Origin of the sequence: Savagea faecisuis (assembly GCF_042675605.1) — a bacterium.
Classification (GTDB): Bacteria; Bacillota; Bacilli; order Bacillales_A; family Planococcaceae; genus Savagea; species Savagea faecisuis.
The window spans coordinates 57,672-115,342 of the sequence record NZ_JBHTJF010000034.1; the positions used below are offsets into that span (position 1 = coordinate 57,672).

Below are 57,671 nucleotides of genomic sequence, written 5' to 3' on the forward strand. Positions count from 1 at the left end.
TACTTTGAAATAGTCTAAACCGTATTGTGTTTCTTTCGACACTTCACCTAAGCGAACTGCTTCTGCATCCATGCCGAGTTCACGCTTTAAATGTGCATAAGCAAGCGCTGACATAATTGAATCTGTATCCGGGTTTTTATGCCCGATGACGAGTACTTTCTCCATTCTGTATTTCCTCCTTGTTATTCATGCCATCATTTTAGCACAAATTTGAGATTTATATCGCTTCTTTTTCTTTATATTGTTGTTCGATTCTTGCGATGTAATTAATTGAGTACTCATTGAATTGTTCCGGTTGATCGATATTGCAAACATGACCTGATTTTTTAATCGGAATAAATTCAAATGTGTCATATCGACGCACGACTTCTTCAACTGGCGGAATGAACAAATAGTCTTCGTCACCCATCAGAAACAGTGTTGGTATATGAGTTGTGGATGCTTGTAAATTAGATAAATATGGATTGATAACTCGCGTTAAAGAGAGCCATTTCACAAATTCTTTTTGACACATTTTTTTCGCCTCATTGACGAAAACGAGACGGGAATGTTCATGTTCTTTTCGAGGCATAATGATATATGCAAATAACTTATACAAGGTCATATAAGGAATGATTCGCTTCGTTGCACGTCCGATCCATAAGAGCACTTTCGTTCGAATATCGAGACGAATAATCGCTCCACCTAAAATAAGCGATTTAATACGTTCTGGATGATGGTCTGCCATCGTTTGTGCAATGATTGTTCCGAGTGACATACCGATAATATGTGTCGACTCGATATTTAATTCATCTAATACTTCAACGACTTCATTCGATACATCTAAAAATGTATCGCCCTTCTGCCATTGTCCTTGTTCTGACTTCCCATGTCCTCTTAAATCGACGAGCAACACATTATGTTCTTTTCGAAATTCGCGTATTTGTTTATGCCATATTGATGAGCTTCCTCCCGCTCCATGAACAAATGTAACCCATGGCGCGTCGGGACCTGCTTCATATGTACGATAGTGTAGCAAAACGTTCACCCTTCCTTTTTGTTTCCTATACCCATTTTTGTAACGTGCTACGCTTTTTTAATATAGTAAAAAAATAAAAAGAGATATGCATGTAAATTTACGATGCACCTCTTTTTATTATACTAAAAAATAACATGTAGTTTCAACTTTATTCGCTCGTTCTATAAACCTTGCCCTTGTGCATACGCGCGATATTTTTCGTGACTCGCATACAATTGCTCGTGTGTTCCACGTCCTGACACTTGGCCATCTTCAATGAAAATTAATTGATCCGCATGCGTGATCGTCGATAAACGGTGAGCGATCATCAACGTTGTGCGCCCTTGCATTAAATGATGTAGCGCTTCTTGAACGTGCGCTTCCGAGCCACTGTCTAAGTTCGATGTCGCCTCGTCTAACAGTAAAATGTCCGGGTCATGTAAAAGAGCTCGCGCAATAGCGATTCGTTGACGTTGCCCACCTGACAATTTCATGCCGCGCTCTCCGACGAATGTGTCGAACCCTTGCGGTAATTTTTCGATAAACTCTAAAGCGTTCGCTGCTTTTGCCGCTTCGATCACTGCTTGCTTATCTATTTCTTCGCTAAATCCATACACAATATTATCGGTAATCGTTCCATTCATTAATGGACTTTCTTGAGAAACGTAACCAATTTTACTTCTCCACTGTTTTAACTCCATCGCGTCAATAGGCTGACCACCATACGTCACTACGCCTGATGTCGGCTCATAAAAACGCTCGATAAGAGAAAACGTCGTCGTCTTACCTCCACCACTTGGACCGACAAAGGCAGCAATTGTCCCTTGAGGGATGACGAATGATACATCTTGTAAAATTCGTTTCTCTTCATTATATGCAAACGATACGTGATCGAAAGCAAGGTCACCATGTTCCGCAACATTTCCACCTTCTGCACGTTCGTCTTCCAAAGTTAAAATCGTTTGAATACGTTCCGTTGCGCCAAGTGCTTTTTGTAAAGCGGTGAAAAAATGCGCCAATTGGCCAAACGGCATCATAATTTGAAATAGTAAAAACAAAATCGCCACTAATGTTCCTGCGGATAAATTCCCTTGTGCCACTTGTGCACCACCGTAACCGAATATGACGATCAACATGCCCATCATCGTCATCATCATTAAAGGTGAGACGACCGCTTGAATGCGCGCTTCTTTCAAACCGTATTGAAAGAGTGATTGAATCGCTTCTGTCCCTTTTTTCTCTTCGATCGGTTCCGCTCGATACGCCTTTACGAGACGAATTTCTCCGAGTGTTCTTCCTAAATGACCAGTAAATTTAGCCATTTCCGTTTGAGTGGCGCGCGCTACTTTACGCATCATTCTTCCGAGTGGCACCATAATGAGCAAGCTGACGGGTACGCTAATTAACATAATGAGCGTCATTTTCCAGTCCAAATATAATAAAATTCCGACCGCTCCGACGATTGAAATCATCCCTGTTATGAACGAAACGAGATGATCGGTCACGAGCGCTTTTAACACGGTCGTATCTTGCGTAATCCGACTCATCGTTTCGCCCGTTTCCGTTTCGTCATAATAAGGGATGGGCAAACGAAGCACATGATGCCACAGCTTCCCTCTTAAATCCGCAACGACCGTTTCACCAATGTAGGCGAGTAAGTAATAAGAAATTCCACCTGCGATCGCTTGGATGAGAAAGAGTGCGACGAGTACGCCGACCGTCCCCCATGTGAAAGAAGCGGTACTAAATGAATCGACGAGACCTTTCGTCAACAGTGGCACTGCTAAAGAAGCGAGCGTTTGAAAGACCGCTAATGTTAAAGCGCTCGCTAAAATGAGCTTCGGCCAATGTAATGTTTTTAAAAACTTGAAAAACTGTTTCGTCGTCATCGTTTGTTTCGTTTGTTGTTCGATTGTTCTCTCCTCCATTGTCCGTTCATTTTATTGAACTTCCTTGAGAAAATGGTGAAATATTTCATTTTTTTCGTTGTTTTCTCCAGTTTCCAACATGACTCATCTTTTCATTGTAAGCGATAAACGGCTTTACGAAAAGAAAGATGAACGGTTCCACAAAAAAGAGCCCACATGAGTGAGCTCCGCTTTTACATTTCTAGTTGTGTCTGTTTCGTCTCCGTTCCAAGAAGGATGACTGCTGCGACTCCGATTAAAATCGAGCCACAAAAAATACCGAAAATGATAGGGAAACCGACTCCTTTTGCGACGAGTGACCCGACGAGAAGTGGACCGAATATGCCACCGATACGACCAATCGAAGCCGCCATTCCTGATCCTGTCGCACGAATTGCTGTCGGATATTGTTCTGGTGAATACGCATAAAGCGCTCCCCATGCCCCTAAGTTAAAGAATGAAAGAAGCGCACCGAATGTCAGTAGCATCGGGCCGCTCACTGCCATTCCAAACGCGAGCGCACTTAAAGCTGTCCCGATTAAATAAGCAGATAACACGAATTTCCGTCCTGCTCGTTCAATGAGCCAAGCTGCTGTGAAGTACCCCGGAAGTTGTGCAAGCGTCATAAGCAACACATAACCGAAACTTTGAATCATGTCAAATCCTTTCATCATCATGACGCTCGGCAACCAAAGGAACATACCATAATAAGAAAAGACGACGGTAAACCAAACGATCCATAACATCGTTGTCCGCTTCGCATATTGCTTCGACCAAACGAGCTTAATCTTTTCTCCAATTGACTGCTTCGGTTCACCCGCCTTTACGTATACGGGCGAATCAGGTAAATTGCGACGTAAGTAAATCGCATAAAAGGCAGGAAGCGCCGTTAAAATTAAAGCGATACGCCAACCGTAATCCGGAATGATAAAATAGGCAATTAGCGCAGCGACTAACCATCCAGCTGCCCAAAAACTCTCTAATAAGACGACCATCTTGCCACGCTCATGTGCTTCTACACTCTCAGATACGAGAGTTGAAGCGACTGGTAATTCTCCACCGAGACCCGCTCCTACTAAAAAGCGCAACACTAAAAAAGCACCTAATCCTGTCGTGAAAGCAGATAGTCCACTTGCGACTGAAAACAATACTAATGTAATCATAAAAACATTTTTGCGTCCGATACGATCTGCGAGTATACCGAAACCGAATGCACCGACCGCCATCCCGATAGAATTCATACTTCCAATCCAACCAGACTGTTCAGGTGTTAATCCCCAATCGAGCGCCACCGCCGCGATGACGAACGATAAAATTCCGACGTCCATCGCATCGAACATCCAAGCGGTTCCCGCAATTCCAAGCAATTTTTTATTTGAAACTTTCTCCGTTTGTCCCATTTTATTTCTCCATTCTTTTTAGTGTCTTGACAGTTGACTATTCAATAATACTATAAAGAAATAGAGAACGCATTATTTTTTTAATTTTTACATGTAAATTTCCCAGCCACGATGTGAAGTTACATTACGAAAAACATGAAGCGTATAAGCCCCCATTTGCAAAGTTAAAAGAGAAGTCGCTTCATCGTAATCGACATAGCTAATTAATTCATTTTGTAATGCACGTTTCACTTCCCCGAAGCAATCTTCTCCACTCCCCCCGATCACTTCCGAACCTTTCCGTAAATGCCAAGCTCCTGAAATAACGAGTCGAAACGGATTACCAAAGAGAATCAATGTCGGCTCATGCTCGATTCGTTCGACAACTTCACCTATTAACATTTGAAGCGAAGGGGATAAAAATAGCTTCGTATATAAAGCAGACAGTTGCTCCTGCAAATATGTGTTGATTTCTCCTTCCATCCACTTTTCTACATTATCTCCGTATACCACTTCTTCTACTCTTTCTTCGATTCCATACAACTCAAACTCAATCGCTAAACCCTCTTCTCGCGCAATGACAATGATCTGCTTCAAAAGCTTTAAATCATCTTGCCACCAGCCCATCATTTGTTGAAATAAAAAACGTATGTAAGCGAGGGCTGCTTGTTCTTCTGTCGGTATACGATACACTTCGGACTCTAACAAATAAGTAAAAGCTTCTAACACTTCAAAATGATTGAGCGGTTGAATAAAATCTAAACAAGCGAGGGCAACGACATTTTCCTCATCGATACCGCTCTCCATTTCACGAATCGCCCACTGCACATACTGCTCTGATGAAGCTTCGTTTCGTTTATGTAAATAGTAAAGAGCTTTCCAATTTAACATAATCTTCTCCCTCCTTTTTTTCTTACCTTATAACAAAAACACCTAGAAAGCCAAATGCTTTCTAGGTGTTTACTCTCTTATTTAAATGCCGCTGCGATTTCATCAACCATAATATTCATTGATTCGAGTCCGCCACCTGCTAAGTACCAAACTTCACCATCTAAATAAATCATTTTATCGTTTTTAAATGCGTTCGTTTTTTGAACGATTTCGTTTTCGAGTGATTCTTTCACTGATGAATCTTGACCGATTGCTGTATCACGGTCAACGACAAACATCATATCTGGGTTCGTTTCTAAAATGTATTCAAATGTAATGCTCTGTCCGTGACGTGAGTCTTCGATTTGCTCATCCGCTGGTTCTACACCTAATACGTCATGAATTAAACCAAAACGTGAACCTGGACCGTATGCACTCACTTTACCTTCTGTTCCGAGAACGATTAATCCTTTATCATCTGTTTTTGCTGTTTCTTCTTGAACAGCTGTTATTTTTTCTTCAATTTCTTTTAATGCAGTTTTAGCTTCTTCTTCTTTTTTAAAGATTTTACCGATTGTTTCAACGTTTGCTTCGAAAGAATTTAAATAATCTTTGTCATCAATCGCTAAGTAAATCGTTGGCGCGATTTCTTTAAATTGATCATATAGTTCTGCTTGACGTGTTGAAATAATAATTAAATCTGGTTTTGATGCATGTACTTTTTCAAAATCAGGTTCTTTTAATGACCCTAAGTTTTCATAGTCATCTGATTTATACTGTTCTAAGTAAGTTGGAACTGTCGCTTGTGGAAGACCGACAATTTTGTCTCCTAATCCTAATTCATCCATCGTATCTAAAGCACCTAAATCAAATACTACTACTTTTTCAGGGTTTGCTGGAACTTGAACTGCTTGATCGTCAAGTTCATGTTGAACATCGATCACTTGGTCTGTTTTGGAATCTCCTGTTGCGTCTGAATTTTTCGTTTGTTCTTCTTTATCGCCACCACATGCTGCTAAAATGAACATGAGTGACATCGTTAAAAATAATGTTAAAAACTTTTTCATAAGTGTATACCATCCTTTTATTATGAATTAAAGTAAACGCAAATATTGCAATTGTTCATCCGTTTAATCGGGATGTCCATATCGTAAATTTCTTTTAATGCTTCAGAATTAATAATCTCATCTGTCGTGCCGTCCCGTACAACTTTACCGTCTTTTAATGCGACAATTCGATCTGAATACACCGATGCAAAGTTAATGTCATGTAAAACGATAACGACTGTTTTACCGAGATCGTCGACGAGGCGACGTAATATTTTCATAATTTGTACAGAGTGCTTCATATCTAAGTTGTTCAGTGGCTCGTCAAGCAAAATATAATCTGTATCTTGTGCGATAACCATCGCAATGAATGCCCGTTGACGTTGACCGCCTGATAGCTCATCTAAGTAACGGTCTTCCATATCGAGCAAATCCATATATTCCATCGCTTGGTCAACATGCTTCTCGTCTTCCTCTGTCAAATGGCCACGTGAATGCGGGAAACGTCCAAATGAAACGAGTTCGCGAATCGTCAATCGAACGTTCATAAAGTTCGACTGTTTTAAAATCGATACACGCTTCGCAAATTCATTCGACTTCATCCCACGCACATCATCTTGATCCAACATTACCTCTCCTGTATCTGCATCGATTAAACGACTAACCATTGAAAGCAATGTCGATTTACCCGCCCCGTTCGGACCGATAAATGATGTGATTTTTTGCGGATGAATATCGACACTCACCTTTTCGACGACCGCTTTTTTCCCATAGAATTTTGACAAATTACGGACTTGAATCATGCCGATCTACTCTCCTTTAATAATAAGTAAATGAAGTAAATTCCACCGACGAAGTTAATGATGACACTCAATGTCGTCGAGAATGAAAAAACACGCTCGACAATCCATTGACCACCGACAAGTGCGATAATGCTCATAAAAGCAGCACCTGTAATTAAAATTTTATGTTTGTACGTATTGAAATATTGATATGACAAGTTCGCTACGATAAGTCCGAAAAATGTAATCGGACCGACGAGCGCTGTCGATACTGCAATTAATACGGACGATAAAATGAGCATGCGCTTCACAATCGCATCGTACGGGACACCTAAGTTAATCGCGACATCACGACCGAGCGACAAGACGTCTAACTCTTCCATGTAGCGCCATCCGATGATGAGAGCGATAGCAATGATGCCGAACGCCCACCAGACGAGATCACCGTTAATGTTATTGAAGCTTGCGAACATTTTATCTTGCACTCTTAAAAATTCATTCGGATCAATGAGTACTTGTAAAAATGTCGTAATGCTTGAGAAGAACGTTCCGACAATAATTCCGACGAGTAATAAAAAGTAAATCGGACGCTTCCCTGCTTGAAATAGAAATTTGTACAGTAAAAGCGCAAATACAATCATCGAAATGACGGAAAGTACAAAGTTGACATGCTGATTAACGACCGTCACATGCATTGAACCTAAAAAGAATACAAATAATGTTTGAAGCAATATGTAGAGCGAATCTAGCCCCATAATGCTCGGTGTTAAAATTCGGTTATGTGTAATCGTTTGGAAGATGACAGTAGAATAAGCGATCGCAATTCCTGTCAATGCCATCGCAGCGACTTTCACCGCACGGCGTGGCAACGCATAATCATAACTTCCATTCAATTCATAAAATAAATAAAGCGCACAAGAGACGAGAGCTAAAACGACGAGAACGATTAATTTCGTACTATTTTTACGCATATGCTCGCCCCCTAAACAGTAAGAAGAGGAATATACCACTTCCGATGACCCCAACCATTAAGCTGATTGAAATTTCATACGGATAAATGAGCACCCTTCCTAATATGTCGGCGATGAGTAAAAAAATCGCTCCGAGTAACGCCGTATGCGGCAATGTCTTTTGCAAATGGTCTCCGTGGAAAATCGAGACGATATTCGGAATAATTAACCCGAGAAACGGAATCATTCCGACAGTTAACACGACAGTTGTCGTAATTAAAGCGACTAAAATTAATCCGATATTGACGATTCGTTTATATGCGAGTCCTAAGTTTTTAGAGAAGTCCTCTCCCATACCCGCTACTGTAAAGCGATTCGCATACATGTAAGCGATGATGAGAACAGGAATACTAATGTATAGTAACTCGTAACGTCCCTTCATAATCATCGAGAAATCTCCTTGCAACCAAGCGGACATGTTTTGAATAACATTCGCACGATAAGCAAAAAATGTCGTAATCGACGATAAAATATTCCCGAACATCAAACCTACGAGAGGAATAAAGATTGCATCTTTAAATTTAATGCGGTCTAAAATTTGCATAAACAATAGCGTGCCGGCAAGCGCGAATGCAAAAGCGACGAGCATTTTTTCAATCGTAGAGGCGTTCGCAAACAACAACATCGATACTAAAATACCGAGGCGTGTCGCATCGAGCGTTCCCGCAGTCGTTGGAGAGACGAATTTATTTCGGCTCAACTGCTGCATGATTAAACCTGCGATACTCATCCCTGCTCCCGCAAGTAAGATCGCAATTAATCGAGGAACTCGACTTAATAAAAATATTTCAGTTTGCTCCGACTTAAAATCCAATAAGTCTAACGGTGAGATCCGACTAACTCCTACGAATAAGGAGAGGAATGAAAGCAAGATCACTGCGATAACTAAGTAACGTTTCTTCAATTTCAAATCTCCGATACCGAATATTTTGCTTTTAGCAATGATTGTTAATGATAATCGTTATCACTGCCATGCAATTTTATTATAACAATCTTCACCAATTAGTCAACATCTAATTGAAAATGATTATCAATATGTATGTAAAAAAAAGAAGCTTTTTCCGTTTTCATGAACTATTCTACTAAAAAACGATGAGAAATGTAAAGGGATTCTTCGTTTTTTCTATTTTTTTCGACATCATTTGACACAATTTTCGAAATATTGTTTTTGGATTTTCTCAAAGAAAAACGCCCTTTTTAAAAAAAGAGCGTTTTTTTCACTATTTACTTTTGCATTTCTTGTTCAAAATCAACCGCATTGTCTAACACATCTTGTGGTGTTTCAATCGGTTCAATTTTATTCATTTCTGTTATTTCTGTTTCTGTATGTTGCACCATGCTTAACACGATATCTTCAAATGTTAAATCAAATTCCAAATCTAAATTGTACATATTTAAATCATATGTCTCTTTATCGACATACAATTCTAAGCGAAGTCGATCGACCGTTAGTGCGTCAAATGCCATCGCTTCTTCCATTTGGAATTGTCCTGCAACACTCGACGCCGCAATCAAACGCATTAAATCATCATGTTTCTTCTGGTCAGTCGTTGAAAAGCGTAAAATGTATTGCTTGCCTGTTTCTTCGATTTTCATTTCCTTCAATACGTCTTGAAATACTTCAAGATCGATAATCGTATGAAATTCATTCCCATTGCCGATCATCATTTCATGCATTTCAGGTGGGAATTGAATCCACTCATCTTCGCTTTGTACGAACATCCCTTGTTCCGTAATGTAAATTTCCTCATTACTTACGGCTTCTTCCCCTTTACCCGCATCGACGTTAATCGTTTGATGCATAGTGAACGGCTCACGCGTTAATGCAATGTTAGACAAGGTACGTAATTGACGCTCTTCTAATTCGTCGTTTTCTTTCATATATTGGTCTAAATAAATTTTCGTATGCATACTTTCATACGTATCGATTTTTTGAAGCATTTTGTCGAATACTTCTTCTTGATCTCCCGTTGAAGAACAGGCAGAAATTATGAATAATACACTGCTGAACACGAGAAATTGAAACATCCTTTTCATCATGAAAAATCTCCTATCTTTTTTAAATAAATGTTTATCCTTTTGAAAACCCGGGTAGAGATTAATCCCCTAACCCCTTAACAATATAAGAGGTCCTTTGACTCGCACGGTGCCACATTCACCGTGCGACTTTTTTATGCGTTTTGCAGGGCTTGTTGGAACTGCTCTTTCAAACGACTCGACCATTCAATCGTTAATTGTGTTCCGTCCTCTTCATATTCTGTCTCAATGACATGGGCTTCTTCATTTAATAATGAGACGAGATCTCCTCGGTCATAAGGAACCGTTACCGTTTCAATTTCATAATCTGCAAAAATATAACGATTCATTAATTGGAGTAGTTGTTCTAGCCCTTTTCCTTCTTTCGCTGACATCCAAATTTCGTTATCTTGAACGTAAGGATATGGCATCGATGTCGCATCTGCTTTATTGTAAACGAGAATTGTGGGAATATCTTCCACGCCAACATCTAACAATGTTTCATTCGTTACATCGATCATATAGCGATACTCTTCATGTGAAACGTCAACAACATGAAGTAATAAATCCGCTTCTCGCGCTTCTTCTAACGTCGAACGGAATGCTTTCACTAAATGGTGAGGGAGTTTCGAGACGAATCCTACTGTATCCGTCAAAATAAACTTGCGATTGTTCTGCAACTCTACTTTGCGCACAGATGTATCCAATGTCGCAAAGAGCATATCTTTTTCAAATACTTCTTTCGCTTCTTCACCGTATATGCTCGTCAGCAATTGATTCATCAATGTCGACTTTCCTGCGTTCGTATATCCTACGATAGATACGACAGGCATACCGCTACGGTTACGACGTTTGCGTTGCGTTTGACGTTGTTCTTCAGCATGTCTTAAATTGCGGTTAAGCTTTGCGATTTGGTCTTCAATGACACGGCGGTCCAATTCAAGTTTCGTTTCTCCAGCTCCTTTGTTTTGGAAGCCACCGCCCGTCCCTCCCCCTTGACGACTTAAAGAGGAACGTAAGCCGACGAGTCTCGGGAGAAAGTATTGAAGTTGTGCAAGCTCGACTTGCATGCGCGCTTCATGCGTTTGCGCACGACGAGCGAATATATCTAAAATTAACATCGTTCGGTCAATAATTTTACATTGTAACTCTTCTTCTAAGTTACGAATTTGTGATGGGGAGAGTTCATCATTTGTAATGATTAAGTTTGCCTCAACCGCTTCGTACATCCGCTTAATTTCATCTAACTTTCCTTTTCCTACATATGTCGTCGGGTGAATTCTCGGTAAATTTTGCGTCACTTCTCCTACCACTTCGACTTGTAGTGCTTCTGTTAAATTACGTAGCTCTTCCATCTCATAATCAAAATGAGCGTTGTCATCCTCGTTAACAGCGACGAGAAGTGCGAACTCTTCAATATATTGTTCCATTCTGTTCATTCCTTTATCGCTTTTCTCTATCATAACGAATTTCTTAGTACATTGCGAAAATGAGGGGTGCATCCTTTTAGACAACGATAGACAAAAAACTACGGAGAGCAAAAAGCCTCCGTAGTTTCGAGATTTATTCAATTGGGAATACACGACCACGCTCATCTTTAAAGACGACGTGCTCTCGCTTTAATTCTTTCGGTGAATTTAAACCAGCTGCTGCTGCAACACGGTACAATCCTTCACGCATCGTTAAAATATAGTTGGTAACACGGTATTGCTTTTCATCGACGACGAGACCTTGTTGTAACTTCGCATCTGTCGTCGCAACTCCTGCTGGACAGTCATTCGTATGACAGCTTCCTGCCATAATACACCCGACCGAGATCATAAATGAACGTGCTCCTTGTACGAGATCTGCGCCAAGTGCCATCGCAATCGCCGCTGAGTCAGGTGTCGTAATTTTACCTGAAGCGATAATTTTCACTTTATCGCGAACACCATGTTCTTTTAATGAGTTATCTAAAATCGGAAGTGCTGAACGGAGTGGTAAACCGAGTGTGTCAGCTAAGTCTTGATATGTCGCTCCCGAACCACCTTCACCACCATCAAGTGAAATGAAGTCTGGATGACGTCCTGTATCCGCCATATATTTGCTTAACTCATCCGCATCTTGCTTACTACCAATGACGATTTTGATTCCGACCGGCTTGCCACCTTCTTCACGAATTAATTCAATGAAGTCGAACATCGATGGAAAATCATCGAATTGGCGGAAACGGTTCGGACTGTTAATCGTCGTATGTGGTACGACGTTACGAATCGCTGCGATTTCTTCTGTTACTTTACTTCCTTCAACGTGTCCTCCACGCATTTTTGAACCTTGAGCGATTTTAATTTCAAACGCTTTAATTTGATCCATCGCTGCTTTTTCTTTCAACATTTCGACGCTAAATTCGCCATCTTTCGTACGGTATCCGTAAAGACCCGAACCGATTTGAGCGATTAAATCTGCGCCACCTTGAAGGTGATAAGGAGATACTCCACCTTCTCCTGTATTCATCCACGAACCTGGTACGTGTGAAATACCGCTTGATAATGCGAGAATTGCGTTTTGTCCAAGTCCACCATAACTCATCGCTGCTTGACCGATAAACCCGCGAACGCGGAACGGTGTTTTACATTCTGGTCCAATGACAATTGCTTCTTCTTCTGGAAGTAACCATGGTAGGGCTTCCACTTCTTCACGGTGCTCTTTTCGTGAAAATAAGTTGTCTTCATCAATGACATATTTCATCGTTTGAACGATATCAGTATTATCGACATGTAATTCTTCTACTTGTGTTGTAAACATCGCGTTACGCAAATAATATCCCGGCTGTGTAAAGTCCTTTTTCGAACCGAAACCGATGACATTACTTAAATATTTCCCAGGCATAACCATATGCAAATATTGTTGACGACTGAATGGACGTCCTTCATTGTCCCCATCGAATAAATATTGTCTAAATTCTGGTCCTGTCTTTTCTAAAATATAACGCGCCCGTCCAAGTAACGGATAGTTTCTCAAAATCGCGTGTTGCTTTTGCTTCCGATCAAAGAAATATAAATAAACAATTGTGACGATCGGAATAACGATGAGAAACAAAATAAGTAAAGCTGTCGTAATTGATATACCTTCCAACCAAGCCATTTTTGCACCTTCTTTAATTATTTTTTATTAGGTAATTCCGTTGTATCTCATGTAGTTTATCATGTATTGTAGAGACATAGTATACTAATTTTAAATTAAAATTTTCAGGAGGTTTTCAACGATGATTGACTTACTTACATCCCATACGAGCGTGCGTAAATATACGGACGAATCGATTCCTTTAGAGACCGTCCACGAGCTCGTACGTGCGGGTCAACATGCCGCTAGTTCACATTTCGTACAATCGTATTCGATCATTCACGTCACAGATGCGAAGCGTAAACAACAATTAGGTGAGCTCTCTAAAAACGCTTTCCAAATGAATGGTGCTGCAGTCGTTTTACTGTTTTGTTCAGACTTTCGACGATTAGAAAAAGCAGCCGCTTTGCACGGTGAAACAATCGATTATAGCTATGCTGAAAATACAATTGTCGGAGCGGTAGATGTTGCTCTTTGCGCACAAAACATCGCGATTGCTGCGGAATCCAAAGGATATGGCATTTGTTACATCGGTGGTGTGCGAAACAATCCCGATGCGATCAGTGATTTATTTGAACTTCCAAAAGGGGTTATGCCTTTATTCGCTATGACGATCGGTGTACCTACGAAACGCAATGAAGTGAAACCACGCCTTCCGTTGCAAGCTGTACTTCATACAGACGTCTATGATGATGCGAAGTATGATGAACTTCTTCCACAGTACGACGAAACGATGAAGCAATACTACGCTGAGCGCAGTTCAAATAATAAGGTTAGCACTTGGACTGAACAAATGACTGACTTCTTAAAAGAACCGAAGCGTACTTATATGAAACAATCATTAGAACGTCAAGGATTTAAACATCGATAGTCGCTCGAAAGACTCATCGTTTCTGCGATGAGTCTTTTTTATATTTAAAATGTTTTACTATGACAACGTACTTTTCAAAAAAATTAAACCTAAGCCTTATTTTCATTATAAAAATAGGTATAAAAGCTTATATTTCTATTCTACCTATTCTTTCTCTCTTCGTAAACCTTAATTTGTATAAATGACAAATTTTTCATAAGGGTCTGTTACAGATAGTTCAATTTCTTGAATCGGTGAAAGCGTCGTATAACGCTCAATCCAATCACGATATTCGACCGTTTCATAAAATAATATAATGTAAATCGGTCTCGGATGTTCATGCACAGAATGTAAAATGTTTGCGACGACTTGCGCAAAAATCTGTACTGAAAAAGGGTTAAAGAAATAAAACATCGTATCCACTGGCTTAACAACGTAACGCTCCGCCTGCATGCGAACCCAATCAATTTTGTTTCCTCTTACATTGTGATGAAGTCGGTAGTTCTCTTCATTTTCTTGCGCCTTTTCTAACAATTGAAAACTACGTTCAATTCCGCAAACAGGATTTCGAAAGTAGTGATGAATGTAGATTGGCACACGTCCTTTTCCCGAACCAAAATCGATGAAGCGTCCTGTCGATGGCATGTCAAAAAATTGGAATAAAATATCTAACGCTTCATACGGTGTCGCTTCGTAGCGATTGTAATGAGCGGAAGATGCATCCCAATCTTGAATGCCGACAGTTTGAATCGAAAAATAAGCATCTCGTTTTAAATCTGCCGTCATAGATTCCCCCATATTCTACTTTTTTGAACATATTGCTGTTCGTCCCCTCTATTTTAACGCATTCACTTTTCTTTTCAATAGCCTGCTCGAAGTCACAATACATTAAATTTTAAGATTATGAAAAAGCAGTACAAATTACATGTACTTTCGTTTACATTCCCTTATACTTAAGGTATAGAAATATTACCAACATAAGGGAGAGGATTTTTATGTTATCAGAAAAATTAGCTACTGCTTTAAATGAACAAATGAACAATGAATTCGATGCAGCACAATTTTACATGTCTGTCGCAGCTTATTGCGAGTACACAAACTACACAGGTTTTGCAAACTTCTATTTAGAACAGGCGAAAGAAGAACGTTTCCACGGGATGAAAATTTACAACTATTTAAATGATCGTGGTGTCCGCACGACATTCCGTGGTATCGCAGCACCTAAAACAGACTTTGATTCATTACTCGACACGTTCGAAACTTCACTCCGCCAAGAAAAAGAAGTGACGAAACAGTATTACGAACTCGCAGACCTCGCGATGGAAGAAAGAGAACACGCAACGATTTCATTTTTAAATTGGTTCCTCGATGAGCAAGTAGAAGAAGAAGCTTCGTTTGACACACATATCGAATATTTAAAACGTATCGGTGGAGATAAAAACGCACTCTTCATTTACGAAAAAGAACTCGGTGCACGTGCATTTTCCGCTGACGAATAATGTCGACTTTTTCTTTACAAATCAATGGTGTTCATGAAGATAAATATACAGTCGCAGCTTTCATAAGTGAACATCCTGATTTGATTCAAGTTTTAGGAGAACTTTACTGCCTGCCTAATTTCGAGTTGCCAGCTTTTCAAACTACTTTAGTAGATCGCTCGAAAAAAAGTGCTCATTTTCACCGCACTTTGCTATTGTCAGATGCTTTGAACTACCCTTGGGACTCTTTAAAAACGATTCGTTTATATCGCACAGAACCTTTGACAGATCTAAGCCGATTCGTTCACTACGAAATGACATTTGACAGTGAGATGTATCAATATGTAGGACAAGTGAAAGCTTCAACTTATTTTTCATCATTTTATCAATTCATTCAAAAAGTTGCACAAACCTATAAAAATCACACTGCTGTACAGTTAGAACTTTTATTTTTTCTCACTTAAAAAACCGTCATCAATGGCTGATCATTGATGACGGTTTTATTTATTTACTACTATAGTATTGAACAATTCCTTCATAAATTGCTTGAGCAAATAACTCTGTATATTCTTCGCTCGTCATTTTATGACGGTCTGAACTATTCGTAATAAACCCTAATTCAATTAAAATTGCTGGCGTATTGTTTTCGCGTAATACTTGGAATGCACTATCCTTCACACCACGATCTTTCATATTCACTTTTTGCACAATTTTATTTTGAACATATTGTGCAAGAATACGACTTTCTGCACCGTTTGCATTGAATTTTGTATCGATCCACACTTCTGTTCCAGATGCGCTTGCCGAAGCTGAGTTCGCATGAATAGAAATGAATGATTCAGCAAATTTACTCTTCGCAAATTGAGTACGCTGTGTCAATGTCGGATACGTGTCTCCTGTGCGAGTCATATGTACATTCGCACCTGCACGTCTTAGTTTGTCAGCTACTTTTTTGCTCACATTTAATGTGATTGATTTCTCATTTGCTCCACCACTAATCGCACCAGGATCGCTCCCACCATGCCCCGGATCGAGGACGATAATGCGATTTTGAACAGCGTTTCCTTTTTTATTCACTAATTTAATATAATATTTGTGAACAAACCCTTTATGCCCAGTAGGTGTTGTCACTTCAGCCCAAAAACCATTGATCGATGTAACTGCGAGTTCTGTGCCTTTTGATACTTTTGTGACAATTGCCGAACTATCATTCGCTTGTGAACGAACGTTCAAAGTGGCACTTGTTACATAACCTACTGTAGAAGCATTTGTTGTAACAGGAGGCACTGGTGTCGGTTCTACCAGCGCTGGCTCAGGTTTAGGTGTTGGAGGTGTTGGTTGTGGGTATGTAGTGCTTAAATAATCTTCCGCTACATAACCTTCCTTTTTACCGTTATCATATTGAATTTTCGTCCAGCCATTTACAGGATAAGCTGCTTTAACTTTTGTCTGGAATGGTAGTTGTCCAATGACTGCATAGTTCATTCCACGTCCACTTCTAACATTTAGAGGTGATTTCTCTGACGTCACATACACTGTTCTTGTAAATGGATCTACTGGCTCAGTAGGTGGTTTTACTACATTCGGACGGAATGAAGGTTCGATTGAGCGAGCGATAAAGACCGCAAAATCGATACGTAAAATTTTATTTTGACGTCCAAACGTTCCATCCGCTACCCCTTCTGAAATTCCTAAGTTCATTAACATTTGTTCAGCTGCATCAATTTTCACATTAGGATTTTTAAGAAATGCACGATTAATTATAATTGCCATTTGACCACGAGTTAATTGTTCATTCGGTCGAAACGTTCCATCTGCATAACCTGTAATAATATTTCGCTTCGAGAGTTCTTGAATGTAACCTGAGAAACGATATCCTTTTGGAACATCTTTAAATGACGTCTCCTGGTTTGCAGAAGAAATATTTAAAGCGCGTCCGATAATAGCTGCCGCTTCAGCTCTCGTAACATTTTCATTGACGCCGAATCGCGTCGATGTTTTTCCATTCATATAGTTACGATCTGCTAAAAACTTTACTTCCTTGTACGCACGCGAATTTTCCGTAACATCATTAAATTTTAATCCATTCGCGAAGCTATCCGATGGCCAAATCATAATCACAGCGAGCAAAGCAAACAAAACTGTTTTCGCTACTTTTGACAAATTGTAAACCTCCATTTTTAATCTCGTTTAAATTGCATCTACTCTTTATCTTACCACGAATTACTAGCTCGTGAATATGGAAGTTTAGAAATTCATAAAGTTGACAGTTCTGACTCATGCTTTTATACCTTCATGATAGCGAAATTTACCAATCAGTCTTTCAACAAAGTTTTATTTAAAATGACGTTGAATACAGACATTAAAATTGCGATTGCTAGTGCTTGACCAAAGCCGTCAATTACAAAACCTGTTCCTGTAATTTTATTCACTAATAGTAACATAAGCGCATTCACAACGAACGAGAAGAGTCCCAATGTTAAAATCGTTACAGGCAAAGTTAAAATATATAAAAATGGTCGCACTAAAATGTTAACGAGCGCCAATACAAAGCTTGCGACGAGCGCCGCTCCGAAGTCTTCCACGTGAAATGTCGGAAGAATACTTGATAAAATTATAAAAAATAAGCCATTTAAAAAAATACCGCCTAACCATCTCATACAATCTCTTCCTTTCCTATTTATTATATTAATATACTACCCATTTCCAGGTAAATTAAACCGCTTCTACATAGTTTTTCGCACGTATTTTTGGTATGCTGAACAAATAAGTACCGTCATCGATAAAGGAGTTTTCACTATGGAATTTTTGGAGTTTGTCGACGTTTTAAATAAACAACTAACGAGCGATTCTTTTTTAGCAGGAACGATCAGTCAACCTCGTCTACGCTCGAATGAAGTACAACGCATTAAACTTAAAAAAATAGAAATTCAAAACGAACTCATCATTCAATTTGAGTATCAGCTAGAACATACAATGTATCATAAAAACTTACCTTTTGTAGAGGCGCAAAAGGAACTGACAGAACAGTTGAATCATTTTAGACAAGTGCACTTTGACCATACAACTTACGCATCGCAAGCGCAAATTTCGAAAAAGTTTAAAGTGCTTTATAAAACAAAAGATCACCCTGCACCGAAAGAGATCAATTTTACTCATAATCGCCAAAAGCAATACATTTTAAAAGAAGACACGATTCATCCTTTCCTCGTCGAATTAGGTGTTCAAACGAAAGATGGAAAAATCCGTGCAGCGAAGCACGCAAAGTTCAAACAGATTAATCGGTTCATCGAAATGGTTGAAGATACTTTCCCCCATTTACCAACAGATCGTCCGATTCGAATTATCGACTTCGGTTCAGGTAAATCATATTTAACATTTGCGCTTTATCATTACTTAGTCGAAATAAAAAAGCGCGACGTCCGCATTACAGGACTCGACTTAAAAAAAGAAGTCATCGAACATTGTGAAAATATTGCTCGAAAGTTAAACTACGAACAATTGAACTTTCAAATTGGCGATATTAGCGATTACGAAGAAGAAGCAGTGGACATGGTGATTACTTTACACGCTTGTGATGTTGCGACAGACCTTGCGCTCGCTCGGGCTGTTCATTGGCCAGCATGAACTTTTCGAACAACTTAACGCTCCTGCATTAGATGTTTTAACGAAGCATGGCATTTTAAAAGAACGGTTCAGTGCTTTAGCGACTGACGCGATTCGAGCTCAATTGCTTCAACTTGTCGGGTACGATGTTCAATTATTAGAATTCGTTGATTTAGAACATACCCCTAAAAATATTTTAATTCGAGCATACGCTACAAATAGTAAAGCGACGACTCAAGATTTTGAAGACTATAAACATTTCACTCAATTACTGCAAGCTGAACCATTTTTAGAAACGGAATTAAAAAAATTCGGAAGATTGTAAAGGAGAGTCTCGTATGAAAACATTTAAAATGTTATCGATTCAAATTGTTGAAAACGATGAATTCATTAACTTTCCCCTCATTGATGGCATTATTATTAATCAAGAAAATAGTAGGGGCTCATGGGTACTCGAACTATTCTTAGAACGCCAATACCGATCACTTTTTGAAAAATGGAGTGAGGAAGAAACATTGTTAGAAGCTCGTGTCGTCATCTCATATCCTGACAATGAGCCCGCTGGATTTATCGTAACGGTAGAAGATATGAAAAATATCGGTGAAAATGAGGTCTCTATCTTGTTAAAAGGTAAATTAAAACGAGTGCGGGCAAAATATGCGGAACAACTTTTAGAACAATTGCTCAATGACGGATTTGACGGTATCGAGTTACTCGAACAATTCGAAAAAAATATGAAAGAACGACCTCGACTTAACATTGATAAACAACTGTATCGTGAACAGAAAAAAAATTAAAAGAAAGACGCTTACACATATCTTAATAAGATTGTATAAGCGTCTTTATCATATGATACATTTATTAATTTTTATTTTTCATACGCAGCAATTTATTTTCAACATACGTCGCTTCTGCTTTACATGCGTAATCGAAATGTGTGCCTAATTCTTCTTGTAGCACTTCGATTGCAGCAATTTGCTCTTCAGATGGCGGGTCTGTTAACATTTTTAAAATGACTTCATTAATACGAACAGCCATATCTTCATGAAACTGTGGATCTTCTTTCTGTTCCGCAGATAATGTTTCATACCAAAGCGCACGTTCATTAATGTATTCTTTCCACGACATTAAATAATCTTCAATATCATATGCTTCTTCATTCCAATCAATTCGCTCCATATATTGTTCATACGTTTGCGAAATTGATCGCGTAATACTGCTTTTAATATTCGGTGATAATTCTTTAAACATTTAATCGTTTACCTCCCAAAGGTGATTCGAAAAAAACCGTTCGAATGTTATTACATCTCACTTTGTACAGGTCCTAAAGCGAATGTAATTTCAGCTTCACATGCAACTTCTCCATCGACCGTAGCAATTGCCTTCCCTTTGCCAATCGTTCCGCGTAAGCGTGTAATTTCTACTTGTAAATCTAAACGATCTCCAGGAATGACTTGACGCTTAAAACGACAACTATCGATACCTGCAAAAAACGCAAGACGACCTCGATTTTCCTCTTTTTTTAATAAAGCGACAGCTCCTACTTGTGCTAGCGCTTCAACAATGAGTACTCCTGGCATTACGGGATAGTTTGGGAAGTGTCCATTGAAAAACTCTTCATTTACAGATACGTTTTTATAACCAACTGCTCGTTTCCCTTCTTCTAACTCCGTCACACGATCGACGAGTAGAAAAGGATAGCGATGCGGAATAATCTGTTGTATCTCTGTTGCGTTTAACATTATTATTAACACCTGCGCTTTTTCATTATTCAGCTCCACGATAAATATCAAAAATATGTTGCCAAGTATCTTTTTTAAATACGTCGAGGGCTGATCCGTCACCTAATACACTATAACCTATCATTGTTCCAATCACTATTGCTAAAATGGCTAAAATGAGGACGATGCCTACACGAGCTAAAATCGGGATTTTTCGTACTTTTTTCCATTGTTCTCGAATATCATTTTGCCTATCTAACGGGGCCTCATCATATTCTCGGTTGATTGGACGATTTTTTTGGCGCGTTCGACGCTCTTTTCGCGTTTCTGTCATCGTTATTCCTCACTTCGTTTAGCGAACATTATTAATAATGCCTAACATTTGATCTGCTAATGTTACTGTACGCGCATTCATTTGATACGAACGTTGCGTATTAATTAACTCAGTTAATTCTTTCTCTAATCGAACGTTAGACATCTCCAACGCTCCTTGTTGAATACCTATCACTCCGCGTTCTTCAGGAGTCACTAAGTCGGTCATAACTTCTCCTACTGGAAATCCTAACGCATCAAAGTTGTCAGGTATTGTTAAATTACCTGATGGTAAACGTTTCATCAAATCTGGACGATCGACACGTGTAATTTGCAATTGATGTGATTCGATTCTACCGTCACTAAACTGAATTTGTAACTCTCCACCGTCTTTAACAGAAAGACTTTGGAAATCTTCATCAAAGCGAATTTGCTGATCTCCTAACGCAAGAACAGGATGGCCCTCTTCATTCACTAAAAGCATCGTACCATCATTTTCTGGCTGTGCATAGAAATTTCCTTTACGCGTCAAAACGATATCGTAAACGTTTCGACCTCCTGCTTGTTCATTTGTCGTTTGAATATTGAAATATTGTTTAGGTTCTTTTAAAACAAAATCAAGTGTTCGATCTGTCGTTTGAAGAGCTCCTTGCTTCCAGTTCACTTTTGAATGCCCCATCATCGCTCCAACACCATAACGAATGCCTAACGGAGACTGTCTTGGTGCTTGTGTATCGCCTTTATCATTGCGAAACTGTTGATAGAGCATCTCTTGAAATGATACTTGTTCAGCTTTATATCCATGCGTATTAACATTCGCTACGTTATGTCCGATGATATCAAGCTCTTGCTGAATTTGTCCCATCGTATTAGCAGCGGTTACCATCGTTCTAATCATCGTTATCGCTCCTCATCAATTAATACGTCCTAATTCAACAGCTTTTTCCATACTGCGATCGTAAGCTTGTAACACTTTAGAGTTCGCTTCAAATGTACGATATGCTGTCATCATATCTGTCATCGTTCGACCTGCATCGACGTTCGACCCTTCTACATATCCTTGTTGAATATTATAATACATGTTCACTTCTTCTTGTGAAACATCCACTAATTGTTCTCCATCGGGATGTACAAAGACACCATTATCTTGTTTAATTAATGTCGATGGATTTTGGCTAAATGCTATACCTAACACTTGACCTGTTTCAGAAATACGACCATCTGAATCGATTGTGAAATCATCATTTGTCAATTGAATTCGATCCCCATTCGAATCTAATACGTAAGCGCCATAAGATGTAATTAATTCACGGTTTGGGCCGAGTGCGAAACTACCGTTACGCGTATATTGCTCTTCACCATTTGGGCCTTCAATGCGGAAGAAAAATGTTCCCTTTTCTCCTGTTTCTGGATCTGTTGTTGACCAAATATCAACGAGAGCTACATCTGTTGGCAATTCCGTTGCTAACAATGAACCTTGAATAAAATTTGGTAAAGTTTCTTGCATATAAACTCCTGTGGAGAGTTCTCCAACGGGTGCTAATCCACGTCGATGTAATGGATGTTGTGTCGGTAAACTTTGTTCATCCATACGCGCTAAAAACATTTCAGGAAATGAACGAATCGTCGCTCGATCTTCTTTAAATCCTGGAGTGCGCGCATTTGATAAGTTATTTGCTAAAAGCTCCGTACGACGCTGTTGCGCAATCATACCTGACCCTGCTGTATAAAATCCTTTAAACATTAAATTTCACCTTCTTTTACTTCATATTTTCGAGTAAAATCCCTGTGCCGGCTGCAACACAATTTAACGGGTTTTCTGAAACGAATACAGGTACGAGAAGCTTTTCTGAAAGAAGAGTATCTAAGCCATCCAACATCGCTCCACCACCCGTTAAGAAAATACCACGGTCGATAATATCTGCCGACAATTCTGGTGGTGTTTTTTCTAATACAGACTTTGCTGCTTGGATAATCAATTGAATCGATTCTTCTAACGCTTCACTCACTTCGTCGCTCGAAACTTCAATCGTTCTTGGTAAACCCGTCACCATATCACGACCACGAATTTCAATCGTATCTTGACGATTTCCTGGAAGCACTGTGCCGACTTCTAATTTAATATTTTCAGCTGTGCGTTCTCCAATGAGTAATTTGTATTTATTTTTTATGTAAATCGTAATTTCACGATCGAACAGATCTCCTGCTACTTTAATCGATTCAGACGTTACGATATCGCCCATCGACATAACAGCTACATCTGTCGTTCCGCCACCGATATCGATAATCATATTGCCACTAGGTTGGAAAATATCCATACCTGCTCCGATAGCAGCTACTTTCGGTTCTTCCTCTAAATGAATCTTTTTCCCACCTGATTTTTCTGCTGCTTGACGAATCGCTTTTTGTTCCACTGTCGTTACATTTGTTGGACAACAAATTAAAATACGCGGCTTTGAAAAGAATCCTTTTACATTTAATTTATCTAAAAAATGACTGAGCAAAGCTTCTGTCATATCAAAATCAGCAATAACCCCGTCACGCATTGGGCGAATTGCGATAATATTTCCAGGAGTTCGACCGACCATTTGATGTGCTTCTTCTCCAACCGCTAACACTTTATTCGTCGTTTTATCAATCGCTACAACTGCTGGTTCATTTAAAACGACTCCTTGCCCTTTCATATGAATGAGCACGTTTGCTGTTCCGAGGTCTATCCCGATATCTTTGGCAAACATTTTGTTAATTACCCCTTCCACTCATCGTATTCTCTCGTCTATATATTTTGACTTCCTAACTATTAATTGTACCATATTTCACCTCATTTGACAGATGATTCTCGATGTTTTCAAGTGAGATAAAGTGAATCATACAATGAAGAAAAAGCTGTTTTGACAAAATTTATTTGTTCAAAACAGCTCTAGTTTTCATGTTTTCTCACTTAACGAGCGAAGTGTACAATTTTTTCTTGTTGAGGATCTGTCGTTCTACTAATGTTTGCCCCTAGAGCACGTAATTTTTTATGGAAATCGACATAACCACGATCTAAATGCTCTAGTTCTGTTACACGTGTAATACCTTCCGCAACGAGACCAGCTAAAATGAGTGATGCTGCTGCACGTAAATCAGTTGCAGCGACCTCTGCTCCTTGTAATTGGCTCGGTCCTGTGACGATGACTGAGCGACCTTCAATTTTCGCATTCGCATTCATACGGCGGAATTCTTCAACATGCATGAAACGATTTTCGAAAACAGTTTCCGTTAAAATTGCTGTTCCTTCTGCAACGAGCATTAAAGCCATCATTTGTGACTGCATATCTGTCGGGAATCCTGGATGAGGCATCGTTTTAATATCGACAGCCTTTAATGGATGTTTCGCTCTTACACGAACTCCTTCGCCTTCTTCTGTAATTTCGACACCCATTTCACGCATTTTCGATACGAGTGCTGTACTATGTTCAATCAATGTATTTTCAATTAAAATATCGCCACCTGTAATCGCGGCTGCAACCATGAACGTACCTGCTTCAATGCGATCGGGAATGATATAATGCGTCGTTCCGTGAAGCTTCTCCATACCTTCAATACGAATCGTGTCCGTACCTGCACCGATGACACGACCACCCATCTCATTAATAAAGTTTGCTAAATCAACAATTTCAGGCTCTTTAGCGGCATTTTCGATGATTGTCATTCCATCAGCAAGTGCTGCTGCTGTCATAATATTCTCTGTCGCACCTACACTTGGGAAATCTAAATAAATACGCGCTCCTTTTAAACGTCCTTCTGAACGCGCTTCAACGTATCCATTTCCGAAAGTAATCTCTGCTCCCATCGCTTCGAATCCTTTTAAATGTTGATCGATTGGACGTGAACCAATCGCGCAACCACCTGGCATTGCGACGCGTGCAAAGCCGGTACGTGATAAAATAGGACCCATCACTAAAATAGAAGCGCGCATTTTACGTACAAATTCAAATTGTGCTTCATTCGCAAGATTTGTGGAAGCGTCAATATGTAATTCATTTTGTTCAGGATAATGTGTCACATCTGCGCGTAAACTTCTCAATACTTGGCTGATTGTATGGACGTCCGATAAGTTCGGCACGTCTTTAATAATTTGTTTTCCTTCTGATGCGAGTAAAGCGGCTGCTAAAATAGGAAGCACAGCATTTTTAGCACCTTCAACACGTACTTTACCCTCTAAACGCTGTCCACCTTGAATAATAATTTTGTCCAACAGTAGTCCCTCCGACTCGTTTATTTATCGATATGTCTCATTTTAATTTCATTCATTTATCATGTTCAATTTGTCAAAACACCTTCTATTTTACAAGGTTCAAAAATGCTTTACAAGTGATGTCTAACCTATTTCCCTTAATATGTGAATGGAACTCACATATTTAATAGCTATATTTAAAATTGTTTCAATTTTGCTAAACATCTCATTATGACACGAAACGATTTGTCCAAGCAGATAAATCTAAAAATAAATTCGAAACGGTAGCTCCAATGGCTATGCTTAGCAAAATAAACAACAATTGCGCCTGAAATACTTTATTCTTCTGAATAAATACGTCAAATCGCAATGCTTGTAATGCATAAAAGCTAATCGAAATGAAAAATAAATGTGACGCTAATACTAAAAAAGGATTATGTAAAAATAACATGCAACTCTCTCCTAACATACCCTATTTTGCGTAGAATATACTCATTCATACAAAAATAGCGAACAGAAAAATTCTGTTCGCCATCATTTTGTCAATTAACGTCTCATTTCATACACATTAATACGGTTAATGGCACGTTTAAGAGCTAATTCAAAAGCTTTGTGATCAACATCTGCTTGCTTCGCTTTGAGCGCTTCTTCCGCACGTTTTGCGGCTTGTTGTGCACGTGCAATGTCAATCGATTCAGCTTTCTCAGCACTTTCAGCAAGAATTGTTACAACATCTGGACGTACTTCCATGAAGCCACCATGCACTGCAATATATTCTTCTGAATTTTGATCATGCATAATACGAAGTGGACCGATTTGAAGCGGAGCTACCATTGAGATGTGACCCGGGAGAATCCCGATTTCACCAGACTCAGCAGTTGCGATAATCATCGTTGCATCCGTTTCAACAACTGGGCCATCGGGAGTAACAACATTGACTTTTACTGTCTTCATTTAAATTCCCTCCTGGTCCCTTTTATTAAACTTCTACGCCCATATCTTTCGCTTTTTGAACTACTTCTTCAATACGTCCAACTAAACGGAACGCATCTTCTGGTAAGTGGTCATAACGACCTTCTAAGATTTCTTTGAATCCTGAAATCGTTTCAGCTACTGGAACGTATGATCCTGGCTGTCCAGTGAACTGTTCAGCAACGTGGAAGTTTTGTGATAAGAAGAATTGAATACGACGCGCACGTCCTACTACTAATTTATCTTCTTCACTTAACTCGTCCATACCGAGGATCGCGATAATATCTTGTAATTCACGGTAACGTTGTAAAGTAGATTGTACTTCACGCGCTACGTTGTAGTGCTCTTCTCCAACAATTTCAGGAGAAAGTGCACGTGATGTAGATGCGAGTGGGTCAACCGCTGGGTAAATACCCATCTCTGAAAGTTTACGCTCCAAGTTTGTCGTTGCGTCTAAGTGAGCGAACGTTGTTGCTGGAGCAGGGTCAGTGTAGTCATCCGCAGGTACGTAAATCGCTTGAATCGATGTTACAGAACCAACGTTTGTTGATGTAATACGCTCTTGTAATTGACCCATCTCAGTAGCAAGTGTCGGCTGGTAACCAACCGCAGATGGCATACGGCCAAGAAGTGCCGAAACCTCAGAACCTGCTTGAGTGAAACGGAAAATGTTATCGATGAAGAGAAGAACGTCTTGTCCTTGCTCATCACGGAAGTATTCCGCCATTGTAAGACCTGTTAATGCTACGCGCATACGAGCACCTGGTGGTTCGTTCATTTGACCGAATACCATCGCTGTCTTTTCGATAACACCTGAATCTGTCATCTCAAAGTATAAGTCGTTACCTTCACGTGTACGCTCACCAACACCAGCGAATACCGAAATACCACCGTGTTCTTGAGCGATGTTGTTAATTAACTCTTGAATTAAAACCGTTTTACCAACTCCGGCACCACCGAAGAGACCGATTTTACCACCTTTAATGTAAGGTGCGAGTAAGTCAACAACTTTAATACCTGTTTCTAAAATTTCAACTTCTGTTGATAAGTTCTCAAATACTGGCGCGCTACGGTGAATTGGGTCACGACGCTCAGATGTAGGGATCGCTTCGCCTAAGTCGATGTGATCTCCTAATACGTTAAATACGCGTCCGAGTGTATTATCTCCAACTGGAACCGAAATTGGCGCTCCCATGTCCTCAACTGGGACACCACGTTTTAAGCCGTCCGTAGATGACATCGCAATCGTACGAACTGTGTCGTCACCTAAGTGTAACGCTACTTCTAACGTAAGTGTTTCTGCTTCAGCGTTTGGACGTTCGATTTGGACCTTCAATGCGTTATAGATCTTTGGCAAATTACCGTCTTCAAATTTAACGTCAACTACCGGACCCATAACTTGAAGAATATGTCCTTTACTCATTGTGAGTTCCCCTCCTGTCTTACTATTTCAACGTTATTCTAGTGCAGCTACTCCGCCGACAATCTCTGTAATTTCTTGAGTGATTGCTGCTTGACGTGCACGGTTAAAGAGTAATGTTAAGTCATCAATTAATTCTGTTGCGTTATCTGTTGCTGTTTGCATCGCTGTCATACTTGAAGCATGTTCGCTCGCTTTTCCGTCTAACACTGCACCGTAAATGAGTGTCTCTGCATATTGTGGTAATAATGTTTCCAAAATTACATCTGCAGATGGCTCAAATTCATAAGTAGAAACGGCTGAAGCAGTTGAAAGATCTGTAAGCGGAAGCAATTGACGTTCAGTTGCTTCGTTTGAGATGGCAGAAATAAAGTGGTTGTAGTACAAGTACACTTCATCTACTTTGCCGTCCGTGAACATGCCAACAGCTCTTTTTGCGAGATCCTTCACTTCTGAGAACTGAGGATGGTCACTTATACCGATTACTGAATCGACTACATTGTACTCAAGACGGTTAAAGAATTCATATCCTTTACGTCCGATCGCAATGATTACCACTTCATCTTTAGATGTGTGACGTTCAGCAATCTTTTTCGTTACAGCACGCAAAATGTTACTGTTATAACCACCAACGAGTCCACGGTCTGAAGTTACGACGATGTATGCTGTTTTCTTTACAGGACGTGATGTTAACATCGGGTGTCCTGAATCTTTCGTTGCTGAAGCGATTGCTTCGACAACTTCTTCAATTTTTTCCATGTATGGAACGAATGATTTCGCATTCATTTCCGCACGCGTTAATTTCGAAGCTGAAACCATCTGCATCGCTTTCGTAATCTGACTCGTTTTCTTCGTAGATCCAATTCGCGTTTCGATATCTCGTAATGATGCCACTGGCTATTCACCACCTTTATTATATCGTCATTCGTTCCGCCCAATATGGACGGAACGACATGTCATTAATCTTCTTGTTTCGTTGGTACGAAAGTCTTTTTGAAAGCTTTCATTGCAGCTTCCATAATGTCTTCTGCTGGAAGGTCTTTCGTTGAGCGGATGTGCTCGTACACTTCTGTGTGGTTAGATTCTAACCAGTTTGTGATTTCTGCTTCGAAACGAAGTACATCTTCTACTGGAATATCATCTAAGTGACCTTTCGTTAATGCATATAAGATTACGACTTGATATTCTACGCGGAGTGGTTTGTTAAGGTCTTGTTTAAGAACTTCAACAGTACGCTCACCACGTTCAAGTTTCGCTTTCGTTACAGGGTCTAAGTCAGAACCGAATTGAGCGAACGCTTCTAATTCACGGTACGCTGCAAGGTCAAGACGTAATGTACCTGCTACTTTTTTCATCGCTTTAATTTGTGCAGAACCACCTACACGTGAAACTGATAATCCCGCGTTGATCGCTGGACGTACACCCGAGAAGAATAAGTCAGATTGTAAGAAAATCTGTCCATCTGTAATCGAGATAACGTTCGTTGGGATATATGCTGAAATGTCTCCAGCTTGTGTTTCAACGAATGGTAATGCAGTGATTGAACCTTCTCCGAGTTCTTCGTTCAACTTCGCTGCACGCTCTAATAAACGTGAGTGTAAGTAGAAGACGTCCCCTGGGTAAGCTTCACGGCCTGGTGGGCGTTTCAATAAGAGTGAAAGCTCACGGTAAGCTGCTGCTTGTTTTGATAAGTCATCATAGACAACTAATACGTGTTTCCCTTGGAACATAAACTCTTCACCCATTGTTACTCCCGCGTATGGCGCTAAGAATAATAATGGAGCTGGTTGTGATGCAGATGCTGTAACTACGATTGTGTAATCGAGTGCACCGTGCTTACGTAATGTTTCAACAACACCACGAACTGTTGATTCTTTTTGACCAATTGCAACGTAAATACAAATCATATCTTCGTCTTTTTGGTTCAAAATTGTATCGATCGCTACAGATGTTTTACCTGTTTGGCGGTCACCGATAATTAATTCACGCTGTCCACGTCCGATTGGAACGAGTGCGTCAATCGCTTTAATTCCTGTTTGTAATGGTTCATAAACTGATTTACGAGCCATAACACCTTGTGCTGGGCTTTCAATTGGGCGTGTTTTCGTTGTATTGATTGGGCCTAAACCATCAACTGGTTGTCCTAATGAGTTTACAACGCGTCCAATTAATTCTTCTCCAACTGGTACTTCCATAATACGGCCTGTTCGACGTACTTCATCGCCTTCTTCAATGTCTGTGTATGGGCCGAGGATAACGATACCTACGTTGTTCGCTTCCAAGTTTTGAGCCATACCCATAACACCGTTAGAGAACTCTAATAATTCTCCTGCCATGACGTTGTCGAGGCCATGAGCACGAGCGATACCGTCACCAATTTGGATAACCGTACCAACTTCGCTAACTTCCATCTCTGACTGATAATTCTCAATCTGTTGTTTTATCAGTGCGCTGATCTCTTCAGCTTTGATGCTCATGTATGTCACCCCTGTGCTTTCAAATTATTAACCGAGCATTTCGCGCTCTAAACGTTTAAGCTTCGCTTTCACGCTTGAGTCGTAAATGTGGTTGCCGATTTGGAGACGGATGCCTCCAATTAATTTTGGTTCAATTACGTTTTCGATAATTAATGATTGTTTGCCTACTTTCGGTGCGAATGCTTTAGAAATGCTTGTGCGCTCTTCTTCTGTCAATTCGCGTGTCGAGTAGACTGTCGCTTCTGCAACACCTTGTGCATCATATGCCAAAGCGTTGAAAGCGTCGACGACATTAGCAAATTCATTCATGCGATTGTTATCGAGTAAAACACCGATTGAATCGATCACTGTTGCATTTGCTCCTTGAAGGATATTGCCGACGATTTCTTTTTTCTTATCATTTGAAAGCGCTGGGCTTTCGAGTAAGTTACGCAAACCTTTGTCTGCATAAAAAGCTTTTTTAACTTCATTCAACTGTTGTTGAACGAGTTCAGCTTCGTTTTTTTGCTGTGCAAGTTCGAACATTGCATTAGCATAACGCTCAGCTACGACAGATTTTGTCATTTAGCTTCGCCTGCCTTCACAATCGTTTCTTCAATTAATGCGCGGTTATCTTCTTCAGAAATTTCTTTCTCAAGAACTTTGCTCGCAGCAAGAACTGAAAGTGAAACGAATTCTTCACGCACTGCAGCGATCGCTTTTTCTTTTGCTGTTGAAATTTCAAGTTCAGCAGAAGATTTCATGCGGTTCACTTCTTCACGTGCACTTTCGATAATTTCTGTCGCTTGTGCTTCGCTTTGTTTACGAGCATTTTCAACAATCGATTGTGCGTTTGCGCCTGCTTCTTGTAAAGCTGCTTTTTGTTCAGCGAGTAACTTCTCTGATTCGAGACGGTTTTTCTCAGCTGTTTCGATTTCATTCGCAATTAACTCAGCACGTTGATCCATAACTCCCATGAGCGGTCCCCATGCAAACTTCTTGAGTAACAAGAGTAAGAGGATGAAGAACGTCACAGTAGCGATGATATCACCAGCGTTAATTTTATTGTTTAAAGCTGCTAAAAATTTAGCGTCTGTGTTAGTCGTTAATAGGATGAAGCTATCCAAAATCACGATTGTTTCACTCCCTTCAAGAGCCATTGTTTAATTGTTATATTTACATTTGTTTCATTACATTTAAAAATGGGTATGCCGTTATAACGGCATAAAGGAATGGCGAAGGACATCGACTTGTGTTGCGTTCTTCGCCATTTGTTTACAATTATTATTTGTTCATTACCATGAACGCTACAACTGTTGCGAAGATTGGAACAACCTCAACTAATGCAACACCGATGAACATTGTTGTTTGTAAGATACCGCGTGCTTCTGGTTGACGTGCGATCCCTTCAACTGTACGTGATACTACTAAACCTGCACCTAAACCTGCACCAAGTGCACCTAAACCGATAGCGATTGCTGCTGCTAAAAGACCAACTGAACCTACCATAGTATTTTTTCCTCCTAGAGAATTTAAGTTTTTTTGTTTATTTGCCCAACTGAACGGGCATTATATGTTTAATGGTCGTCCGCCACTTTGTGTGACATGTACACCATCGACAACATAACGAAAATAAATGACTGGATACCCCCGATAAAGATCGAGAATCCTTGCCACGCCATCCCTGGCAAAATCGCTCCGATAAATCCGAGCGGGCCTGAAACCGCAAGTCCTGCGAGTAAGCCGATTAATACTTCCCCTGCGTAAATGTTACCGTAAAGACGAAGACCGAGCGTCAAAGTTGAGGCAAACTCTTCGATAATCTTAAATGGGAACAACAGTGAAATTGGTTTAAAGAAACCTTTTCCGTATCCAAGGAATCCTTTTGTTTTAATACCGTAGTATTGAGTAAGGACGATAATCATAGTAGCTAATGTTAACGTGATGACAGGATCTGCTGTCGGTGATTTCCACCAAAGATCTCCATCAACATACACAGCCATTGGAAGTCCGAGCACGTTCGCTACGAATAAGAACATAATGAGTGTAATTCCGAGTACGTGGAATTTACCACCCGTCTTCCAGTCCATGTTGCTTTTGATGATTCCTTTTACGAAGTCCATAATCCACTCGAAGAAGTTTTGCATACCTGTAGGTTTCAAAGCTAATTTACGAGTAGAGGCCACAGCGATGACGAATACGATTAAACAAGTGATAAATAACATTAAAATATTGGATAAGTTAAATGTCATTTCGAACATCGTACCTTGAAACGCCGTGAAATTTGGTTCTCCATGTTCCATCTTTTAGTTCACCTCCCTTTACAAAACGATTATTCTTCATGTTTTGCGTGGTATACGATGCGCTCTATAATGAGAAGCACATACGGTAGTGCAAAGCCTATGACCGTACTTATGAGGTCGAATTGATTTGGAAATGCCATTGCGAGTGATACTGCCGCAATCGCAGAAATAAACCGTAAAAGTGTTCCGAGTGGAGCACCCCGCCTTCCTTCTGCCATCGCTTGATCGAACTTCTTATATCTGCGCACTAATGTCCACATATTATAAAGTCCGAACAACATCCCTAAAATCAACCCTGCAAAAATCGTCTCCCAAGAGGTGAGCGTATATCCGACTGCAAATAGTCCAATGACTGTGAGTCCGATCATAAATTGTTTTTTGACAATTTGACCTAGCTCTTGTTGCATTTCAACAATCCCCCCACTTAAGAATAGGAAACGCATTGCTATGGTAAGTATAGAGACTTGACCACCTTACAAAGTTGGCGCAACGTTTGTACAACACCCGGAACCGTTGTTCTTCCTCAACATAATAAAACAGCTGTTTTGCGAACTTTCCGATGCGCTTCACAGTTGTTTCATGTACAAGTAACGATACCTTTATATGTATGTAACGCCATTTTTCCATATCCTTTGTAAGTGTACAATACGAAAAAAATGATGTCAATTGATTCCCGTGAATTTATTCACAAGCAAATGAATCTGTCAAACATATGACAAATTTAAGAAGTTTGAATGAAGTTCCCTCTCTTCTTTATCCACTAAATGGGATAGTTATGATATAAAAGAACTCCACTCCCCGCATTCTTAGCTCCTTCGTTCGTTGAACAGTTCTTTATATTCATACAGGATGTAATTAAAAATATCGAAAAAGACGTAAATTATATGTCTTTTTCGATATTTCGTTCGTTATTGTTTGTCTAAATATTGAATTAATGCTTTTACGATTCGTTCCGAAGCATGGCCGTCTCCATATGGATTCGATGCATGTGCCATCGCATCATATGCTTGTTGGTCACTCAATAATTCGTCTGTCAATTGATAAATCGTATCTTCATGTGTTCCTGCAAGCTTTAACGTACCCGCTTCAATTCCTTCCGGACGCTCTGTCGTATCGCGTAACACGATAACAGGCTTCGCTAAACTCGGCGCTTCTTCTTGAATACCGCCTGAATCCGTTAAAATGATATGGGCACGTGCTGCAAAGTTGTGGAAGTCGAGCACTTCTAAAGGTTCGATTAAGTGAACACGCTCGTTGTTACCGAGCAACTCGTCTGCCACTTCACGCACAGCTGGGTTCATATGAAGAGGATAAACGATTTGAATGTCATCGTACTTTTCAAGTAAACGGTTGATAGCACGGAACATATTACGCATTGGATCTCCGAGGTTTTCACGACGGTGAGCCGTCAATAAAATCATTTTATCGTCACCGATTTTTTCTAAAATCGGGTGCGTATACTCTTCACGTACTGTCGTTTGCAACGCGTCGATCGCTGTATTTCCTGTAACGAAAATACGGCTTGCATCTTTGCCTTCGTTAATCAAGTTTTGCGCTGATTTCTCAGTTGGTGAGAAGTGGAGGTCTGCGAGAACTCCTGTCATTTGACGGTTCATCTCTTCTGGATACGGTGAATATTTATCCCACGTACGAAGACCCGCTTCCACGTGACCGATCGCAATTTGATTGTAGAAAGCAGCGAGACTGCCGATAAATGTCGTCGCTGTATCTCCATGAACGAGGACGATATCCGGTTGCGCTTCTTTCATAATGCCGTCCAATCCTTCTAGTCCGCGCGTTGCTACGTCGATTAAAGTTTGACGGCTTTTCATAATATTTAAGTCAAAGTCTGGTTCAATTTTAAATGTTTGCAACACTTGATCTAACATTTCACGGTGTTGCGCTGTTACGGTAACAATCGATTCAATTCGGTCTGAATTCTTTTCTAATTCGAGCACGAGTGGTGCCATCTTAATTGCTTCAGGACGCGTTCCAAAAATCGTCATCACTTTCCATTTTTTAACCAATAATTTCACCCTTATACATTATTTAGTACCGAATAAACGGTCTCCTGCATCTCCTAAACCTGGCACGATATAGCCATCTTCATTTAACTTTTCATCCATCGCTGCGATGTATACATCTACGTCAGGATGTGCTTCTGTTAATACTTCTACCCCTTCAGGAGCTGCGACGAGGCACATAAATGTAATATTTTTTGCACCGCGCTTCTTGATTGAGTTAATCGCTTCTACCGCCGAACCACCTGTCGCTAACATTGGGTCCACAACGATTAAACGACGCTCTGCTACATCATTTGGAAGCTTCACATAATATTCTACTGGCTTCAATGTTTCTGGATCACGGTATAAGCCAACATGTCCGACACGAGCTGCTGGAATTAATTCTAAAATACCTTCCACCATTCCAAGACCCGCACGTAAAATTGGGATGATTCCTAATTTCTTTCCTGCGATTACATTAGACTTCGCTGGTCCGATTGGTGTTTCAATTTCAATTTCTTGTAATTGTAAATCTCTTGTAATTTCATACGCCATTAATGTAGCTACTTCATCGACTAATTCTCGGAACTCTTTCGTCCCTGTGTTGACGTCTCGAATATACGTTAATTTGTGTTGAATGAGCGGGTGGTCAAATACGTGCACATTACTCATCATTCATCGCTCCTTTAATTTTTAAAAATGTTTATCTTAGTCATTATAACAGAACGACACTTGAACTCATATGAATATTACGTGGCAAGTTATGGTCTGAACAGAAAAAATGCTCGCACTTTTCTGTCATTTCTCCAAAAAAAGTAACGAGCATTTATAAATGATTTAATCCACTTTTCGTTTGGACCAAATCGAAGCGATTATCGGTCCTGAAATGTTGTGCCATACCGCTCCAAATGTGCTCGGTAATGCAGCGAGTGGCCCGAGGTGAGCTGTAGCGAGCGCAACGCCTAGTCCTGAGTTTTGCATGCCGACCTCGATCGATAATGCACGCTGATCGCTTAACGATAAACCGAACATCTTTCCGACATAATAGCCTAAAATTAAGCCGACTCCATTGTGTAAAAATACCGCAAAGAAAATGAGAAGACCTGCTGTCGCAATCGTCTCCTTATTTCCAGATACGACCGCCCCGACGATGACGATAATCGCGATTACTGAAATGAGCGGGACGACGGGCAAGCTTTTATGGACAGCTTTCGGCGCTAACTTTCGCACCGTAATTCCTAAAATAATCGGTACGATGATGACTTGAATAATCATTAAAAACATCGACTTCGCATCGACCGGCATCCATTGTCCTGCTAACCATAATAACAAAAGCGGTGTCATGATCGGCGCTAACAATGTCGAAACAGATGTCATCGTAATCGACAGTGGCACGTTTCCTTTCGCTAAGTAAACCATAACGTTCGATGCAGTACCTCCGGGAACCGACCCTAATAAGACGAGACCTGCCGCAAGTTCAGGCGGTAACCGCAATAAATAAGCGATTCCTAATGCGGCGAGTGGCATCACTAAAAATTGTGCTGCAACCCCTAATAAAACAGCGAGCGGACGTGTTAAAACGAGCTTGAAGTCCATCGCGCTCAATGTGAGCCCCATACCAAACATGACGATTCCTAACAAAATCGAAATGTACGCCCCTAATGGTAAAAATAAAGAAGGAACTAAATAAGCGACCAATGCCATCACAATGACAAGTACCGCAAAATATTTCCCCGCAAACTGACTTATTCTCCCCAATGTTTTCATTCCCTCAGTCCACCTTTACAATTTTCCCAGGATTTAAAATGTTGTTCGGATCGAGTGCTTGTTTAATCAATTTCATCGCATTGTATGCTTCACCGTGCTCCGCCTCTTGATATTTTTGCTTTCCGATTCCGACACCATGTTCTCCTGTACATGTACCATTTTTCGATAAAGCATAATGAACGATACTCTCATTAAATCGGTTGGACAATTCAACTTCTTTCTCATCGTCCATATCAACCATGACGAGCGCATGGAAGTTTCCATCTCCTACGTGTCCGAGAATTCCTCCGACGAGACCGACCGCTTCTAATTGTTCACGCGCGTGATGAATAGCGCCTGACAATTCAGAAATTGGTACGCAGACGTCTGTCACCATCATTTTCTTCCCTGGGTTTGAGTGAATGTACGAGTACGCAAGATTATGGCGCGCTTCCCATAAGTGGTTACGTGCTGCCGTTTCCGTTTCAAATTGAATACTTTGACAGCCTGCATCGTTCATCAATTCTGTCGTAAATTCAACGTCTTGTTTCAATCCCGCTTCATTGCCATGGAATTCTAAAAACAATGTCGGTTTTTCTTCAAAATCCATATCATCATGACGGTTCACTTGACGGATTGATTCCTCATCTACAAGCTCTACACGCGCGATTGGAATTCCTACTTGAAGGACTGTCGTCACTGCTTGAACAGCCTCTTCAATCGTATTAAATGTCGCACGAGCCGCCATCACATGTTCAGGAATACCGTACACACGTAGCGTCAATTTTGTGAAACAACCGAGCGTTCCTTCCGACCCCGCAAACAATCCATTTAAGTGATAGCCTGATGCTGATTTCGCTGCGAGACTTCCTGTATTCATAATAGTTCCATCTGCTAAGACGACTTCTAAATCACGTACTTGATCGCGCATAACGCCGTAACGCACAGTCGTCGTGCCACTTGCGTTCGTCGCTACCATTCCACCTAATGTCGCATCCGCTCCTGGATCAACCGAGAAAAACAATCCATGTTTCGCCAACGCTTCATTCAATTCTAAACGTGAAACGCCTGGTTCAACGACGACGAGTAAATCTTCTGGACGGATTTCTAAAATGCGATTCATCAATGAGAAATCAATTGTCATTCCACCACTATACGGAATGACATGCGCTTCTAAACTTGAACCTCTTCCGTACGGAGTCACTGGAATACGATGTTCATTCGCATAACGAAGAATCGCACTTACTTCTTCTGTATTTTTCGGGAAGACGACCACTTCTGGCTCTGCTACCTCATGATAAGATTCGTCCTGCCCGTGTTGGTGCAAGACCGTTTCGTTCGTACTTACTTGTTCGCTCGATAAGAGCGCTGTTAAATCTTTTACTAATATCGACATAGAAAATGTCCTCCCTTTTTAGATATTTCAGAAAACTATAATAATACAGTATATTGTACATAGTATTTACTTTTCGTGCAATGTGAGAATGGACATACAAAAAGCCCCATTCATTCGTGATTGAATAAACGGAGCTTCTTTTTGATTAAGCGTAAAGTGGGAAACGGTCTGTTAAAGCTTTCACACGCGCACGTGCTTCGTCTTTTACCTTTTCATCATTTACATTTTTAAGAACCATCGCGATAATTTCGCCGATTTCTTTCATATCGTCTTCTTTCATGCCACGGCTCGTTACTGCTGGAGTACCGATACGCACACCTGATGTGACGAATGGGCTTTCTGTATCGTATGGGATTGTGTTTTTATTCGTTGTAATGCCTACTTCATCAAGTGCAGCTTCCCCGTCTTTACCTGTTACGCCGAGTGAACGTAAGTTGAGGAGAAGTAAATGGTTATCCGTACCACCTGATACGAGATCGATTCCTTCTGCTACTAATGTTTCGCCTAAAACTTTTGCGTTTTTACGAATTTGTTGAATGTATGTTTTGAATTCTGGTTGTAATGCTTCACCGAACGCAACTGCTTTCGCTGCGATGACGTGCATTAATGGGCCACCTTGAATTCCAGGGAAAATAGACTTGTCAATTTTACGCGCGTTTTCTTCACGGCATAAAATGAGACCACCACGTGGACCACGTAATGTTTTATGTGTCGTTGAAGTGACGAAATCTGCGTACGGAACTGGATTCATATGCTCTCCAGCAGCGACTAAACCTGCGATATGCGCCATGTCTACCATGAAGAGTGCTCCTACTTCGTCCGCAATCTCACGGAATTTTACGAAGTCAATTTCACGTGGGTATGCTGAAGCACCCGCTACGATTAATTTTGGCTTGTGCTCTAATGCTTTCGCACGAACGTCTTCATAATCGATCATTTCAGTTTCTTTATCAACACCGTATTCTACGAAATTGTACAATTCTCCTGAGAAGTTTACTGGGCTACCGTGTGTTAAGTGACCACCGTGTGATAAGTTCATACCGAGCACTGTATCGCCTGGCTCGAGAACTGCAAAGTATACAGCCATATTCGCTTGTGCACCAGAGTGTGGTTGAACGTTCGCATGTTCCGCTCCAAAGATTTCTTTCAAACGGTCGCGCGCGATATCTTCCGCTACGTCTACGTGTTCACAACCACCGTAGTAACGTTTTCCAGGATAACCTTCAGCATATTTATTCGTTAAATATGAACCTTGTGCTTCCATTACCGCTTCTGATACGAAGTTTTCTGATGCGATTAACTCGATGTTTGATTGTTGACGATTTTTCTCCGCCATAATCGCTTCATAAATCGCTGCGTCCGTGCGCTTTACATTACTTAAATCCATTCCGTCATTCTCCTTTTTGTTTACATTCTTTTTTTAAAAATGATGAACTTTCGGTTTCTGAGTTGATTGTACCATAATTAAATGAAAAATGTATCTCTTTTTTGTGAATTCACGAACGATACTTCGCTCGAACGCCTCCGATTAATTTAGGGCGTGTCGTTGCGGCTGTCGTAATCGCTTCTCCTACTTGGCGAATCGATGTGCGAATCGGTACCGCAACTGCTTTTAAATGCATGCCGATCAATGTTTGTCCGATATCAATTCCTGCGTGCGCGACAAGTTGTTCGACGACGACTGCTTCTTCTAAATGTTCGTAAGCGTAAGCAGACATCGAACCACCCGCTTCTCTCGTCGGGTAAACAGAAAGTGCTTCAAGTCCGAAATGTTCCGCCGCGCGACGTTCGACCGTCAAAGCTCGGTTAATATGTTCGCATCCTTGAAAAGCGAGAAACACTTCATGCTTCTTGGCGAATTGTTGAAGTGGACGGAATAGAGATTCGCCTACTTCTAATACTCCCGCTGTTCCAATTCGTTCTCCGATCACCTCTGATGTTGAGCAGCCGACGACGAAAAATGTGTTTTTTTGTAACGGTGCTTGCTCAGCAAATTCCGCTAACAATTGTTCCAGTTGCGAAGAATATAATTGCAATGCGTCCACAAAATCCCTCCTTACTGCTGTTCAATTGCTGTAATTTTTTCGATTCGACGTTCGTGACGTCCTCCTTCGAACTCTGTCGTTAACCATGTTTTCACAATATCACGTGCTAATGCGCCACCGATAACACGGCCACCCATTGCGATAATATTCGAATCATTATGTTCACGTGTCGCGTGTGCTGTATATACGTCATGTACGAGTGCACAACGGATTCCTTCTACTTTGTTCGCTGCGATTGACATTCCAATGCCTGTTCCACAAACTAAAATACCGCGATCATACGTACCATTCGCAACGCCTTCCGCTACCGGTTTCGCGTAATCTGGGTAATCAACTGAATCATCCGTTTCTGGTCCTAAATCGACATAATCTAATTCCATCTCTTTTAATAATTCGATAAGTTCCTTGCGTAATGCGTTACCACCGTGATCTGATGCGATTGCTACTTTCATGTAAACTGCCTTCTTTCTATAATAGTATTGAATTAATTTTACCATATATACAACAGGCTTAACAGTTATCTCTCATCCGTTTTAAATTGATGAATGAGCGCGTCTAGTTGCTGCGCTTCAGATTCTAAACGCTCTGCTACATCGCGAATCGCCTGAGCATTCTCCTGCTGATAACGTGTTGACTCTGTTACGTGTTCTGTATTCGCTGCTGTTTGTTCCGCAATCGCAACGACTGTTTGAATCTCTTCAGTACTTGATTCAATATGTTCTGTTTGTTCATCGACGATAGACGTAATCGCCATCACTCGATCGGCCATGCCTCGGACATTTTGAGACATCTGCTGCATCGCTAGTTCCGCTTCTGTCGCTCGTTTCGTTTCAGCTGTCGCAAGTTCGCTTTGTTCGCTCATCCTTTGAACAATTTCATCCACTGTTCCTTGAACTTCATCCACGAGTTGAACGATGCTCGTAACAGAACGTTGACTTTCATTAGCGAGTTTACGCACTTCTTCCGCGACGACCGCAAATCCTGCGCCATGTTCACCAGCACGCGCTGCTTCAATGGATGCGTTTAGAGCGAGTAAATTCGTTTGCTCGGCGATTGTACCGACGAGATCAACAATATCAACGATGCGGTGCATTTGTTCATCAAGGCGACGAGTCACTTGTTGTGACGTCTCACTACTTTCCCCGATGTATGAAATACTCTTCACTAAACGTTCTACAACTTCTCCTGTTTCAGTTAAAGATTGCAACACTGCTCGAACTTCTGAAGCTGTACCTTGCGCTTCTTCATTCACTAAATTAGCACTCGTACGAACTTGCTCTAGCTGCTCACTCGCTTCTTGAATCGCATGAGCTGTCGCCTCGGCCCCTTTTGATATTTCTTCCACCATGCGCTCTACTTCATTCGCTTGTCGCAATGATTCATTCGTTCCTGCTGTCAAATAGCGTGACGTATCAATCGTCGCCTCAGATACTTTCGTAATGCGCTCAATCATCGAACGTAAATTGATGACGACACGCTCGAAAGAACGCGCCACTTGAACGATTTCATCTTCTCCTCTCGGAACAGGAATCTCTGTACCAATTTCATGATTCGCTACACGCTCTGCAGCCTCGGACAAATCCATTAATGGCTTCGTTAAAACTCGACTAAATAATGCCGCTAAAATCGCAGACCAGATGATTCCGAACAAAAAAGTAACCGCCTGGAAAATGCCGAATGGAACACCAGGAAAATATAACGGCTTTAACCAACTAATCCAAACTGCACTCGATGTGTAAGTGACAATCGCTAACACTGTCACAAATACGACGAGCTTCATACGTAGGCCTTTCATCTTCATTATCCCCCTATTTTTTGATGTAATCGTTCAATGTAAGCTGTTAACTGTTGGAATGTCGCTTCATACATGTCATAAGTTCCTCCGTAAGGATCTTGAATATCTTGTCCGTCATGCTCTACAAAGGAAGCTAAAGTCTCTATCTTATCTTTCGCTTCAGGATAGAGTATATGCAGATGATCGCGGTGACTTTGCGTCATCGTCAACACATAATTTGCCCATTCGATCAATTCTGGACTCACCATTTGAGATGTTAACGTATATGGATAATTGTGCTCTCGTACTAGAGCATGCGCATGCTCTGACATCGGAATGCCATCTTGTGTGAAAATTCCAGCAGACTGTACATTCACCTCTGGTAATTGCCTTGCACGTAGTATCGCTTCTGCCATCGGACTACGACAAGTATTTCCTGTACAAACAAATAAAATATTCAAACCGCTCACTCCTTTACTTACTAGTAAGTATACGTCACTCTTTGAAAAAAGAAAAAGAACAGTGTGTTAAAGTTTTTTGAATGTTTTTACATTAAATGCTATCGTATGAATTAAAAAGGAGTGTTCTCGATGCCTATTTACAACAAATTAGTACGTAATCGCATCCCTGAAATTATCGAAGCGACTGGGAAGTCTTTCACCGTTAAAACATTGAACGAAGAACAATATCTCATCGAACTAAAGAGAAAACTGCACGAAGAGTTAAAGGAATTTGAAGAAGCCGAAACGCAAACAGATGCATTAGAAGAACTTGCGGACTTATTAGAGCTCGTCTACGCAGCGTCTCGCGCACTCGATTCAACCCCTGCTCAACTCGAACATATCCGCATTCAGAAAGAAGAGGCTCGCGGTGCTTTTCACGAAAAGTTATTTTTGATTGAGGTAGAAGATGACTAAACTTTCGCTCATTACAAAGCAGCTACAATCGCATTTAATCGAAGCGATGACAGAAGCGAATACGATTTATTTCGTCGTCGCTTTCATTCAAAAAAGCGGTGTGCAACTCATCATCTCTCATTTAAAAGAAGCGAGCCGACGTGGAACTGAAATTAAAATACTAGTCGGAGATTATTTATATATTACGAATCCTGACGCACTTCAACTATTAATCGATGAACTACCCGAAGCCGAAATTCGTCTATTCGAAAGTAAAGGTCGATCTTTTCATCCGAAAGCTTACTTATTCAGGTATGAAACGACTTGCCAAACATTCATCGGCTCGTCTAATTTGTCGAAAAGTGCTTTAACGACAGGGATTGAATGGAATGTTCATACAGAGTTGCGCATCGACGCACCATTTTTCGAGCGAGCGGTCGATCAATTTTTACAACTGTTTTTTCATGAACAGACCCTTTCATTACATACGCTCACTTTAGAAAATTATCGAAGCAATTATGAACGAGCGAATGCGACATATAATTTAAGTACTCAAGTAGAAGCTGATGACTTCACCGTCGATTTTTCGCCTATCATTTCCGAGGAAATAATAACAGACTACAAACTTTCACCTAGACCTGCGCAACAACTAGCGCTTGAAGCTCTCCAAACGATGCGCGAAGAACAATACGATAAAGCACTCGTCATTATGGCGACCGGTTTAGGAAAAACATATTTAGCCGCTTTTTTTGCTCGTTCGTTTAAGCGTGTTTTATTTATCGCACACCGTGAACAATTGCTTCATCAAGCGAAGCAATCTTTTTCTAATGTATTTCCAACTGATGAGATGAGTATTTTTGATGGCACTCACAAAGAGAAAGATGGGCGATTCGTGTTTGCTTCTATCTTTACTTTATCCGCTCACTACCATTTACAACAATTCGATCGAGACGCTTTCGATTTGATTATCATCGACGAATTTCACCATGCGACTGCGACTAGTTATGAGCGTGTTCTGAATTATTTCAAACCACAGTTTTTGCTCGGCATTACTGCCACTCCCGATCGATTAGACAATCAAGATGTATACGCCTTATGTGACGGGAATGTTGCGATTTCAATTCACTTTATCGATGCGATTCGACAAGGTTGGCTTTCTCCTTTTCACTATATCGGAGTGCGTGACCCGATTGACTACACGACGATTGAATGGCGAGCAAGTCGCTATGACGAAACACAATTACTATCCGCTCAACTGAGAGAAGAATACGCTGAAACTGCTTTGCGAGAGTGGCAAAAATATAAACAAGAGCGCACGCTCGCCTTCTGTTCATCTGTCGCTCAAGCGCTCGCGATGAGTGAATATTTTAACGATGCTAGTTATCGTACGGTCGCACTGCACGGAGATTCAACGATTGCTGAACGAAGAACGATGATCGAACGACTTCATCTCGGAGAGCTCGATGCTATTTTCACAGTGAATTTGTTCAATGAAGGCGTCGACATTCCACTCGTCGACACTTTACTCTTTTTAAGACCGACGGAATCGCTCGCCGTATTCACCCAACAAATCGGACGTGGATTACGTCTCGCTGAAGGTAAAAGCCACTGTGTCATCATCGACTTAATCGGAAACTATCGAAAAGCAGATTTAAAGCTCGCCGTATTTTCTCAAGACCAAACGATTCCGAATTCGTTCGTCGCGAGCGATTTCCATTTACCACCGGACTGTCATATCGAATTTGATACCGGAGTGATCGACTTACTTCAAATGTTGCGAACGAAGCGCTCTCCAAGAAAACAACGTGCGCTCGATGCGTTACGACAACTTCGACTCGAACTCGGAAAAACACCGACGTACTTACAATTTCATTTAAAAGCAAATGTCGACTCTAAAATTGTTCGAGAACAGTTTAAAACGTATCCGCAATTTTTAGGGTATGCGCAATTGTTAAATGAAATAGAGCGACAAACGTTAACGAAATTTGAGCAATGGTTTCAGACGTTGACGACGACGAAGATGACGAAAAGTTACAAACTCATCGTCGTGCTCGCCATGTTACAAAGAGGAGAAAGAAATTGGTACGAGCCGATTACATTGCAAGAAATCGCGCCGTTTTTTCATCGTTATTTAATGGCGAAAAATTACCGTTGGCAAACGGATCTATCCGACAAGCAAGGAGAAGCACTTCAACAGTACAATGAGCAAAAAATCGTCCAATTATTAAAACAAATGCCGATTCGCGCTTGGACAAACTCCTATACGGAAGCGAAATGGGACGGCGAACACTTTTCATTCTCCTTTCAACCGACAGAAGAAGAACAGCGAATCTTATTTAATTGGACGCATCAAATATGCGAATATCGACTGCACACATACTTTGAAAGAAAGAGTAAAATAAACTTTTAAACGCCTAAAGATTTAGTGGAATGAATCCTTCTACTAAATCTTTTTTCTATAACGAAAAACCTTTTACTTTCCAATTTCGTTCCATTACAATAGAGTATTGTTACAAGTTTATTGCAAATTGATTTCAATTATATTTCAAACAAACTTTACTTTTTCAATAGACGTCAAATATACGATAGTACAGTCGTGTACTATTTTTTAGAAGAAGGTGAACCTTTTGTGATGACGAAAGAAGAGAAGTTCGCATTTGTGGAACAATTCGTCATGGATTATCGACATGTGCATTACCGCATCGCGTACAGCTATGTTAAAAATGAACAAAATGCACTCGATATCGTACAAGAAGCGACTTTAAAAGCATTGCGCTCCATTCAAAAATTAGATGAAATTCAATATTTAAAAACTTGGTTTTATCGAATTTTAGTAAATACAGCGCTCGATTTTTTACGGAAGCATCAACGAGTTACCGTGATGGAAGATGATACTTTGCACTTTTTACTTCCAAGTGAAGAAAATGAAGTGACCAATTTTGATTTGTTAGAAGCGATTGATCGCTTATCTCCTATCCATCGCACTGTCATCGTATTGCGTTTTCTAGAAGATTTAAAATTAGAAGAAATCGCCGCGGTGACAGATACGAATGTGAACACCGTAAAAACTCGTCTATATGCCGCTTTAAAAAAGCTTCGACTCGATATAGGAGAGGAGTATTTATAAATTATGAATCGGATGAATGATTATCGTCAATCGTATGATGACATCCCAATTCCGCCCGAACTCGATAAACGCTTGCGCGACACGATCGCTCAAGCTCAACGAGAACAAAGACGCTATAAACGAATGAAACGTTGGATGTTTTCATTCGTCGCATTATTCGTCATTTGGATCAGCTCTTTAAATGTGAGCCCTCAATTCGCGCAAGCGATGGCTGCAGTACCAGGGTTTCAATCGATCGTTTCTGCTTTAACGATTCATGAAATCGTCGTAGAGCAAAATACGTACGAAGCGCATATTGAAACTCCTACCGTTACAAACATTACAGATCCAGAACTTGAACAAGTGCTCAATGCTAAATATATTGCGGAAAGTGAAGCGCTCTACGATTCATTTGAGAAGAAACTTGTCGAAATGGAAGACGCTGGTGGCGGACATTTAGCTGTTGACTCTAAAGTAGAAGTCATTACAGATACCGATATTTTATTCGTATTATCTCGAAGCTACTCTGAAACTCAAGGCTCTTCCTCTTATGAAATTGAGTACGATAATGTCGATAAACAGTTAGGCGTCGTTTTAACTTTGCCTAGTTTATTTATCAATGATGAGTACATTGATCGAATTAACGAATATATCGTGCATTATTTAGAAGACGAACAAGCCGTATCGATTAACCCCGAGCAAAAACCTTTACCACTCATTGATGCGGAGCAACAATTTTTTATTTCAAATAACAAAACATTAAACATTTCATTTGATAAATATGAAATTACAGCGGGAGCTTACGGGCCGATTACGATCGAAATTCCAACGTCTCTCATCAACGATTTATTAGTTAGCCATCGTTACATCGAATAAAAAAAGCGTGGACGACAAAATCTTTCTTTCAAAGACTTTGAACGTTCACGCTATTTTCATGCAATTCTAATCGTATTTTGTTGATTCGTGACGGCATGCAATACGCTAAGAGCTGCTAAGTAACTCGTTTTCGGATTCGCTGGCATCGGGTCATTTTCAATAATTGTCGTCATTTTACCGAACGTACCGTCCGCTTCAATCGTATGTGTGTTTTTTTCAGCATGTGGATCAGCGAGCACTCTCACTTTCGTACGCTCCGTGCCTACTCCTGCAAGCGATAAGGCAATCGCCACATTCATATTGCGCGGGAATTGTGCAATCGCTTCTTCTGCTGAACCTTCAAAGATCACTTCTACTTCTGTCAGTGGTGTCGCTCGCTCTGGCAAGGCACTCGGCGGTTTACGCGTCGTCAATTGTACACTTTTTAATTCATTTAAAGCATGGGCAGATTGAATCGCATCTAATCCACCGATTGCGCCTGACGGAATGAAAAGTGCCGTTCCATATTGGCGAGCTAACGTTTCGAATGAGTCGCGCACTTCTCTTTTTCCTAATACACCGATACTGCTTAAAATTAACGATTTTCCCGCACGTATAACAGCCTCTCCATACTGCTCAATCGTTTCAATCGTACTCGTTTCCACGACATAATCGAACGGTTGTTGGACAAACTGTTCGATATTATGAACGACTTCAATTCCTTTTCGAGCTAACGCTTCCACTTGATCTGTTCGACTTGTTAACACATGGGTCACTCGAATATCTTCCCGTTCTTGAAGGGCTTCTACGAGAAAAGAACCGATATTCCCGTATCCGATTAAACCTATTTTCATATTGTTCACCCTTTCTTCTCTTCTATCGTAACGCATTTACATCATTTTCACGAATGAAAAAGTGCCACCTATAATACAACTTTGAAATCGAAAGTTTTTCACCTGATTTTAAAGTGTGTTTTAAGTTTCTTGGAGTGCAAGGTGCGACTCCTGCGGGAACAGCACGAGCTGAAGACCCCACAGGAGCGTGGTTTTTGCGACGAGGAGGCTGAAGCCGTGCCCGCGGAAAGCGCCACCTGGAACGGAAAGAAACGAGATATTTGAATCACTACATAAAAAAAGACTGTCTAGAAAATCAGTTTTACTGATTTTCTAAACAGCCTGATGATTAACCAACTACAGTCGATTAGAATTCTTCACCAACGTTATTTGACAAAGAACCATTAAAACTACTTATTTAATTGTTCCAACCATATCTTTCGCTACTACGTACTTATCGAACTCTTCTTCTGTAAGGAGTCCTGTCGCAAGTGCAGCTTCTTTTAAAGTTGAACCATTTTTATGTGCTGTTTTTGCGATTTTCGCTGCGTTTTCATATCCGATGTATGGGTTTAACGCTGTGACGAGCATGAGTGAGTTTTCTACTTTGCTTTCGATTTCTTCGAGGTTTGGCTCGATTCCGACCGCACAGTTGTCGTTAAAGCTCATCATTCCATCTGCTAACAGTTTTACAGACTGTAGGAAATTGTAAATGATAACTGGCTTGTAAACGTTCAACTCAAAGTTACCTTGGCTCGCTGCGAATCCGATCGCTGCGTCATTCCCCATCACTTGAGCAACGACCATCGTCAATGCTTCTGATTGTGTTGGGTTCACTTTACCTGGCATAATTGATGAACCTGGCTCGTTTTCTGGAATTGTAATTTCGCCAATTCCTGAACGTGGACCGCTCGCTAACCAACGAACGTCGTTTGCGATTTTCATCAAGTCGCCTGCAAGTGCTTTTAATGCGCCATGAACGTATACAACTTCATCATAGCTCGTTAATGAATGGAATTTGTTCGGAGCTGAAGCGAACTCAACGCCTGTTGATTTCGAAATTTCTTCGGCTACTTTTTCGCCGAATCCTTCTGGTGCGTTTAAACCAGTTCCGACTGCCGTTCCACCGATTGCGAGGTCTTTTAACATTTCGACAGATTGTGTAATCATTTCTTCTGAACGCTCAACCATACGGCGCCATCCACTGATCTCTTGTCCGAGTGTAAGTGGTGTCGCATCTTGTAAGTGTGTACGACCAATTTTTACGATCTCTTTAAAGTCTTCTTCTTTTTGTAACAATGTTTTCTTGAATACTTCAAGCGCTGGGATTAAATCTTCTTGAACAGCAAGCACTGCTGAAACGTGAAGTGCTGTTGGGAATGTATCGTTCGAGCTTTGTGATTTGTTCACGTCATCGTTTGGGTGTAAACGCTCTTCTTCGCCCCACTCTTCTAGCAATTGGTTACCGCGATTTGCGAGTACTTCGTTCATGTTCATGTTCGACTGCGTACCGCTACCTGTTTGCCAAACGACAAGTGGGAAGTGCTCGTCCCATTTACCTGCAATAACTTCTTCCGCTGCCGTTACAATCGCTTTCGTTTTCGCATCTGATAAATTACCGAATGCGTTGCTTGCGAGTGCTGCTGATTTTTTCAAATGAGCAAATGCACGGATTACTCCTAAAGGAATGCGCTCTCCACCAATTTTGAAGTTTTGTTTACTTCGTTGTGTTTGAGCACCCCATAATTTGTCTGCAGGCACCTTCACTTCTCCAAATGTGTCATGTTCAATACGATATTCCATTTTTTCGTCACCTCTTTATTATGATAAAAAAGACTTATACTACCATCATAAGCTCCATTTCATTTTTTTGAAATGAAAAGACTTATTCAAATAGTAGATGGCTAGACATTTGCATTATAACATTTATATGATGTAGAGTCGCTCTTTATCTTTTAGATGACAATTTTTGGATGCCCGCAATATAAAATGTAATGAGAGCGAAAATTGTACACGCGAGGATAATAATCGCCATCGGAATCGCACTCATTTCTCCCATAATTCCAACGAGTGGAGAGACAATAGCGCCACCGATATGTGGGAGTAAACCGAGAAAAGCCGAAGCACTCCCGACATCTCGTTCTTGTAAATTCATCGCGATTGAAAATCCTGTCGTCGATACTGAACCGACACAGGAAATAATGAGGAATAATGAAAGTGCAAGTAATGTAAGGGATCCTTCTGTCCATACTGTATAGCATAATAAAAGTGCACCAGTTAATGCGACATATAAAGACAACTGCAATATTTTAGACTCCGCCATGCGAGAAGACAAATGTCCCGCTACTTGTGCGGCGAGGATAATACCGATTCCGTTCAATGCGAAAAATAAAGAAAATTGGAATTCCGTCACACCATAAATTTTCTGAAGAACGAATGGAGAACCCGCAATATATGCAAACATCGCGGTCATAATGAATCCTTGCGTTAAAGAAATACTTAAAAATGTGCGGTCGCGCATTAACTTTCCAAATGTTTTAATGACGCCAAAGACGCCCCCTGTTGAACGTTTTTCATGATGTAATGTTTCTGGTAGTCCAAAAAAGACACCGATTAACATGAGTAAACCGATCAATCCTAACACGTGGAAAATCCCTTGCCACGGAATAAATTGCAAAATAAACCCACCAAAAATAGGAGCTAATATCGGAGCAGCTCCGTTTACGAGCGATAGTAACGCGACGAACTTCGTCAACTCTTTCCCACTGTACATATCGCGCGCAGAAGCCCGTGCGATGACAATCCCAGCAGCCCCCGTAAACCCTTGAATAAAACGTAAAACGATAAAGACATAAATATTCGGGCTAAACGCACTTAAAAACGAAGCGAGCGCGTATCCGATTAATGTGAACAATAATGGTTTTCGACGACCGTGAACATCACTGTACGGACCGAATACGATTTGTCCGAATCCTAACCCTAACAAACAAGCTGTTAAACTCATTTGTACGAGTGATGTCGACGTTCCGAGATCAGACCCGATTTCAGGAAGGGCGGGTAAATACATATCCATCGATAAAGGACCGAACGCTGTTAAAGAACCTAAAATCAAAATGAGCCAGACGCGCATCATAACATTCTTCTCATCCGGTTTATAAATTTTCTCCATACAAATCCCCCTTTAATTGAAAATCATTCTCAAATATAAAGTTGATTATACCATGAACTCTTCTACCTACACATAATGTGCTCACAACGTAAAAAACGCCACAGCTTTGTACTGTGACGTTCATCTTTTACATATTTGTGCGCATCGCTTCAATAATATCGATTTTCGTCGCTTTTTTCGCTGGACGGAAGCCAGAAATAATTGCGACCGCTATGCTGATCGTTGATGCGATTAAAATGAGTGGCAAAGTAATCGTCGAAAATGTAATGCCCGCATCTACAACTCCTTCATCTTTCGTCGCAAACTCTAAAATAAGTGGCAGTAATTGATTCGCTAAGAAACTGACTACGTATGAAATAATAATCGCAATCGCTGTACCAAGCACCCCAATCCAAGCACTTTCCATAATGAATAAGCGTTGAATTAATTTTGGACTCATTCCGAGTGCTTTCATGACGCCAATTTCACGCGTACGCTCCGTCACAGCCATCGTCATCGTATTGAAAATGCCGATCGATGCGATCAGTACAGCAATCGTCCCTACAAAGACGAGACCCATTTTAAACGCTGTGAAAAATAAATCGAATTGTTCGATTTCATCTAATACCGAATACGTACTGTAACCGAGGGCTTCGATTTCTGTCTTTAAATCTTTGACGACATCCGCACTTTTCGCATGGATCGCATAGTCATTGTAAAACAACGTATCCGTCATTTCTTCTAGCTCAAACTTTTTATATACGTCTACAATTTGAGGTTGATACGTTTGACTAACGAAAATCGTTGAATCGGAATTCCATTCACGCGCTGGCGCTTCTTTAATCCCGACGATTGTAAACGTATGTTCAAACTGTTCTCCATCTTCCTCTTCCACATCTTTCGGAATGACGTATTGAATTTCTTTTCCTAATACATCTTTCTTTTCGCCGTCTATAAACGACTCTCCGAAATGATACCCGACGACGACTTCGTTTTCATTTTCAGGGAAACGTCCTTCTTTTAATTTAAAGTCGAGTTGGCGCTCAATATCGTAATCCACTAATTCTAATTCTCCGGTATTTTCCACTCCGTTGAAATAAACAGAATCCGGAATCATGATGCGTGATCGTTGCGCAAAAATGTGAACGCCCGGTAATTGACTTATTTTTTGTACATCTTGTTCTTCCATTTCACCTGCCCAAACTTTAACTTCTGTAATGCTCGCATTCGATAAAATTTCTCGCTCTGCTGTTTCATGTAAGCCAAATCCAATCGACGCTAAAACGATTAAAAAGGCTGTTCCCATCGTCGTCGCTAAAATCGTCATAAAGACGCGGAGTCGATTTTTCTTCATATGGCGACGTATGTACAATACTTGTTCTTTCAATGTCATCGTCTTTCTCCTCCAATCAATTGACCGTCATGCATCGTATACGTGCGATCCGCTGCTTGTGCGACCGCTTCATCGTGAGTAATGATGACGAATGTAATGCCTTCTTTTTGATTTAATGATTGAATGAGCATTAAAATATCTTTTTCTGTTTCCGAATCTAAACTTCCGGTCGGCTCATCTGCCAAAATAATAGCTGGACGGTTAATTAACGCGCGTGCAATTCCGACACGTTGTTGTTGTCCTCCTGACAACTCGTTCGGATAATGAAGGCCCACTGATGTCAAACCGACTCTTTCCATAATTTCATCCACTCTCACTTTGCGCTCTCGTTCCGCCACTCCCATTAAAACTAACGGGAATTCAACATTTTCATAAGCGGTTAAACCAGGAAGCAGTTGGAAATTTTGAAAAATAAACCCGAGTGATTGGAGACGAAATTGTGCTCTTTGCTCTTCATTCATCGCCGTTAACTCTGTTTTATTCAATAAAATGCGCCCTTCTTTCGGCTGCATAAAACCTGCTAGTAAATGAAGGAGCGTCGACTTTCCCGAACCGCTTCGCCCTACGATCGAGACAACCTCTCCTTCTTCCACTTGAAAATTCACCTGTTGAATGACAGGCACTTCTTTATACGTTTCTTTTTTACCGATTGTAAAGTGATGACTTAATTCGCTCACTTGAATCATGTTGCTTCATTCCTTCCGTTTCATTCATTGCTTCTCATCTTAAAACGTAACAATGAAGAAACATTCATTGGAATTCTTAATTTTCTTTGAAGATGCACTCTTTTTCAGACATTCACACATCGTCCTTATGTTGTATAGTAAAATACGCCTACATTTCATAAATAAATGGTATAATCAAAATATTATGACAGTAATTTAAAGGAGAATTTGATTGTGAGAAATTTAAAAATCAGTACGAAAATAGCGCTCGCTACAGCAGTTATTATTATGGGGTTAACGATTTTCTTCACAGCTTCCCAATTAAATTATGTAGGCAAGCTCGAAAACAATTTCCAACAAGAACAAAATGGAATTGTCGCTGAAAGTATCCAAGCTGATTTAGATTCGATTTTTCAGCAATTAGAAATGGCCCTCATTCCAATCACAAAAGATGAGGCAATTTTACAAGCTTTTCAACAAGAAGATCGTGAACAATTACTCGCTTTAACAGCACCTCTTATGGATGATTTACAAGCGCTCGGCGTTCAACAGTTCCAATTCCACATGCCGGATGCGACTTCTTTTTTACGCGTCCATCAACCAGAAAAGTTCGGAGATTCATTAGCTGACTTCCGACATACCGTCGTCGCAGCAAATGAACAGCGCGAGACGATTCGGGGATTAGAAGGTGGAATAGCTGGGGCTGGTTTCCGCTACGTCGTTCCTCTCGCTCTTAACGGAGCTCATCTCGGAACGGTAGAGCTTGGACTCGGATTTACAGAAGATTTATTACAGCGATTCGTAACGAATTACGGAGAACAATGGGCATTTGTCTCTTTAGAAAACGATGATGTTATTTTAGGCACTGCCGAGACATTTCCTACTCCGTCTGAAAAAACAAAACAACAATTAATGAAACAACCTTTTTTCAAGCAAGATCATACGAAAACTTCTTACAGTTTGTTTATCCCTTTAACGGATTATTCTGGAAACATCCTTTGGGCACTGCAACAAGAGGTGGACACCTCTGAAATATTAGCGGCGAAACGAGGACAAGTCGTAAATACAATTTTATATACGATTGTCATTATCGCCATCAGTGTCACAATTGTCTTCTTCGTCATTAAACGTCTCTTATTACCACTTTCTCGATTGACCGCTTATGCTGAACGTTTAGCGGACGGAGATTTATCTGTTCAAACGATCGAAACTCGTAATCGCGATGAAGTAGGGCAACTCGGACATGCTTTTAACGTGATGACCGATCAATTGCGAAAAATGATTCAAACGATTTCTTCCCATGCAGTAAGTGTTGCGGCAGCCACTGAACAACTGTCCGCTAATAGCGAAAACACGACGAAAGCTGTCGAAGAAATTGCGATGGCTATGCAAGAAGTGACAGAAAATACGGAAAGACAGGCGACTGAAAACCGACAAGTTTCTACGATTACGAACGAGTTGACGAAACATATTCACGTCATTGCATCCGACGTCCAAACGGTAGCATCCGATGCTGTTGAAACGACAAATATCGCGAAAGATGGGCACGATGTCATCTCAGAATCAATTCAACAAATGAAACACTTGCAACATTCAAGTGAAGAGATGGGGACGATCATCGGTCATTTAGATGAACGTTCACAACAAGTCGGGCAAGTTATTGAGCTCATTACTGGTATCGCTGACCAAACGAACTTACTCGCACTGAACGCCTCTATTGAAGCGGCTAGAGCTGGGGAACATGGAGCTGGATTTGCGGTCGTCGCAGAAGAAGTGCGTCAACTAGCAGAACAATCTAATGAAGCTGGACAAAATGTGTATCAATTAATTAGCGATATTCAAGAACAAATTCAGCGCACGGTACGCACGTCAGAAGATAGCCAAAAAGTCGTCGCATCGAGTTTGCATTTAACGAGCGAGGCGAACGAAGCATTTGAAAAAATTTATCATTCTGTAAATGAAGTAACGATTCGTCTCAATGAAGTCGCGACGAGTCTTCAAAATACAGAACAAGATACGACAAAATTACAAGAAGCAACGCGTTCGTCTGAACAACTCGGCCAAAATTCAAATCATTTCGTCCAACAAGTGAGCGCCGCTTCCGAAGAACAATATGCATCTGTACATGAAATTACAGCTGCCATTCAAACATTGACTGAGATGGCTGGAGAGCTTGAAGATTTAACAAGTACATTCAAAGTAAAATAAGGAATAAAACAAGACAGAACATGTATGAACAAGATGCAAAGTTTGTTTGTCGAATCCGTTACACTTACAAATTATTTTGTCTATTGTCATCATAACTGTTGCTTTATGTAAATTCCTTTGATATGATAAAGAAGAATTATTTTTGTTCGAAGCACGACTTTGTCACGTTATACGTTTGACGACTTCTAGGGTAGAGCAAGGATAGTAACATATGTACGATTTGCAAGGTGCAACGTACGAGGAGGAAACAAAGATGGAACAAGGTAAAGTAAAATGGTTTAACGCAGAAAAAGGATTCGGATTCATCGAGCGCGAAGAAGGAGACGACGTATTCGTTCACTTCACTGCTATCCAAGGCGAAGGATTCAAAACTTTAGAAGAAGGTCAAGACGTAACTTTCGAAATCGAAGAAGGACAACGTGGACTTCAAGCAACTAACGTTAACAAAGCGTAATTAATTTTACACATTCAACCCTCTCGCATATGCGAGAGGGTTTTTTCATGCTAAAATACAGACAATACTTCACGTGAAAGGAGCTAGTCTCTTGGAGTTTATCGATTACGTCATATACGGACCAACCGCTCTAGCTTTTCTCGTTTTTTTATTTTCTTACTTACACGATCGGCGAAAAGTGAGTAACGGTTTTTTATTTTTAATCTTTTTATTTTTCGCTCTCGTCGTCCTCACTTATGCCGCTTTCACTTACAATAGCCTCTTTCTCACCGTCATCATTGGCATTATTTTTCTCATTCTTATTTTCTTTGCGATTTTCGGTGGTTTCATTATCGCAGGGGCTTCGATTTGGAATGCGCGAATTTTAATTCGACGAGAAGGATTTAAAACGGCAAACCTTTTAACCCTTCTACTCGGAATCGGAACGATTTCTTTATTTTTTATCCCGCTTTTCGATTGGAATCGTCTTTTATTCCCTGGAGCTCAAGCGATCGTTAACTTCGGTTTGTTTATCGCGTTTTATTTCGCTTTTCACTTCGTCATTTATTTAATGGCTTCATTTCTCTATCATTGGTATCGCCCTCGCTACAATAAAGACTATGTCATCGTTCTCGGTAGCGGTTTAATTCAAGGGTATATCGTATCACCACTTTTGCAAAGTCGGATTTTCAGAGCGATCGACTTCTATCATAAACAAGAGAAAGCGACAGGCCAGCCACCTATTCTCGTCTTTTCCGGGGGACAAGGACCAGATGAACATTTATCTGAAGCGGAAGCGATGCGTAACTTTGCGGTAGAGCAAGGTATTCCAATAGAACAAACACGTATGGAAGACCAATCGACGACCACTTTTGAAAATATGAAGTTTTCAAAAGCTTTAATCGAAGAAGAAACGAACGGTAAAAAATATCGCGCCCTCTTTTCAACGAATAACTATCACGTCTTTCGTGCAGGAATTTATGCAAAGTGGGCTGATTTTGACGCGCAAGGCATCGGAGGAAAAACGGCACTTTATTACTGGCCGAATGCGATGCTACGTGAGTTTATCGCAGTTGTCGTCATGCACAAAAAGAATCATTTCATTTTCATTGCAGTGACCGCTTTACTGTACGTCAGCTTTTTAATCATGAGTCGACTGCTCGTTTAATTGCTCAAAAAAACAACACTTGATCAAACGATGAATTGATCAAGTGTTGTTTTATAAGTCGATTCAATCGGGAGACTGCTTTGCTCCTTTTGTTGTTGTTCTTTTTTCATCCCATTAATCGTCAACATCATCGCTAATGTCACCGCTCCTACAATGACGATGACACCGATGATCAGTCCGATGACGAACGGCTTTCCTTTCATATTCGGGTCACTCCTTTTTTGTGCATTGTTGTTCCGCCAAATAATCCAGTGCTTCTTGATAATCTCCGAAGCTATCTTCTAACTGCTCTTCAAAATAAATATTCCATGCATCGAGCTCTTCTAACAAGACGAGTTCATTGCCACGCTCATCGACCCATACTTCTTCAATAGGTTCGTAAGGTGTTGTCAATAGGCGAATCGAGTCGGCGATAGCTTGCGTCAACTCTTCTTCTGTCGCTAAACGAATGTTGTGAAGTCCGCGACTATCCGGCTCATATCCTGGCAAATCGCCGACATAAACGAAGCCATTTCCATTCGGATGTAAATGTTGTACGACGACCGTCTTATCATATATACTTTCATCTAAATGATAATTCAATCGCTTCAGAGAAACTTCTTTCTTCGTAAGGTTTGGAAATTCTTCAATCACTTTTTGTTTCTGTTCAAATGTTAACATCATCTACCAACTTTCATTATCGGGTTACCCACTTTATAATAACGATGAGGGCTAAAATTATAGCGATGGCTACGGCAAAAAACCAATCGGGCGTACTGCCTGAACCAAATTCAAACATACGCATCCCCCTTTCTTTATCACTTAGTATACCATGAGACTTGTCATAGTTTCGAGAGGTGAACAATATGTGGAAAACAATTTTTAGAATAACAGTACTTCTGCTCATTTTATACTTTACGCGTCCACTATGGGAGAAATATACGACAGATTACATCAATTTGGACTTTTTACAACCTGTTGATGCAAAAGTTGAACAATGGACAGAGCGTGCTAAAACGAGCGAATGGCCGTCTCAAATGTGGGAATCGATTAAAACAAATGCTGAAGATGTTTACAATCGTATACGTGGCGTCGATAAGAAACCCATCCTAGAAGAAGTAACGGCTCCTTCGACTGAGACGCTCCCTTCTACAGTGGATTATGAAGGGGCTCTTTCTTTAGGAATCCCGCATGAAACGATTTTGGACGTGTTAGGAGAACCGAAACGCACCTTATTGAATGAATATCAAACCCTTTGGCATGTGTACCATGAAGATTATAATCGCTTCACGCTCATTGCCTATGATCAAAAAAATGAAATAGCTGGGTTGTATACAAATAGTCCAATCGCGCTTTTAAGTGAACCAGTCCAATATGGACACTCCAAAGAACAAGTGAGACGAGTATATGGAAAACCTTTAACTGAAATGACAAAAGGACGTACCATTTTCGTTTTGCAAGAAAACGAAGGACTCGATGTTTTTCAATTGGAAGACCGTTACGTTTATGCCTTTTACGATGAACATCGCAACCATACATTAACTGCGCTCCTTGTCGTTGCGCAAACGTTAGAAAAA

The 57,671-nt window shown here is 40.5% G+C and carries 60 protein-coding genes and 1 pseudogene (2 of these 61 cut by a window edge); 13 read left to right on the forward strand and 48 right to left on the reverse strand.

From position 1 onward, the window contains the following. The 12 genes from ACFQ0V_RS09645 to ACFQ0V_RS09700 form a co-directional block, all read right to left on the reverse strand. On the reverse strand, positions 1–165 hold the 5' end (the start) of the coding sequence (locus ACFQ0V_RS09645) for a manganese-dependent inorganic pyrophosphatase (protein WP_381012774.1). 765 nt of this gene lie to the left of the window's left edge; only the first 165 of its 930 coding nucleotides appear in the window; its start codon is at positions 163–165; its stop codon lies beyond the left edge, outside the window. Between the two features lie 52 nt (positions 166–217). Further along, a complete protein-coding gene (locus tag ACFQ0V_RS09650; RefSeq protein ID WP_381012777.1) occupies positions 218–1,018 on the reverse strand; it encodes an alpha/beta fold hydrolase in 801 nt (266 codons plus the stop codon). A gap of 161 nt (positions 1,019–1,179) precedes the next feature. Continuing rightward, entirely contained in the window at positions 1,180–2,925 is a 1,746-nt protein-coding gene (locus ACFQ0V_RS09655; RefSeq protein WP_381012780.1) for an ABC transporter ATP-binding protein, read from the reverse strand. Between the two features lie 173 nt (positions 2,926–3,098). After that, the gene (locus ACFQ0V_RS09660) at positions 3,099–4,304 is read right to left on the reverse strand and encodes an MFS transporter (protein ID WP_381012782.1); all 1,206 of its coding nucleotides are present in this window, start codon (positions 4,302–4,304) and stop codon (positions 3,099–3,101) included. An 87-nt stretch (positions 4,305–4,391) separates the two neighbouring features. Then, entirely contained in the window at positions 4,392–5,174 is a 783-nt protein-coding gene (locus ACFQ0V_RS09665) for a hypothetical protein (RefSeq protein WP_381012785.1), read from the reverse strand. Positions 5,175–5,251: 77 nt separating this feature from the next. After that, complete coding sequence (locus ACFQ0V_RS09670; RefSeq protein WP_381012788.1) at positions 5,252–6,220, reverse strand: siderophore ABC transporter substrate-binding protein; 969 nt, start codon at positions 6,218–6,220, stop codon at positions 5,252–5,254. A gap of 20 nt (positions 6,221–6,240) precedes the next feature. After that, positions 6,241–7,002, reverse strand: coding sequence for an iron ABC transporter ATP-binding protein (locus ACFQ0V_RS09675; RefSeq protein ID WP_194562587.1), 762 nt, complete (start codon positions 7,000–7,002; stop codon positions 6,241–6,243). Next, positions 6,999–7,952: an iron chelate uptake ABC transporter family permease subunit gene (locus ACFQ0V_RS09680; RefSeq protein WP_381012791.1), complete on the reverse strand. Its 954-nt coding sequence runs from the start codon at positions 7,950–7,952 to the stop codon at positions 6,999–7,001. The genes ACFQ0V_RS09675 and ACFQ0V_RS09680 overlap by 4 nt, the downstream gene beginning before the upstream one ends. Next, a complete protein-coding gene (locus ACFQ0V_RS09685; protein WP_381012794.1) occupies positions 7,945–8,895 on the reverse strand; it encodes an ABC transporter permease in 951 nt (316 codons plus the stop codon). Before ACFQ0V_RS09685 ends, ACFQ0V_RS09680 begins: the two co-directional genes overlap by 8 nt. 320 nt (positions 8,896–9,215) lie before the next feature. Then, entirely contained in the window at positions 9,216–10,031 is an 816-nt protein-coding gene (locus ACFQ0V_RS09690) for a DUF6612 family protein (RefSeq protein ID WP_381012796.1), read from the reverse strand. Positions 10,032–10,162: 131 nt separating this feature from the next. Then, positions 10,163–11,437, reverse strand: coding sequence for a GTPase HflX (gene hflX / locus ACFQ0V_RS09695; RefSeq protein ID WP_381012798.1), 1,275 nt, complete (start codon positions 11,435–11,437; stop codon positions 10,163–10,165). Positions 11,438–11,570: 133 nt separating this feature from the next. Further along, on the reverse strand, positions 11,571–13,130 hold the full coding sequence (locus tag ACFQ0V_RS09700; protein WP_381012801.1) for an FMN-binding glutamate synthase family protein: 1,560 nt from the start codon (positions 13,128–13,130) through the stop codon (positions 11,571–11,573). A 121-nt stretch (positions 13,131–13,251) separates the two neighbouring features. Here ACFQ0V_RS09700 and nfsA point away from each other — a divergent pair, with 121 nt between their 5' ends. After that, entirely contained in the window at positions 13,252–13,980 is a 729-nt protein-coding gene (gene nfsA / locus ACFQ0V_RS09705) for an oxygen-insensitive NADPH nitroreductase (RefSeq protein WP_381012803.1), read from the forward strand. Positions 13,981–14,148: 168 nt separating this feature from the next. Here nfsA and ACFQ0V_RS09710 read toward each other — a convergent pair whose 3' ends face one another. Further along, complete coding sequence (locus ACFQ0V_RS09710) at positions 14,149–14,745, reverse strand: SAM-dependent methyltransferase (protein ID WP_381012805.1); 597 nt, start codon at positions 14,743–14,745, stop codon at positions 14,149–14,151. 209 nt (positions 14,746–14,954) lie between these two features. On the opposite strand from ACFQ0V_RS09710, the gene ACFQ0V_RS09715 reads away from it, so the two are divergent. Both ACFQ0V_RS09715 and ACFQ0V_RS09720 read left to right on the forward strand, forming a co-directional pair. Then, positions 14,955–15,458, forward strand: coding sequence for a ferritin (locus ACFQ0V_RS09715; protein WP_381012807.1), 504 nt, complete (start codon positions 14,955–14,957; stop codon positions 15,456–15,458). After that, positions 15,458–15,901 (forward strand): hypothetical protein, encoded by a 444-nt coding sequence (locus tag ACFQ0V_RS09720; protein WP_381012810.1) that lies wholly within the window; start codon positions 15,458–15,460, stop codon positions 15,899–15,901. The genes ACFQ0V_RS09715 and ACFQ0V_RS09720 overlap by 1 nt, the downstream gene beginning before the upstream one ends. A 40-nt stretch (positions 15,902–15,941) precedes the next feature. On the opposite strand, the gene ACFQ0V_RS09725 is transcribed toward ACFQ0V_RS09720, so the two are convergent. Then, on the reverse strand, positions 15,942–17,600 hold the full coding sequence (locus ACFQ0V_RS09725) for an N-acetylmuramoyl-L-alanine amidase (protein ID WP_381012813.1): 1,659 nt from the start codon (positions 17,598–17,600) through the stop codon (positions 15,942–15,944). A gap of 152 nt (positions 17,601–17,752) precedes the next feature. Further along, positions 17,753–18,097: a phage holin family protein gene (locus tag ACFQ0V_RS09730; RefSeq protein ID WP_381012816.1), complete on the reverse strand. Its 345-nt coding sequence runs from the start codon at positions 18,095–18,097 to the stop codon at positions 17,753–17,755. A 139-nt stretch (positions 18,098–18,236) separates the two neighbouring features. Here ACFQ0V_RS09730 and ACFQ0V_RS09735 point away from each other — a divergent pair. Together ACFQ0V_RS09735 and ACFQ0V_RS09745 are read left to right on the forward strand one after the other, a co-directional pair. After that, a pseudogene (locus ACFQ0V_RS09735) lies at positions 18,237–19,368 on the forward strand (class I SAM-dependent methyltransferase). A 13-nt stretch (positions 19,369–19,381) separates the two neighbouring features. Continuing rightward, a complete protein-coding gene (locus ACFQ0V_RS09745; RefSeq protein WP_381012824.1) occupies positions 19,382–19,840 on the forward strand; it encodes a YwpF family protein in 459 nt (152 codons plus the stop codon). 64 nt (positions 19,841–19,904) lie between these two features. On the opposite strand, the gene ACFQ0V_RS09750 is transcribed toward ACFQ0V_RS09745, so the two are convergent. The 26 genes from ACFQ0V_RS09750 to ACFQ0V_RS09875 form a co-directional block, all read right to left on the reverse strand. After that, complete coding sequence (locus ACFQ0V_RS09750; RefSeq protein WP_381012827.1) at positions 19,905–20,294, reverse strand: hypothetical protein; 390 nt, start codon at positions 20,292–20,294, stop codon at positions 19,905–19,907. A gap of 50 nt (positions 20,295–20,344) precedes the next feature. Further along, a complete protein-coding gene (gene fabZ / locus ACFQ0V_RS09755; protein WP_381012829.1) occupies positions 20,345–20,785 on the reverse strand; it encodes a 3-hydroxyacyl-ACP dehydratase FabZ in 441 nt (146 codons plus the stop codon). Positions 20,786–20,810: 25 nt separating this feature from the next. Beyond that, positions 20,811–21,098: a DNA-directed RNA polymerase subunit beta gene (locus ACFQ0V_RS09760; protein ID WP_381012832.1), complete on the reverse strand. Its 288-nt coding sequence runs from the start codon at positions 21,096–21,098 to the stop codon at positions 20,811–20,813. Positions 21,099–21,116: 18 nt separating this feature from the next. Then, on the reverse strand, positions 21,117–21,974 hold the full coding sequence (locus ACFQ0V_RS09765; RefSeq protein WP_381012835.1) for a flagellar hook-basal body protein: 858 nt from the start codon (positions 21,972–21,974) through the stop codon (positions 21,117–21,119). A 15-nt stretch (positions 21,975–21,989) separates the two neighbouring features. Beyond that, the gene (locus ACFQ0V_RS09770) at positions 21,990–22,820 is read right to left on the reverse strand and encodes a flagellar hook-basal body protein (RefSeq protein ID WP_381012838.1); all 831 of its coding nucleotides are present in this window, start codon (positions 22,818–22,820) and stop codon (positions 21,990–21,992) included. A gap of 16 nt (positions 22,821–22,836) precedes the next feature. Further along, a complete protein-coding gene (gene mreB / locus ACFQ0V_RS09775; protein ID WP_381012840.1) occupies positions 22,837–23,814 on the reverse strand; it encodes a rod shape-determining protein in 978 nt (325 codons plus the stop codon). A gap of 203 nt (positions 23,815–24,017) precedes the next feature. After that, positions 24,018–25,316, reverse strand: coding sequence for a UDP-N-acetylglucosamine 1-carboxyvinyltransferase (gene murA, locus ACFQ0V_RS09780; protein ID WP_381012843.1), 1,299 nt, complete (start codon positions 25,314–25,316; stop codon positions 24,018–24,020). A gap of 208 nt (positions 25,317–25,524) precedes the next feature. Further along, complete coding sequence (locus tag ACFQ0V_RS09785; RefSeq protein WP_194562568.1) at positions 25,525–25,746, reverse strand: DUF1146 family protein; 222 nt, start codon at positions 25,744–25,746, stop codon at positions 25,525–25,527. A gap of 95 nt (positions 25,747–25,841) precedes the next feature. Next, positions 25,842–26,249, reverse strand: a complete 408-nt coding sequence (locus ACFQ0V_RS09790; protein WP_381012847.1) for a F0F1 ATP synthase subunit epsilon — start codon at positions 26,247–26,249, stop codon at positions 25,842–25,844. Between the two features lie 25 nt (positions 26,250–26,274). After that, entirely contained in the window at positions 26,275–27,690 is a 1,416-nt protein-coding gene (atpD, locus tag ACFQ0V_RS09795; RefSeq protein ID WP_381012850.1) for a F0F1 ATP synthase subunit beta, read from the reverse strand. A gap of 33 nt (positions 27,691–27,723) precedes the next feature. Beyond that, positions 27,724–28,581, reverse strand: a complete 858-nt coding sequence (atpG, locus tag ACFQ0V_RS09800) for an ATP synthase F1 subunit gamma (protein ID WP_381012852.1) — start codon at positions 28,579–28,581, stop codon at positions 27,724–27,726. 65 nt (positions 28,582–28,646) lie between these two features. Then, positions 28,647–30,164, reverse strand: a complete 1,518-nt coding sequence (atpA, locus tag ACFQ0V_RS09805; protein ID WP_381012855.1) for a F0F1 ATP synthase subunit alpha — start codon at positions 30,162–30,164, stop codon at positions 28,647–28,649. A gap of 27 nt (positions 30,165–30,191) precedes the next feature. Further along, entirely contained in the window at positions 30,192–30,728 is a 537-nt protein-coding gene (locus tag ACFQ0V_RS09810; protein ID WP_381012857.1) for a F0F1 ATP synthase subunit delta, read from the reverse strand. Further along, positions 30,725–31,276 (reverse strand): F0F1 ATP synthase subunit B, encoded by a 552-nt coding sequence (gene atpF, locus ACFQ0V_RS09815; RefSeq protein ID WP_381012860.1) that lies wholly within the window; start codon positions 31,274–31,276, stop codon positions 30,725–30,727. Before atpF ends, ACFQ0V_RS09810 begins: the two co-directional genes overlap by 4 nt. 151 nt (positions 31,277–31,427) lie before the next feature. Beyond that, on the reverse strand, positions 31,428–31,652 hold the full coding sequence (gene atpE / locus ACFQ0V_RS09820; protein WP_194562561.1) for a F0F1 ATP synthase subunit C: 225 nt from the start codon (positions 31,650–31,652) through the stop codon (positions 31,428–31,430). 68 nt (positions 31,653–31,720) lie between these two features. Next, a complete protein-coding gene (gene atpB, locus ACFQ0V_RS09825) occupies positions 31,721–32,446 on the reverse strand; it encodes a F0F1 ATP synthase subunit A (RefSeq protein WP_194562560.1) in 726 nt (241 codons plus the stop codon). 29 nt (positions 32,447–32,475) lie between these two features. Beyond that, a complete protein-coding gene (locus tag ACFQ0V_RS09830) occupies positions 32,476–32,853 on the reverse strand; it encodes an ATP synthase subunit I (RefSeq protein WP_381012864.1) in 378 nt (125 codons plus the stop codon). 501 nt (positions 32,854–33,354) lie between these two features. Continuing rightward, positions 33,355–34,452 carry a non-hydrolyzing UDP-N-acetylglucosamine 2-epimerase gene (gene wecB, locus ACFQ0V_RS09835; protein WP_381013217.1) on the reverse strand — a complete coding sequence of 366 codons (1,098 nt, stop codon included), beginning with the start codon at positions 34,450–34,452 and terminating at the stop codon, positions 33,355–33,357. 39 nt (positions 34,453–34,491) lie between these two features. Beyond that, complete coding sequence (gene upp, locus ACFQ0V_RS09840) at positions 34,492–35,121, reverse strand: uracil phosphoribosyltransferase (RefSeq protein WP_381012867.1); 630 nt, start codon at positions 35,119–35,121, stop codon at positions 34,492–34,494. Positions 35,122–35,286: 165 nt separating this feature from the next. Then, entirely contained in the window at positions 35,287–36,216 is a 930-nt protein-coding gene (locus ACFQ0V_RS09845) for a bile acid:sodium symporter family protein (RefSeq protein WP_381012870.1), read from the reverse strand. A 4-nt stretch (positions 36,217–36,220) separates the two neighbouring features. After that, complete coding sequence (locus tag ACFQ0V_RS09850; protein ID WP_381012872.1) at positions 36,221–37,591, reverse strand: FAD-binding oxidoreductase; 1,371 nt, start codon at positions 37,589–37,591, stop codon at positions 36,221–36,223. A gap of 145 nt (positions 37,592–37,736) precedes the next feature. Then, positions 37,737–38,978, reverse strand: coding sequence for a serine hydroxymethyltransferase (glyA, locus tag ACFQ0V_RS09855; RefSeq protein ID WP_381012875.1), 1,242 nt, complete (start codon positions 38,976–38,978; stop codon positions 37,737–37,739). 109 nt (positions 38,979–39,087) lie between these two features. Beyond that, positions 39,088–39,636 (reverse strand): TIGR01440 family protein, encoded by a 549-nt coding sequence (locus ACFQ0V_RS09860; RefSeq protein ID WP_381012878.1) that lies wholly within the window; start codon positions 39,634–39,636, stop codon positions 39,088–39,090. Positions 39,637–39,647: 11 nt separating this feature from the next. Beyond that, positions 39,648–40,088, reverse strand: a complete 441-nt coding sequence (gene rpiB / locus ACFQ0V_RS09865; protein ID WP_381012881.1) for a ribose 5-phosphate isomerase B — start codon at positions 40,086–40,088, stop codon at positions 39,648–39,650. Positions 40,089–40,153: 65 nt separating this feature from the next. Beyond that, positions 40,154–41,431: a methyl-accepting chemotaxis protein gene (locus tag ACFQ0V_RS09870; RefSeq protein WP_381012884.1), complete on the reverse strand. Its 1,278-nt coding sequence runs from the start codon at positions 41,429–41,431 to the stop codon at positions 40,154–40,156. Positions 41,432–41,436: 5 nt separating this feature from the next. Further along, a complete protein-coding gene (locus ACFQ0V_RS09875) occupies positions 41,437–41,871 on the reverse strand; it encodes a low molecular weight protein arginine phosphatase (RefSeq protein WP_381012887.1) in 435 nt (144 codons plus the stop codon). A gap of 129 nt (positions 41,872–42,000) precedes the next feature. Between ACFQ0V_RS09875 and ACFQ0V_RS09880 the strand changes: the two genes are divergently transcribed. From ACFQ0V_RS09880 to ACFQ0V_RS09895, 4 genes are all read left to right on the forward strand, one after another. Beyond that, positions 42,001–42,327 carry a phosphoribosyl-ATP pyrophosphohydrolase gene (locus tag ACFQ0V_RS09880; RefSeq protein ID WP_381012890.1) on the forward strand — a complete coding sequence of 109 codons (327 nt, stop codon included), beginning with the start codon at positions 42,001–42,003 and terminating at the stop codon, positions 42,325–42,327. Beyond that, on the forward strand, positions 42,320–44,716 hold the full coding sequence (locus ACFQ0V_RS09885; RefSeq protein WP_381012893.1) for a DEAD/DEAH box helicase family protein: 2,397 nt from the start codon (positions 42,320–42,322) through the stop codon (positions 44,714–44,716). The genes ACFQ0V_RS09880 and ACFQ0V_RS09885 overlap by 8 nt, the downstream gene beginning before the upstream one ends. Positions 44,717–44,938: 222 nt before the next feature. After that, positions 44,939–45,433, forward strand: a complete 495-nt coding sequence (locus ACFQ0V_RS09890) for an RNA polymerase sigma factor (RefSeq protein ID WP_381013220.1) — start codon at positions 44,939–44,941, stop codon at positions 45,431–45,433. Positions 45,434–45,436: 3 nt separating this feature from the next. After that, on the forward strand, positions 45,437–46,288 hold the full coding sequence (locus ACFQ0V_RS09895) for an RsiV family protein (RefSeq protein WP_381012895.1): 852 nt from the start codon (positions 45,437–45,439) through the stop codon (positions 46,286–46,288). A gap of 56 nt (positions 46,289–46,344) precedes the next feature. Here the strand turns inward: ACFQ0V_RS09895 and nadX are convergent, their stop codons facing one another. The 5 genes from nadX to ACFQ0V_RS09920 form a co-directional block, all read right to left on the reverse strand. Next, complete coding sequence (gene nadX, locus ACFQ0V_RS09900; RefSeq protein ID WP_381012898.1) at positions 46,345–47,121, reverse strand: aspartate dehydrogenase; 777 nt, start codon at positions 47,119–47,121, stop codon at positions 46,345–46,347. A 393-nt stretch (positions 47,122–47,514) separates the two neighbouring features. Further along, positions 47,515–48,903 carry a class II fumarate hydratase gene (gene fumC / locus ACFQ0V_RS09905; RefSeq protein WP_194562547.1) on the reverse strand — a complete coding sequence of 463 codons (1,389 nt, stop codon included), beginning with the start codon at positions 48,901–48,903 and terminating at the stop codon, positions 47,515–47,517. Positions 48,904–49,048: 145 nt separating this feature from the next. Further along, positions 49,049–50,269 carry a multidrug effflux MFS transporter gene (locus ACFQ0V_RS09910; RefSeq protein WP_381012902.1) on the reverse strand — a complete coding sequence of 407 codons (1,221 nt, stop codon included), beginning with the start codon at positions 50,267–50,269 and terminating at the stop codon, positions 49,049–49,051. 127 nt (positions 50,270–50,396) lie between these two features. After that, positions 50,397–51,641: an ABC transporter permease gene (locus tag ACFQ0V_RS09915; protein WP_381012904.1), complete on the reverse strand. Its 1,245-nt coding sequence runs from the start codon at positions 51,639–51,641 to the stop codon at positions 50,397–50,399. Then, positions 51,638–52,327 carry an ABC transporter ATP-binding protein gene (locus ACFQ0V_RS09920; protein ID WP_381012907.1) on the reverse strand — a complete coding sequence of 230 codons (690 nt, stop codon included), beginning with the start codon at positions 52,325–52,327 and terminating at the stop codon, positions 51,638–51,640. Before ACFQ0V_RS09920 ends, ACFQ0V_RS09915 begins: the two co-directional genes overlap by 4 nt. Positions 52,328–52,540: 213 nt before the next feature. On the opposite strand from ACFQ0V_RS09920, the gene ACFQ0V_RS09925 reads away from it, so the two are divergent. From ACFQ0V_RS09925 to ACFQ0V_RS09935, 3 genes are all read left to right on the forward strand, one after another. Then, complete coding sequence (locus ACFQ0V_RS09925; RefSeq protein ID WP_381012909.1) at positions 52,541–54,514, forward strand: methyl-accepting chemotaxis protein; 1,974 nt, start codon at positions 52,541–52,543, stop codon at positions 54,512–54,514. Positions 54,515–54,767: 253 nt separating this feature from the next. Further along, a complete protein-coding gene (locus ACFQ0V_RS09930) occupies positions 54,768–54,968 on the forward strand; it encodes a cold-shock protein (protein WP_381012912.1) in 201 nt (66 codons plus the stop codon). Positions 54,969–55,059: 91 nt separating this feature from the next. Next, positions 55,060–56,115 (forward strand): YdcF family protein, encoded by a 1,056-nt coding sequence (locus ACFQ0V_RS09935; protein ID WP_381012914.1) that lies wholly within the window; start codon positions 55,060–55,062, stop codon positions 56,113–56,115. Positions 56,116–56,138: 23 nt separating this feature from the next. On the opposite strand, the gene ACFQ0V_RS09940 is transcribed toward ACFQ0V_RS09935, so the two are convergent. After that, complete coding sequence (locus ACFQ0V_RS09940; protein ID WP_381012916.1) at positions 56,139–56,318, reverse strand: hypothetical protein; 180 nt, start codon at positions 56,316–56,318, stop codon at positions 56,139–56,141. Positions 56,319–56,325: 7 nt separating this feature from the next. Next, positions 56,326–56,775 carry a hypothetical protein gene (locus ACFQ0V_RS09945; RefSeq protein WP_381013222.1) on the reverse strand — a complete coding sequence of 150 codons (450 nt, stop codon included), beginning with the start codon at positions 56,773–56,775 and terminating at the stop codon, positions 56,326–56,328. A gap of 185 nt (positions 56,776–56,960) precedes the next feature. Here ACFQ0V_RS09945 and ACFQ0V_RS09950 point away from each other — a divergent pair, with 185 nt between their 5' ends. After that, on the forward strand, positions 56,961–57,671 hold the 5' portion of the coding sequence (locus ACFQ0V_RS09950) for a CAP domain-containing protein (protein WP_381012918.1). Its footprint extends 426 nt past the window's final position; the window shows 711 of its 1,137 coding nt (coding positions 1–711); the start codon lies at positions 56,961–56,963; the stop codon falls past the right edge of the window.

Coding starts and splice junctions, on each gene's coding strand:
- ACFQ0V_RS09785 (WP_194562568.1), bottom strand. CDS start 25,746: ATGTTATTTTTACATAATCCTTTTTTAGTATTAGCGTCACATTTATTT.
- ACFQ0V_RS09675 (WP_194562587.1), bottom strand. CDS start 7,002: ATGATTCAAGTCCGTAATTTGTCAAAATTCTATGGGAAAAAAGCGGTC.
- ACFQ0V_RS09745 (WP_381012824.1), top strand. CDS start 19,382: ATGAAAACATTTAAAATGTTATCGATTCAAATTGTTGAAAACGATGAA.
- ACFQ0V_RS09915 (WP_381012904.1), bottom strand. CDS start 51,641: ATGACATTGAAAGAACAAGTATTGTACATACGTCGCCATATGAAGAAA.
- ACFQ0V_RS09680 (WP_381012791.1), bottom strand. CDS start 7,952: ATGCGTAAAAATAGTACGAAATTAATCGTTCTCGTCGTTTTAGCTCTC.
- ACFQ0V_RS09910 (WP_381012902.1), bottom strand. CDS start 50,269: ATGGAGAAAATTTATAAACCGGATGAGAAGAATGTTATGATGCGCGTC.
- ACFQ0V_RS09770 (WP_381012838.1), bottom strand. CDS start 22,820: ATGTTTAAAGGATTTTATACAGCAGGGTCAGGTATGATTGCGCAACAG.
- ACFQ0V_RS09655 (WP_381012780.1), bottom strand. CDS start 2,925: ATGGAGGAGAGAACAATCGAACAACAAACGAAACAAACGATGACGACG.
- fabZ (WP_381012829.1), bottom strand. CDS start 20,785: ATGTTAAACGCAACAGAGATACAACAGATTATTCCGCATCGCTATCCT.
- ACFQ0V_RS09890 (WP_381013220.1), top strand. CDS start 44,939: ATGACGAAAGAAGAGAAGTTCGCATTTGTGGAACAATTCGTCATGGAT.
- hflX (WP_381012798.1), bottom strand. CDS start 11,437: ATGGAACAATATATTGAAGAGTTCGCACTTCTCGTCGCTGTTAACGAG.
- ACFQ0V_RS09810 (WP_381012857.1), bottom strand. CDS start 30,728: ATGACAAAATCTGTCGTAGCTGAGCGTTATGCTAATGCAATGTTCGAA.
- upp (WP_381012867.1), bottom strand. CDS start 35,121: ATGAGTAATGTGCACGTATTTGACCACCCGCTCATTCAACACAAATTA.
- glyA (WP_381012875.1), bottom strand. CDS start 38,978: ATGGATTTAAGTAATGTAAAGCGCACGGACGCAGCGATTTATGAAGCG.
- ACFQ0V_RS09870 (WP_381012884.1), bottom strand. CDS start 41,431: ATGAAAGGCCTACGTATGAAGCTCGTCGTATTTGTGACAGTGTTAGCG.
- ACFQ0V_RS09880 (WP_381012890.1), top strand. CDS start 42,001: ATGCCTATTTACAACAAATTAGTACGTAATCGCATCCCTGAAATTATC.
- ACFQ0V_RS09665 (WP_381012785.1), bottom strand. CDS start 5,174: ATGTTAAATTGGAAAGCTCTTTACTATTTACATAAACGAAACGAAGCT.
- ACFQ0V_RS09940 (WP_381012916.1), bottom strand. CDS start 56,318: ATGAAAGGAAAGCCGTTCGTCATCGGACTGATCATCGGTGTCATCGTC.
- atpE (WP_194562561.1), bottom strand. CDS start 31,652: ATGGTAGGTTCAGTTGGTCTTTTAGCAGCAGCAATCGCTATCGGTTTA.
- rpiB (WP_381012881.1), bottom strand. CDS start 40,088: ATGAAAGTAGCAATCGCATCAGATCACGGTGGTAACGCATTACGCAAG.
- ACFQ0V_RS09720 (WP_381012810.1), top strand. CDS start 15,458: ATGTCGACTTTTTCTTTACAAATCAATGGTGTTCATGAAGATAAATAT.
- ACFQ0V_RS09670 (WP_381012788.1), bottom strand. CDS start 6,220: ATGAAAAAGTTTTTAACATTATTTTTAACGATGTCACTCATGTTCATT.
- mreB (WP_381012840.1), bottom strand. CDS start 23,814: ATGTTTGCCAAAGATATCGGGATAGACCTCGGAACAGCAAACGTGCTC.
- ACFQ0V_RS09730 (WP_381012816.1), bottom strand. CDS start 18,097: ATGAGATGGTTAGGCGGTATTTTTTTAAATGGCTTATTTTTTATAATT.
- ACFQ0V_RS09945 (WP_381013222.1), bottom strand. CDS start 56,775: ATGTTAACATTTGAACAGAAACAAAAAGTGATTGAAGAATTTCCAAAC.
- atpA (WP_381012855.1), bottom strand. CDS start 30,164: ATGAGCATCAAAGCTGAAGAGATCAGCGCACTGATAAAACAACAGATT.
- ACFQ0V_RS09885 (WP_381012893.1), top strand. CDS start 42,320: ATGACTAAACTTTCGCTCATTACAAAGCAGCTACAATCGCATTTAATC.
- ACFQ0V_RS09700 (WP_381012801.1), bottom strand. CDS start 13,130: ATGGCTTGGTTGGAAGGTATATCAATTACGACAGCTTTACTTATTTTG.
- ACFQ0V_RS09690 (WP_381012796.1), bottom strand. CDS start 10,031: ATGATGAAAAGGATGTTTCAATTTCTCGTGTTCAGCAGTGTATTATTC.
- ACFQ0V_RS09750 (WP_381012827.1), bottom strand. CDS start 20,294: ATGTTTAAAGAATTATCACCGAATATTAAAAGCAGTATTACGCGATCA.
- ACFQ0V_RS09790 (WP_381012847.1), bottom strand. CDS start 26,249: ATGAAGACAGTAAAAGTCAATGTTGTTACTCCCGATGGCCCAGTTGTT.
- nadX (WP_381012898.1), bottom strand. CDS start 47,121: ATGAAAATAGGTTTAATCGGATACGGGAATATCGGTTCTTTTCTCGTA.
- ACFQ0V_RS09930 (WP_381012912.1), top strand. CDS start 54,768: ATGGAACAAGGTAAAGTAAAATGGTTTAACGCAGAAAAAGGATTCGGA.
- ACFQ0V_RS09920 (WP_381012907.1), bottom strand. CDS start 52,327: ATGATTCAAGTGAGCGAATTAAGTCATCACTTTACAATCGGTAAAAAA.
- nfsA (WP_381012803.1), top strand. CDS start 13,252: ATGATTGACTTACTTACATCCCATACGAGCGTGCGTAAATATACGGAC.
- ACFQ0V_RS09710 (WP_381012805.1), bottom strand. CDS start 14,745: ATGACGGCAGATTTAAAACGAGATGCTTATTTTTCGATTCAAACTGTC.
- fumC (WP_194562547.1), bottom strand. CDS start 48,903: ATGGAATATCGTATTGAACATGACACATTTGGAGAAGTGAAGGTGCCT.
- ACFQ0V_RS09850 (WP_381012872.1), bottom strand. CDS start 37,591: ATGTCGATATTAGTAAAAGATTTAACAGCGCTCTTATCGAGCGAACAA.
- ACFQ0V_RS09715 (WP_381012807.1), top strand. CDS start 14,955: ATGTTATCAGAAAAATTAGCTACTGCTTTAAATGAACAAATGAACAAT.
- atpD (WP_381012850.1), bottom strand. CDS start 27,690: ATGAGTAAAGGACATATTCTTCAAGTTATGGGTCCGGTAGTTGACGTT.
- ACFQ0V_RS09660 (WP_381012782.1), bottom strand. CDS start 4,304: ATGGGACAAACGGAGAAAGTTTCAAATAAAAAATTGCTTGGAATTGCG.
- ACFQ0V_RS09895 (WP_381012895.1), top strand. CDS start 45,437: ATGAATCGGATGAATGATTATCGTCAATCGTATGATGACATCCCAATT.
- ACFQ0V_RS09765 (WP_381012835.1), bottom strand. CDS start 21,974: ATGATTAGAACGATGGTAACCGCTGCTAATACGATGGGACAAATTCAG.
- ACFQ0V_RS09760 (WP_381012832.1), bottom strand. CDS start 21,098: ATGACAGAAACGCGAAAAGAGCGTCGAACGCGCCAAAAAAATCGTCCA.
- ACFQ0V_RS09845 (WP_381012870.1), bottom strand. CDS start 36,216: ATGAAAACATTGGGGAGAATAAGTCAGTTTGCGGGGAAATATTTTGCG.
- ACFQ0V_RS09830 (WP_381012864.1), bottom strand. CDS start 32,853: ATGCAACAAGAGCTAGGTCAAATTGTCAAAAAACAATTTATGATCGGA.
- atpB (WP_194562560.1), bottom strand. CDS start 32,446: ATGGAACATGGAGAACCAAATTTCACGGCGTTTCAAGGTACGATGTTC.
- wecB (WP_381013217.1), bottom strand. CDS start 34,452: ATGACGATTTTTGGAACGCGTCCTGAAGCAATTAAGATGGCACCACTC.